Here is a 57,671-nt window from a genome sequence, read left to right as displayed (position 1 = left end):
TATTTTGCCGAAAGAATAGCGGTAATATCATGCTTAATCCGCTCCTGCAGGGAGGGGTCGGAGGGACGTATCAGGATGGAGTTTACCGTCCGGTCGCCGTAAATATTCCGGAAGGTGGAATAGGGAATGACAGCCCGGTCGGCATCGGGACCATTGTTCATGGCCGTCTGCATTTTGGGTTTCATCACCCCAATGACCGTAAAAGGCATATTATCGAGCTTCACTTGCTTGCCGACCGGATTTTCTTCCCCAAAAAGACGCCCGGCAATCTCATCTCCCAGGAAGAGAACGCGCCGCTTGCTATCTACATCCTGCTCGTTAATAAAGCGTCCCCCCGCCGCCGGGTACATTGTACGCATAATTTCAAAATCAGGATTAACGCCCTCCATATAAGTATTCGTAGTAGCGTCCCCGGTTTGAAGCTGAGCACCCCACCGTCCGTACTGGGGACTGGAATGCGCGATGCCGGGGACAGAACGCTGCAGCAGCGCCACATCCTCTTCGGTAAAACTGATACGGCGCCCGATTCCCAATCCCTCGTAATTCATGCTGGTCTGCCCGCCATAGATGACAATTACCTGGTTGCCGGCCCCCAGCATCCCCTCCATCATGCTGGTCCCCAGTCCCCGCCCAAAGGCCAGGAGCAGAATTACCGAAAGGGTGCCCCAGGCAATCGCTATCAGGGTTAAAAACGAGCGCAATTTCTGGTTGCCAAGATCGGCAAAAAATTCTCTGATTAAATTATTCCACATAGTATACGCACCTTCTATTTATCTCCTTAAACATTCGACGATGTCAAGCCGGGAGGCTCTCCAGGCGGGCAGCAGTCCGGCGGCAAAGCCCACAAAGCCGAGAACAGCGAAGGCGATCAATCCCACTTCGGGAGCAAAGTAGGGAGATCCCACAAAATCCTTGATCGGCAGATCCTGGGTGGCCTCAACCAACAGCCATCCCACGGCATAACCCGCCGCAGCCCCGATCCCGACAATCATGAAGGTCTCCAGGAAAAACTGTCCCATTATATGATGCCTCCTCGCTCCCACCGAACGTCGGATGCCGATCTCCTTCATTCGTTCCTGGACCACCACAAACATAATATTAGCCACCCCGATCCCCCCGACGGCAAGCGTAAAGAATCCTATCAGTACCAAAAATCCGTTAATACCTAAAAACATAACATTGATAAACGACCAGAACTCATTGGTGTCCCAAATACCGATGGCATCGCGGTCGGAAGGATCAAAACGGTGTTTTCGTCCCATCACCTCATACACCTGATCTCTTACGGTCTCTGCCTTCCCGGGGTCAGCCGGCGTATAAAGAATATTACTGAGCCTGTCGGTCCCCATCATGGCTGAATAGGTGGACGCGGGGATAAACGCCCGGTCGCGATCCTGCTGGGAATAAGATGAATTTTGTATTTTTTCCTGCAGCACCCCGATAACGGTAAACGGTGTTCCGCTTACCGTCACTTGCTTTCCGACCGGATCTTCCTCTTCAAAAAGATTTTCCGTCAGTCGATTCCCAAGGAAAATAACCCTTCGCCGCTGTTTCACGTCCGCCTCATTGAGCCATCGTCCCCCTGCCTTTTCAAACATATTCCTGAGATCCTGATACACCGGGTATACCCCACCCACCGATGAATTTCGGCGCTTTGTGCCATATGAAATCTCCATGCTTTCCCTGTATTCCGGCGTGGCGACATCGATATCCGCTATCTGGTCGCGAAGCAGCTGTACGTCCGTTTCCCGAAAACGGACAGGACGGCCTATGCCATATCCCTCATAGGCAACGGTCGTTTGTCCCGGAAACATAATGGCGATCTGATCGCCCATGCCCCGCATATTCAGGATTGTCTGATCCCGGAAGCCGGTGCCAAAAGCAAGCAGCAGGATCAGCGTAGCCGTACCCCACATAATGCCAAAAATGGTAAGGAAACTCCGCAGGCGCTGTTGGCTTAGGTTACGAAATAAATCAGTTATGAGAGATATCAGAGACATTAACTAATCAACTAAAATTATTATCGCACGGTCAGTGTTTTTTCAGGACGTTCCAGTACTTTATCCCCTTCTTCAAGCCCTTCTTCCACTTCCACAGTAATAGCGTCGCTTAATCCGAGCTCAATTTCTTTTTCTACCCGGCTGCCCGGCTCATCGCCCGGCACATCAATGAAAGCATCTCCCTCCCGCATGCTGACCACGCGTTCCGGGATCGTAATAATATCCTCCATGCGCTTGATAATGATATCTGCGTTTGCGGAATAGCCCGCGCGAAGCGTAGCGCCTCCGGTATCGGTGATCTTGATTTCTACCGGGAATACGGTAGCATTTTCATCTTCAATGGCCTTCAGCGAGATCCGGGAAACCTCGCCATACACCGTATCCGCGGGCAATGCTCCTATCTTTATCTCCACGGGCATCCCCTCCGCAATCTTTCCGACATCAATCTCATCGACCGTGCCCTTGAAAAGCAGATGATCCATCCCGGCAAGCGTCATCAGCGGCGTCCCCTCCTGGTAAGAGGTCAGCGGAACGACCGGCTCTCCCACATCCACCATCTCCTCCAGGATAAATCCATCGACGGGGGACCGGATAATGGATTCGATAACCATGTCGCCAACGACAATACGTCCCGATTCGAGCAGTTCAAGTCGTTCTCTGTTGATCTGCAAACGAACTTTAACGTCATTGTACTGTTGTTGTACTTCTTCGAACTCCCGGTCCGAAACCAAGTCACGGCTGTTCAGCGTCTTCATTCGTGCCAGCTCTTTTGCCAGGTTCGTCTCTTCAATTTCGGTCCGTTCCAGGTTGCGCTTTGCTTCAGCCAGTTCAAGCGGGGTGGGATCGGGACTGACTTCTATGAGCGGGTCGCCCTTGCGGACATAATCGCCCGCCTCCGCGAAAATCCGGCTGACAACGCCCGAAATTTTAGATTTCACCTCGATCTCATTTTCCGGTTCGATCGTCCCCACGGCCAGGGCTTTCTCAATGATTGTTCCCACCTCGGCCGTAACATAAGGCTCTTCCTGATTTTCCTCCCCGGATGTGCTGCCGTATAAATAGAAGAATATGCCTCCGCCGAGGATGATAACAGCCAAGATGCTTATCCATAATCCCCGTTTCCGTTTCTTTTGAAAACCCATAATGATCCTGTTCTAAAAAGTTGTGAGTTATCTTCCTTTACGTAACTGGGGATATTCGGTTTCAACCTTTTAAAAGAGGATTTCGAAAATCGGGGATTTTAGTCCATATCAAAGCCTGAGCGCAATTCAAAACCGCAGCATATAAGAAAATATATGTGAGGATTTTGAAGATGCGAAAATGCAGGCAGATAGTGGCCAAAAGCAAGGTTTTGCAAATGCTGCTAAAAATGAGGGCATGAACAGACCCTTGACGGACATTCCCATACGAATTTGGAGTTCGTTAAAAATCGACGGATGTCCCCCCGGTTCTATGACCTGTACCAATCTTATCCCGGGCACTGAGCTTAGAAATCGGAGCAGGAAAGTTCAGCTCTCTTGGGCCCACCTGGGGGCGGAACATATTACGCTTCTCAAGGCTTTAACAAAAGAAGAAGTCTTTGCAGAACCATCCCATGTTGAACTCTATGGGTCAAGCCAATAGCACTTTATAATAGATACCGCTGCCGTCTTTGTCTTTTGTCTGTAAAAGACCACAATCCCAGGAGTCTTCAGAAGCGGGTAACATGGATGTCGTACGAACCTATAAGGGCCTCATGGAATAGTAATAAAGTCAGTCCAGGATCCATGTCCATGTCACAGCAACACGTATTTTATTCCATTGTGATCGCAGCCGGTCTTTCTGTATTGATATCGACAAGCTGCTCAAATCTCGATTCTCAAACACAGCCGGCAGATACAAGCCCGGCCGATAGCGTACAACCACCGGGTGACCGGTATGTTAATCCGGAATACGACTTGGCCCTACGCTTGCCTGCCTCATGGATTGTAGTGGAAGAACCCCTCCGGGGGAGGACACACGAGGCTATCAACCTGATTAAAAAAGGTACGGGTGCAAAACAGGAAACTCCCTTACATGTTCACGCTGAAGCTGACCATTCCTACATCGCCATCCTGCCTGGTGGATGGGGTACGGAATTACCAAACAGCCAATATGCTCCTTTCAGCCAGGCAGAAGAGAAGCCTGAACTTTCTTTCGAAATCGACACTTCCAAATCCAAAGTTCTTCATCTTAAAGACGGATCACCCTGGGCTTATTTTATAGCTCCCGCAGATCCGCCCGGGAAATGGACCGATTCCGGCTTCATCTTTGCTCAAATCCAAACCCGGCAAGATACGACATACTGCATAGATGCGGAGACGGGTGAGAGACAAGCCGTTAGAAAGTGCGACTACTCAAGGGGGGATCAATACATCCGCAAGGGTAACCGCAACGAACAAGAGGCCGCTGTCATCCATGAAATTTTAGGTAGTTTCTTTTTTGTAGAGGGCGGCGAGAAAAAGCCCGCCGGCGAGATGATTAAAATAGAAAATCCAGAACCTGAGGCGAAGATCTCCTCTCCGCTTCCTATCAAAGGCGTGGCGAAGGGGTACTGGTATTTTGAGGGGACATTCACGGTCAAGTTATACGATGATGTCACCGACAGCCTTGTGGCGCAGTCTTCCGCCGAGGCAGACGGGGAGTGGATGACCGAGCAGTTTGTCCCTTTTAAAGCAACAATGACGTTTAAAGCCCCTGAAAATCATCGCGGCCGCCTTGTTTTTGAGCGAGCCAATCCCTCCGGTCTTCCCGAAAACGCCCAGTCCTATTCTGTGCCGGTTATCTTTTCCTCCCGTTAATGTATCAGCACGTTACGGTATGCGTTACCCCGGCTCACCGGTGAAAACTAATCCGCCAAGATTTTTATCCCACTCTTGACGACCCGGTACTTTTTATTGTGGAAAAAATTCTCCAACAACACCCAAAGGGAAATGCTTTGCCTGAAGATCGTTTTTCTACATATAATGCCATCATACAATACGCACCTATTCCGAAAAAGCCTTGTTACTTATAAAAAACCAAGACCTGCTTACAGAAACGAAGCTGCAGAAACACAGAGTTAACTTTTTAAGCACTTTGCAATAATATTTTCCTCAGCGTCCCTGTTATATAATCACAGAAGGCTTTGCCAAACAAGGATTCTTGCTCCGGGATCAACGCCAGGGGAATCTTAAAACAGCAGCTTATTGAGAATGTGTGAAGGCTTTAAAATCCCTATAACGAAAAGAATGGAAAAGGGACCGTCATGCAAAGTCTTCTAACAGAATCACCACAATTAAAAAGAGAGGAAACATGAAACTAAAAAACACACTATGCGCACTGTTTGTCTTACTGTTACTTTCCGTAACGCTTGATCCGCAACCGGCCTACGCCCAGCAAGCCAGGCAAATCATGCTGGCGGGGTATAACCATGAGCCTCCTGTCAGTACTCCGGGTACAGGCCTGGTTATCGTTTCTTTTAAACAGGATACGCTTCGGGTGAAAGGCGATTTTTCTGATCTGACAAGTCCCTACCGCGGTGCCTATGTCATGATCGGAGAAAAGGAGGAATCCGGAAATATGCTGTTCCGCCTGAACGTCGAACCCAGTGAAGATCGTACCGGCGGTGAGATAAAAGCCAGGGATAATGCCTTTTTCTTAAATGACGCGCAGAAGCCGTTGTTAAAAAAGGGAGAACTGTATATCAACATTACCACCAGCAATCATACCAGCGGAGAGCTGCGCGGACAGATTCCCCCGATGAAATAGCAACTAATCTAAACGACCGGCGCGGCCTGGTCGGGTTCAATCACCCCTCCCGGGAGTTCCATGATGTCTATCTTTCGAAAATGGACCTCTGCTCCCTCCGATTCGGGACAGATGTAGCCTTTCTTTCGTTTCGTTGAGCGTATGCCGTTGACGAACTTGCCGTTGACCGCCAGCTTGAGCGTCCCATCCACGCATACCACCAGATACCGGTTCCATTCTCCCGTACCGTTGACCCTGTTCTCAAGAGCGTAACTTCGCCCTTCGATCTCAGACGGGTTATCGGGAATAGTCCCCTCCAGTCCCATCGCGGGGAACAGGTGTCCGTGCACGTATTCAACAGGGCGATCATTGATTTCAGCCCACTGGGTGTCAAGCATTTGCACTTCCATGCCTTTCGGATAGGGATTGTCTTCGTGCTGGGTTCCGTTGGCCCAAACGAAGACCCCGGAGTTTCCACCGGGTTCCATGTGTCGCCACTCAATATCCAGAATAAAATTCTGATATTGCTTTTCCGTGCGCATCACCCCGATCGGATGTCCGGTGGCTTTCAGGATACCATCTTCCACCCACCAGGTATCCTCAGAGGTATTTACATCCACAAACCCGCTTAAATCCTTACCGTTGAAAAGCGGCCTGAAAGAGAGCATCGCCTCATCCGGAAACGAAGATTGTTCTTTGGCGTTGGATGGAGACAACCCCATGACCGGAGCCGCTGTAGCCATCGCGGAGGCCATGAGGGCCTGTTTTGCAAACTCTTTTCTATTCATAATACTATCGGTTTAACGTTGATCGAATTAACATCCCATTCATCAGAATAAGCTTTGAACAGGGTGATTTACTTTATAAGGGCTTACCACCATGCCAGTCGGAATGCGGTCTGATACAAACCATAAAAGGCACCCGTCAGACGATGGAAGATTATAAAACCTGCTTTATGAATACCTGTTTGTCGGTGAAGGAGCTGTGCCCGGCACCGGGGGATGTTCGGGAATCCCGCTGACCGGCCCGAATTCATAGGTATCGGGTCCCAGTCGAAGATCCGAGTCAACCACTTCCTCCCAGGTTACCTCCTCGCCGGTATAGGCGGCCATCCTGCCCATAAGGGCCATCCGCGTTGAGTTGACCTGAGTTTCCGAGTCATTAATATAATTGCCCGTCCGAATAGCGGTAACCAGCTCAATATGCTCCTGTACATACGGATTCTTTACATACCATTCCGACTCCGGGTTGTCATCTTCCGGATAGGGATACTCCCAGATAAGCTCTCCCTGATGATTATAAAGGGAACCGGTTGCATCGGCATATCCTTCTGTGCCCGTAATATGCTGGGTTTTGGAATTATCACAGCCGTTAATCTGGCGAGTGGCACAATGCGCCTTCTTTCCGTCTTCATATTCATACTGCACGCTGAAATGATCGAACTTGTTGCCCGATACCTGATGGGTCCTGCCTCCGTACCCCAATGCCTTAACCGGCCAGCTGTCCATATGCCAGTTCATCACATCAAGTTCATGAATAAACTGTTCCACAAAGTGATCGGCCGAAAGCCAGCTGAAATTCTGCCAGTTGCGAACCATATATTCCATTTCGCTCCATTCCGGCTTTCGCTCGACCCACCAGATTGCACCACCGTTCCGGATAATATTGGCTCCCACGACCTCGCCGATCGCGCCATTGGCCACCCTTCGCTGGGTTTCGATAAAATCTTTCTGATACCGGCGAATCGTCCCACTGACCATACAAAGATTCTTCTGCTTTGCTTTTTGTGTCGTGGCCATCATCTGCCGGGCTCCCACGGGATCAACCGCCACCGGTTTTTCCTGGAAAACGTGTTTTCCGGCATCGATGGCTGCTTCTACATGCATGGGGCGAAAATGAGGCGGCGTAGCAAATATGACGATATCAACCCCGGAGTCAATAACCTTCTGGTAGGCGTCAAACCCGACGTAACAATTTTCCTGGGCTACATCTATATCTCTTGCCTTTTTAAGCATTGTTTTGGACTTCTGCAGCTGATCCTCAAAAAGGTCCCCCAGCGCCACAATTTCCAGGTTGGGACCCGCATCCACGAAGTTAACCGCTGCACCGGAACCACGTCCGCCACACCCGACCAGACCGGCCCGTAAGGGTTCACCATCCGGGGCCTCGTTTAAGAGGGTAAGATGCGTATCATCTTTCAGATCCTTTAACGTGTTCGAACTTGCACAATTTGTCAGAAGGCCGGCTGCACCTATCGTTCCGACAGCGCTCCAGGCGGCAGTAGATAGAAACTCGCGGCGACTTTGTTTGCTTTTAGACATAAGAGATTGTTACTACTTAGTATGAATTATGAATATGTATGTGTTAAAATATTCATTACGATTACCCAATTGCCGGCTTTTCACAGTATGGGAACAGGCTATATTGCTGTTCAAGAGAATATATTGCTATCCAAAAAACGAAAGGTCGCTCCGATATCTCAATCCTTTAACAGGGACACAGCCAGACGCCGTTTAATATAAGGTAACATAATGTATAAATATAGAACCCTGCTTCTATCAGGGTATATCTATAACCAATACAATGAAATGAAATTGTATATTTTTATCAATAATAAAAAATAAGAATTTTCTTTTCATTCCTTATTATTTGTGAAATATTACATGATCTGAAACATCCCTCTCAATAAAAGTCCCGAATATCCGGTTTATGCGATCTGACGGGGACTTTCACTCCATGAGACGGGACGAAAATGTATAAAAGGTATCGTTTGAATTCGCACTTATTTTCAATACTAAATAGAAATTGATTCTGAATATGAATACTGTCGACATATTAGTTGTAGGATGTGGAAATATGGGAACCTCCCATGCAAGAGCATATGATAAGCTTGATAATTTTAACATTGTCGGCCTTGTAAGCCGGGGACCCGAAAGCCGGGAACGGCTGTCCGAGGAACTGGGGGGACTCCCGACTTTTGGAAGCTACGAGGAAGCCCTGGAGCAAACACAGCCGGATGCTGTTTCCATTAATACCTATCAGGGGACCCACGCCGATTATGCTATCAAGGCATTCGAAAACGGCGCGCACGTTTTTGTGGAAAAACCTCTCGCTGAAACGGTCGAAGATGCTGAAGCAGTCGTGCAGGCGGCCAAAAAGGCCGATAAAAAACTGCTTGTCGGCTATATCCTGCGTCACCATCCCGGCTGGAAAAAATTTGTTGAACACAGCAGAAAGCTCGGCAAGCCGCTGGTCATGCGCATGAATCTGAATCAGCAGAGTACAGGTCACCAGTGGGAGACCCACAAAAGCCTTATGTCGTCGATGTCGCCCATTGTCGATTGTGGGGTGCACTATGTAGATATGATGTGCCAGATGACGCAAGCCAATCCCACTCACGTGCATGCCATTGGCGCTCGCCTGACCGACGATATTAATCCCGATATGTATAACTATGGCCAGCTGCAAGTTACCTTTGATGACGGATCTGTCGGGTGGTATGAATCCGGGTGGGGGCCCATGATGAGTGAAACGGCCTATTTTGTGAAGGATGTCATCGGTCCCAACGGCAGCGTAAGCATCCGTAAAGATACCTTTAACGACCCCAGGGGCAAGTCCGCCATCATTGAAGATCACTCGACGGTCAAGCGGCTGCAGCTGCACTACTCGGAGCTTGACGAAAATGGAGAGCTTGCCCGCGACGACAAAACCATCGAAACCCCCGACGAGCCGGGTCACGATGAAATCTGCTTTTTTGAGCAGCAATACTTTCTAAAATCCATCCAGGAGGATATCGACCTCTCCGACCACATGGCTGCCGCCGTACAGACGCTCCAGATTGTTTTGGCCTGTGACGAGTCGGTTAAGACCGGTAAGAAAGTGGCCCTGTAGTGGCTTTACCTATATCCGGTTACCGGTTATCAACAACCAATGGAATGGCCCAACGATGAGAAACACTACAAACGCTGAATCATACGCCCAATAAAGTATTTCCCGCAATATGAAGATCGTTATTTCTCCCGCTAAATCACTGGACTATGAACGCGAGCTTCCCACCGACCGTTCAACCCAGCCCCGGTTTTTAAAGGAAGCAGAAACGCTCAATAGTGAGCTGGCCGAAATGTCAAAAGATGAGCTCAGAGAGCTTATGGACATCAGCCAGAATCTCGCTGACCTGAACTACGAGCGCTACCAAAAGTTTTCCACTCCTTTTAACGGGGAGAATGCCCGCCCCTGTATTTACGCCTTTGACGGTTCGGCCTATAAAGAGCTGGATGCCTATACGATCGACGAGTCCCACCTCGATACCCTGCAAAACAGCCTGCGTATTCTGTCGGGCATGTATGGTATTCTTCGTCCCCTCGACCTGATGCAACCCTATCGCCTGGAAATGGGTACCCGGCTGCAGGTTAACGGCCATGACAGGCTCTACGACTTTTGGGATGACAAACTTACCGAAGCGCTCAACGAAGAACTCGAAAAAGATGAATTATTCGTTAATCTTGCCAGCAAAGAGTATTATAAAGCGCTTAACCCGGATAAGCTGAAGGTTGACATCATAAGTCCCGTCTTCAAGGATTTTAAGAACGGGGACTTAAAAGTCATCGGGTTCTACGCGAAAAAGAATCGGGGAACCATGGCTCGTTATCTTATCGAAAATGAGATAGATACGCTGGAAGGCCTCCGCGGGTTCAATCGCAACGACTACAGCTACAGCGGAGAGCATACGGAAAACAAACATGAGCCGGTCTTTGTACGGTGAACCGGTTATACAAATATTTTCTAAAGATCATTTTTTAACCACACTGTGTCCCAGGGAAAGCTTGTCGACAGCATCCAGCGCCGGCGTGGGATCCCCCATAATATAAAAGTGGATACCGGGAACGCCACCCTCCAGTAGCTCGGTACACTGCCGGGCCGCCCACTCAATACCGATCTCCCTGGCATGGGTAGGATTCGCCTGGACTTCATCGGAAAGGTCCTCGGGAATATTGAGATGGAAATATTTCGGTAAAAAATTCAGATGCTGCTCGCGCGTCAGTACTTTTAGTCCCGGTACAATAGGGCATTCGATTCCCGCTTCCCGGCATTTTCTGACAAACCGAAAGAAAGCATCATTATCAAAAAACATCTGGGTGACAATATAATCGCCCCCCTCATCCACCTTGTTCTTGAGCATCTGGATATCAAAATCAAGATTAGGCGCCTCGAAATGCTTCTCGGGATAACCGGCTACGCCCACACAAAAGTCGGTTTTCTGTGCGTTTACAATATCTTCCAGGTACTTCCCCTTGTTCATATCCTTGACCTGTTTCACCAAATCCACGGCATATTTGTTGAACGTGCCGTTTTTATAGCGCGGAATGGGATCGTCCGCCGCATCGCCGCGTATGGTCAACACATTGTCAATACCGAGGTAGTTCAATTCAATGAGCGCATCCTCGGTTTCTTCTTTCGTAAAGCCCTCGCAAATTAGGTGCGGCACCGGGTCGACGCCGTATTTGTGCAGGATAGCCGCACAAAGTCCGATCGTACCCGGACGCTTTCGCTTGATATGGCGTTTTATAGTGCCATCACTGAGCTCTTCGTAATGCGATTCCGCCGCATGATAGGTAACATCAATAAAGGGCGGATTATATTTCATAACCTGATCCAGCGCATCAAAAACCTTTTTTACCGACTTTCCCCGTTTGGGGGGAATGATTTCAAAAGAAATCAAAGGTTCCTTGGCTCGATCGTAATGTTCAATAACTTTCATTTAATCTGGTATTCTTTGTATCTTAGGGATCCAAAAACTTATCAACCGTTACACGATTTTCGAAGCGAAAATTCTAATAGTGTATAAGGTAATCACTTCGTGACTTAGTTGAAAAGTTTTTGTGCAATCCAAGGGTTTCCTTCAAAAAGCGACCCACAGCACCTTATAATTACCTGAAAGAAGTTTACATGAAATTTGACCAGATAAAAGATCTGTTACAAGATCGCATTCTCATTTTGGATGGTGCCATGGGCACCATGATTCAGCAGCACAACCTTTCTGAAGAAGACTACCGGGGCGAGCGATTCAGCGATTACGGCAGTGATTTAAAAGGCAACAACGACCTGCTCAGCCTTACCCAGCCTGATATCATTAAAGATATTCACCGCCGGTTCCTGGAGGCGGGCTCCGACATCATAGAAACCAACACGTTTAACAGCACCTCTATTTCGCAGGCCGACTACCATATGGAGGATCTGGCCTATGAGTTGAATGTGGCTGCCGCCCGGAATGCGCGCGAGGTGGCCGATAGGATGACGGAACAAACGCCGGACAAGCCCCGCCTGGTAGCCGGCGCCATTGGTCCCACCAACAAAACACTTTCCCTTTCCCCGGATGTGGAAGACCCGGGCTATCGCGCAATCACTTTCGATCAGCTTAAGGAATCGTATGCCGAACAAATCCGGGGCCTGGACGACGGGGGCGTGGATATCCTGCTGGTGGAGACTATTTTTGATACCCTCAACGCCAAGGCGGCCATCTACGCCATCCACAAGCATGCCGAACAGACGGGCCGGGCCCTCCCGGTGATGATTTCGGGTACCATTGTGGACCAGAGCGGGCGCACGCTGTCGGGACAGACGACCGAGGCGTTCTGGATTTCTATTTCGCACACCAAAAACCTGCTGAGCGTGGGACTAAACTGCTCGCTGGGCTCCAAACAGATGCGTCCCTATATCGAGGAGATGGCCAATGTAGCGACCTGCTACACCAGTCTCTATCCGAATGCGGGTCTGCCGGATGAGATGGGCGAATACAATGAGTCGCCGGAGTTTATGGCGGATCAGCTGCGGGATTATGCGGAATCTGATTTTGTAAACCTGGTGGGCGGCTGCTGCGGGACTACACCCGACCATATTAAAGCCATTGCCCGGGCGGCCGCGGAATGCTGTCCCCGGCAGATACCGGAACAGAAACCCTACCTGCGGCTAAGCGGACTGGAACCCCTGGTCGTTCGTCCCGATACCAACTTTGTCAACATCGGGGAGCGCACCAACGTGATGGGCTCGCGCAAGTTCAAGCGTCTCATCAAGAACGAGCAGTACGAGGAAGCGCTGTCGGTAGCACGGCAACAGGTCGAAAACGGGGCCCAGATCATCGACATCAATATGGATGAAGGGATGATCGAATCCGAAGAAGTAATGGTCGAGTTTATGCAGCTGCTGGCCGCCGAACCGGATATCTCCCGCGTGCCGGTGATGATCGACTCCTCCAAATGGTCGGTGCTTAAAGCGGGACTCAAAACAGCACAGGGCAAGTGCGTGGTCAATTCCATCAGCCTGAAGGAGGGTGAGAAGGAATTCATGGAACAGGCGCGCGAGATACTCAACTTCGGGGCGGCGGTCGTGGTTATGGGCTTCGACGAACAGGGACAGGCGGACAACTATGAGCGGCGTATCGAGATTGCCGAGCGGGCCTATACCATCCTTACCGAGGAGGTGGGCTTTGCCCCGCAGGATATCATCCTGGATCCCAACATACTGACGGTTGCCACCGGCATCGAAGAGCATAATAACTATGCCGTGGATTTCATCAACGCAACCCGGTGGATCAAGGAAAACCTTCCGCTGGCGAAGGTGAGCGGGGGACTCAGTAACATCTCGTTCTCCTTCCGCGGCAATAATAAAGTGCGCGAGGCCATGCACTCAGCCTTCCTGTATCATTCCATCCAGGCGGGACTCGATATGGCGATCGTCAACGCGGGACAACTTGAAGTGTATGAAGAAATTCCCGATAAGCTGCGCAAACTCGTGGAGGATGTGCTGCTGAACCGCCGCGACGATGCCACACAGCGCCTGGTCGATTATGCCGAGGAGATCAAAGACGATAGTACCGAGACGGAAGAAGAGGTCCAGGCCTGGCGCGAAGAACCCGTGGAAGAACGCATCAAACACGCCCTGGTGAAGGGCATTGTGGATCATATTGTGAATGACGTGGAAGAAGCGCGCCAAAAATACCCGCATCCGATTGAAGTCATCGAAGGTCCCATGATGTCCGGCATGGATGTCGTCGGCGACCTGTTCGGCTCGGGCAAGATGTTTCTTCCCCAGGTGGTCAAAAGCGCCCGCGTCATGAAAAAAGGTGTGGCGCACCTGATCCCGTATATCGAAAAAGAAAAGGAGAAAAACAAGAACAGCAAACCCAAGGCGAAAGTACTGCTGGCGACCGTTAAGGGGGATGTCCACGACATCGGAAAAAATATTGTCGCCGTGGTGCTTCGCTGCAATAATTTTGATGTCATCGATCTGGGGGTAATGGTGCCGGCGGATAAAATTCTGGAGGAAGCCCGCCAGAACAAGGTCGATATTATCGGTCTCAGCGGACTCATTACCCCCTCGCTGGATGAAATGGTGCATGTAGCCAAGGAGCTGAAGCGTGAGCAGTTTAACCAGCCGCTGCTGATCGGGGGAGCTACGACTTCGCGTATGCACACGGCGGTCAAAATCGAGCCCAATTACGACCAGCCGGTAATCCACGTGCTGGATGCCTCGCGAAGCGTATCCGTGACCGGGAACCTCGTTTCCGAGACACTGCGCAATGAATTTATTAAAAAGAAAGAAAACGAGTACCTGAAACTGCGCAAGCGACATCAAAGCCGGTCCAGCCGGAAAACCTATCTCCCGCTGAATGAGGCCCGGGAAAATGCGGCCGAAATTGACTGGGAATCCACGGAGATCGTCCCGCCTAACGAGCCGGGCAAACATGTTTTTGACAACTATCCTCTCGAGGAGATCCGCAGCTATATCGACTGGGGACCTTTTTTCATTGCGTGGCAGATGAAGGGGAAATTCCCGGAGGTGCTGGAGGATGAAAAATACGGCGAGGAGGCTCAGAAGCTGTTTGACGATGCCAACGATCTGCTGGATAGAATTATCGATCAGCAACTGCTGAAAGCCAAAGCAGTACTGGGACTCTATCCCGCCAATGCGGTGGGGGATGACATTGAGCTTTACAGCGACGACCGCCGCTCGGAGGTCCTCACGACCTTTCACACCCTGCGCCAGCAGGCCCAGAAGCGGCGCGGTCAGCCCAACAGGGCGCTTTCCGATTTTGTGGCTCCCAGGGAAACCGGTATAGCCGATTATATGGGCGGTTTTGCTGTGACGGCAGGGATCGGCGCCCCGGAGCTGGTCCGCCGGTTTGAGGACAACCACGACGACTATAATGCGATCCTGACGAAGGCGCTGGCCGACCGCCTGGCGGAGGCGTTTACGGAACTGCTCCACGAGAAAGTGCGCAAAAAGATCTGGGGCTACGCGCCGGATGAAGATTACAGCAACAAAGCTCTCATCCGCGAGCAATACGATGGTATTCGTCCCGCCGCCGGGTACCCGGCCCAGCCCGACCATACCGAAAAACGCATCCTGTTCGATCTGCTGGATGCGGAAGAGGAAGCCGATATCCACCTGACGGAACACTTTGCCATGCATCCGGCCGCTTCGGTAAGCGGACTCTATTTCGCGCATCCCGAATCGTCTTATTTCAACGTGGGTAACCTGGGCAAGGACCAGATCGAAGATTACGCCCGACGCAAAGGGATGAGCGTAAAAGAAGTAGAGCGCTGGCTGGGCTCAAACCTGAATTATGAGCCGGAATAGGAATAAGGTACCCCCGTCGCCGATCACCTGCTAACCAGTGAAGAAGATGCAAAGTATGTAGGATCCGTTACGGCCGCCTGGGTAGACAGATATCTTTTAAAACCGGATCTTCCGTAGAAGTCTCCGACAATACGCTGAGCAGCAACCGGTATAGTATCTGATATAACAACTCAAACCCATCGAAATAGCTAATCTTGGATACCGGAAAAATACTTGTCCAACAAAATATTACCTTTCTTGAACAGGGAGAAACAATGGTTAGAGACATTGGATCTGACTATTATGCTCGCCTATCCATTGCCGAATCCTTAGGCACTATCGGATCTCACTATCGGCATATCCTGGATATGTACCGCTGTTTTCTTAAAGGAATTGGACAGGGAATGATCCGGTATGATCAGCGAGACCGCGACAAGAATATTGAGAATTCGGCGCAGGCCGCTATCGAAGAAAGTAACCGGCTTATTTCCGGTCTGAAAGAAACAGCCACCCTGACGAACCCGGAAGATCCCATTAAAGTTCAGCGAACACTCCGGGGAAATGAAACCGTGCACCTGATTACCTCAGTAGGCAGAGAGCTGGACGTATTGACCAGTCACACCGTCCATCATTACGCGATCATCGCCCTCATCCTCAACTCCCATGGCATAGAATGCCGGCAGGATTTCGGAGTGGCCCCTTCGACCCTTGAATACCGAAATGACGATAAAACGTGAATTTTTTGCCCATTCTTGCAACTGGATTATGTCTCTCTTCAGCGTATATTTATCTTTTTATTGCTGGAGAAAACGTGCCATGGTGGGTGTATGGTATCGTACTTTTGTTTATCGGGTATGGTATTTATTCAACTCTCTTAAAGGTAAAAGCTAAAAAAAATCTCTCTCATGAAGTATGACTATGATTTGGCGGTAATCGGCGGCGGCGCAGCGGGCTTGACCGCAGCGGGTATTGGAGCCAATTTTGGAGCCAGAACCATCATGGTTGAATCTGACCAGCTCGGTGGTGATTGTACATGGTACGGCTGTGTGCCGAGCAAAACCTTACTTCATGCTGCAAAAATAGCCGAAACCATGAAGCAGGCAAAACAATTTGGAGCCGATATCGGGGATGCTTCTCTCGACTTCAGCCGGGTTATGCAGCATATCCGTAACGTTCGACAGAAGGTATATCAGGAAGCCGACCATCCTGATCATTTTCGGGAGATGAATATTGACGTAGAATTTGGGAAGGCCTCTTTTGTAGACAAGCATACCATTGAAATTACGGAATCGGAAAGCAGGCAGACGATTTCCTCACGCTATCTTATTATAGCAACGGGTAGTCGTGCCAGGGTTCCGTCCATCCCAGGGCTGGATAATGTGCCTTACCTAACCAATGAGACGTTGTTTGAACTTGAGAATCAGCCTTCCAGTCTCGCTATCATCGGAGGCGGACCTATCGGCATCGAAATGGCACAGGCTTTTCAGCGGCTGGGAACCGACGTTACGGTTATTGACAGGCTTCCGCATATTCTGGACAACGATAATAAAGAGCTGGCCGGAATGCTGCAGGATCGTCTACAAAGAGAGGGAGTTGATTTTAAGCTATCGGCCTCTGTTAATGAGGTGGTACAGGAAAATGGACAGATTATTATTCAGGGAGAGCGGGAAGGGAAAAGTGAGCAGTGGTCGGCCGACAAACTTCTGGTAGCCACAGGAAGAGTACCCAATAACGAACAACTCAATCTGGATGCGGCCGGTATCGACTACACCAAACACGGTATAACCATCGATGATCGTTGCCGGACAAGCGTACAGCATATTTATGCGGCGGGCGACGTTACAGGCCGGTTCCAGTTTACGCACATGTCGGAACATATGGCTAAGATATCAGCGACGAATGCCTTACTCAAAATACCGCTGAAAATTGATAGCCGGCATGTGCCTTGGAGTACTTATACAGCTCCGGAACTGGCTCACGTCGGAGCTACAGAAAAATCGTTGATTGAGGAAGGCACTTCCTACGAGGAGTACCGGTTTCCATATGATAAAATTGATAGAGCCGTCACCGATAATGAGACAGAGGGATTGATTAAGCTATTCGCTAAAAAAAGGACGGGCAGGATTCTGGGTGCCAGTATTTTTGGAGTACACGCGGCCGAACTGATCAGCGAGTATGCCCTGGCTATGAAAAACGGCGTTACACTGCGAAAAATGGCTGATACCATTCATCCCTATCCCAGTTATAGTCTGGGTGCCCGCAGGGCGGCTGACCAATGGTATGTCAAAAGCCAGTCTGAATGGCTGACAAAACTTATCCAGAAGATTTTTCGCTACCGCGGGAAACTGCCGGATCTGGACGAAGACCGAATAATGTAATTTAATATGCATAGCCATTTTTTTCGGACTCAACCCTGTACCCAAATTCCCCATAATGTGGTTAGTAAAAATAAGTAGTTTCCTGATCATGGTCTGGATGCTCCACTTGGACTGAACATTTAAAATAACGGAGAGAAAAACCACATTTGATCTTCTCCTCCACTGGCACAAGCTCAACCTACTCTTCATTCTTTGAAAACAGGTTCATCGGGGACCCCTGTTTCTATGGCATTATCCGGGTCATTACACCACTCATACCACCCGCCGTCATAAACAGAAACATGGGGCCAGTCCATAAGCCAGGCATTTATAAACGCTTCACTCCCCCGCCAGCCGGTCCCGCAATAGAATGCGATATGCTTGTCCGGGGTAATTCCGCCCTCTTCCCATGTTTGTTGAATTTCCGGGTATTCCCGCATGGTGTGGTCAAAGTTGCGATAATTTTCCATATGGTAGGCATCGCTTCCGCAATTGCCAAAGACAGCCCCCGGAATGCGTCCTTTTTTTTCAATATAATGATAGCCGCTTTGGTTACCTATAAACTCCTCCCAGCTTCGTATACTAACAAGAGCTCCGTCCTCTGCGGCAAGCAGTTGTCTGGCTTCCGGCATATCAATCATGTATTCGGGATGGACAGGTATATCCGCTCCGAAATCATCAACGGGTATCAGTTTACTCGCTTCTGTAGACAGTGGTAGATCCCGGGTCTCCCAGCTTGTGATGCCGCCATTCAGGATTCGAATGTCATTAACTCCGGCATACAGCATAATGGCCGCGCATCGGAGGGCCCCCAGGTGGCCGGCACTTTTACCCGGAAATTTTTCTTCTTCATAAACAGGGGAAGAAAACCGTCCATAGATGACGACGGTGGTATCATGACGAATGCCCAGCTTTTCCAATGTTTTTCTCAACTCTTCCGCGGAACGCCGATTCCAGGTTTCTGTCGATTCCAGGCTGTTCGAATCCAGCGGAACAGCGCCTGGAATGTGTCCCCGGTTGTAATCTTCAATATGATCGTAGTGAGCATGACAAATTACATAATTATCGTTTTCGTAATGCGGGGGAGTGCCGCCATTTATAAGTTGTGTAATCCAATCCGGGTAGACAAGATGTTGATATCTCGGGAGCTTATTTAGTGGCAGTTCAGCATTCTTTGACCACTCATTAACAAAACCGTTATACACAGCCACATCCTGGTATCCCAGCTCACGCAATGTAACAGCCATTTCATCACTTTCTTTGGCGCTGTATCCATAAACGATCACAGACCGGTTCTCTGTGATATTTTTTTCTTCCAGCACTTCTATCCAATCCATGTAGCGGGTCCATTGCAAAGGAATACTTCTGGCCCCGGGGATGTGTCCCCCGCGCTCTTCCCCATGAAGGGCCCAGCCATTGTAAGCCGCGATGGGACGCACGTCTATTAAGACCGTATTGGAATCATCAATATGCCGGGTGAGTTCTTGTGTAGATAGCTCGTTCATGGGGATATTTTTATTTGTTGAATCGTTTGAAATGAGACTGCCTGCGGCGGTACGGGGTGTTACTCAGGAGATGTTATTCTGGAGGTACTGCAGAGAAAAATAGTTATGCTGGTCTGTCCAGACATTTTCCACGGTAAACCAGTCGCTCACCAGTTCTTCAAACTCTTTAAGAGCATACTTATAAGAGTTCTCGGTATGTATGGATTCGTCTCGGATAAAATGGAATTGCTCGCCCGCGACAGTCACCTCCTGATCGGTTTTAGAAACCAGGTGCATTTCAATGCGGCCCTTACCTTCATTGTAAGTAGCGCAGTGCCGGAATTTATCAAGGCTGAAGTCGGCATCCAGCTCCCGGTTAATATGCCGCAATATATTCTTGTTAAACCTGGCCGTGAGTCCCTGTTTGTCATTATAGGCCCTCTCCAGTACTTCATTATCCTTTTTGAGATCAACTCCTATAAGCATACCGCCGCCTGGCTCCAACATTGTGGATATTGTGGCCAAAAATTGCCGGGCCTGCCTGGGATGAAAGTTGCCAATCGTAGAGCCGGGATAAAAGACTACAAAATGGTCATACGGTTGTTCGATATCAGGAACTTGAAACGGCCGGGTGTAATCGGTATATACCGGATTAATACTCAGGTCCGGATATTTCTTTCTGAGATGTTCGACAACCGACGACAGAAATTTTTCCGATATTTCAACAGGAATATAGGCGGTAACATGCGGAAGATGATCAAGCAATAATTTCGTTTTTTCACTGCTTCCGCTGCCCAGCTCGACCAGCACGACGTCCCTTCCGATCTGCCTGATAATTTCCGGCATATTTTCCCGCATGATGGCCACTTCGGTCCGGGTGGGATAGTATTCATCCAGCCTGGTTATTTGCTCAAATAACTGCGACCCCCGTTCATCGTAAAAATATTTGCTGGGAAGTTTCTTTTGCGGTTTACGTAATCCATCCAGCACCTCTTCAAGCATGGTTGGATGACATTCCTTCACCTGATTTTCCATCGAGAGCCTGTTCGTTGCAAATTTTATTCCGTATCCAGCAATTATCCGTTACACCCATGGTTTACAAAAAACCAAAGTTCCATACCGATCATTCAGTTTAGACAGGAATGAACACGTAACAAACTGAAGTATATTAGCGATGTTCCGGATTGGGATGATCGAAACGGCAGCCGGCCTCCCACTCGGACCGCTGGTTTCCATGTGCCGGAATTCCTCCGGATTGCTCGAGCATATAGGCCAGATGCATCAAATTCCAGGTCATAAACGTCGTGTTTCGCTGGGTAAACTCATTGTCAAAGCCAACCGGCCCGTTTTCTCCTTCATCTCCGTAACTGGGTCCCGGCCCCGCTTCATGGCCTCAACAACAATCTTGCTCTTGTTGGATGGGTGGGCAAGACGTGTCTCCATAAGTACAGAACACGCAGCAGTCTCCTTCCCCGGCTTTTAATACTTCTCCACAGTTCGGACATTCCCAAAAAAATTGGCACGAGTCGGTAGGCATTGTTTCTGTAGTTTTAAGGCTACAATTCGAACAGGTAATGGTTGATTCCCGGGTTATCATGCTCATAGAATGTCAGTAGAGTCAAGCACTAATTTAATAAATAATGATAATGAAATAAATAAGTAAGCCCTGTTGCCAACAGGGCCAACCGGTTTCATCACTAATCCTACTGCTGCACCGCACGCAAACGATCGACCTTGCTCTTGTCCACGGCCTTCATGACCTCTTGCATATTGCTCAAATCTACCTTGTTGGCCTCCACGTACTCAACTGGCAATATCACAACTTTAAAAAACTGCTCCTGTGTGTAATCGTCGCCAACCGTGCCCAGGTCTACATTGCCATACAGAAAGAGCTGTATATCAAATTGCGTATGATCAAAAGCATATTGCATTTCACCACCGTCATCAAAATAAACGGACGCAGGCAAAGGCTGCCACACATCCCCCGCCTCTTCATCAACATCCCAAAGCCAATAGACAGATACAATATCGCTATCATCAATGTCTATAGTCTGTGGGATCTCAAAAACCTCACTATATTCGTTCGATTCATTAAAGTACGCCTCCACTTCGAAGGCCTGACCTACAAATCCCGGAGGGCCCTGGGGACCTCGAGGTCCATCAGGCCCCATTGGACCGGGGTCTCCCTCGCATGAAATCAGAAATAACGCGGCTAACAAGAGGCTGACAGGCTTCATAATCTTCTCCATTTTATGTTGATTGGATAATAAGGCAACTCAACTGGTTTGGTTTTAAAGCGCATATTTGTATCACGACTAACGCCTGCCTATAAGGTAATATTTTTCCGGACAGATGAATTAACATGATCATGTGATCTTCGAGGCTTGCACGCTACATAGCATAATCACATTATGATGTGATTGACGGATTTGGAATTGTCCATTAGCTTGAATACCAAACTCCAATAACTAACGGCAGGTTATGAATCGATTGGCAATGTACAGCAAACGCAGCGATAAAGATGCTTCATCCGGCTGGTTGTGCAACCGGATGGATGAACCAAGCCCAAAAAAACCAACCGGTTTCTTCAATGATTTTGGTTTTAAATAACAAAATTAAATCTCGGGATCGGCCGGCGTATTCGGATTGTTTTGTCGCTCCTGGGAAGGATAAGGATAGTATACCCGGTTCCGCTCCGACGTCAGTGGCGGATTATCAGGGGGTACCGGGCGTCCCAGCCGCCGGGCATCCTCAAAACGCATCCCGCTAAGATACATCTCCGCACTTCGCTGGTAGTAGATTTCCTCAAGCAACGATTCTTCATCCATCGACCCGGAATAAGGCGGGAGGTCTGCTCCCACACCAAAAGGATCATCGGCCGGCTCTTTTGTCCTGATCGCGTTGATCTCATCCACCGCCAGGCCCGGCTGATTCATCCTGACATAGGCTTCCGCACGAATAAGGTTCATCTCGCCCGGCAAATAGACCGGGATGGAAGAAGCCGGCGTCGTATAGAAGCCGCCGAGTTCATCAATTTCAAAACCGTTGGGAGTGCTGGTCGTATCCTCTGATATCAAATAGAAATCCATACGATCGTCTCCGGCCTCGGTGAACTGCGTGCCGAAATTGTCTCTCGGGGCGTACTCCTGTCCCTCATCCCCGCTGGCAACGGCATCATATACCGGGTTCCTGGAAGCGGATCCGTCGAAACTGAATACCGAAGTGGCTGAAGGATCAATTTCGCCGGTGGCGTCAATAGCTTCCTGGTAATTGCCGGCCAGCAGGTGGTACCGCGCCTGCATAGCATAGATGGTATTCTCCAGATCAAAACCGGACAGCATTACGCTGCTGTTAAAATCACTGGAGGGCGGCGTACCTGCGATTTGCGTCTGGGCATTATCAAGCAATGTCAACACCTCGCTCAATACCTGATCCCGGGATGAAAACTCAACTTCGTTTCCAGCTTGTATCGGCGCCTGCTCGAATGTTTGAATCAGATAACCAAGAGACATGGCTTTATATACGCTGGTCAACGCCATAATACCACTGAGCTCGGCTTCATCGGTAATAGTCCCGGGAGCATTAGCCAGAATCTGGTCGCACATGTTAATCATCCTTGTCAGGCCATTCCAGATACTATTGGTACGGCTGTTTTCCGGCGGAAGCGCCACGCCCCCCTCTTCCAGCTCAATAAGACTGGAAAAAGTCGTATTAATAGCCATCTCTCGCGTCGTAACACCAGTATTAAGGATAATATCGGCATAGACGTCACCGGCGTATGTCCCCTGCATGCCGACCACATAAGCACGAATTCCGTCAGCGGATTCCAGCACTTCATCTTCCGTCGCTGAGTTTGGATTGGAAACGTCCAGGTCGCACCCGCCGAGCCAAACCAGCATAACGGCCAAAGCAGCCGCTGTTGTTCGCATCCTGTTGCAGATTAATTTCATCATAGTTATCTCCAATTTCTTTTAAAAGTTAGCAGTCACACCAAAAATGATACTTCTGGGAATCGGCACCTGAACGAAATCGAAACCCCGGACTGCCGTCCGTTGACCCGCCACATTTGTTTCCGGGTCATAACCATTGTAGCTATCAATAGAGAACAGATTCCTTCCGATCACACTAAACCTCAGGCTGCGCAGTCCCAGCACCTCCGGATAAAGCGTGTAAGAAGCAGACATTTCCCGTAGCTTGACAAAAGAGCCATCTTCAATCCAGTTTTCAAATATCCCGAATACCCGGGCGTTGTATCCCTCCGGCAGATCGCCTTCGAGCTCTCGCTCATACGTCTTCATCGTCCCGAAAGCTCCCAGCGACCCCAGACGTTCCGTAAAATTAAACACGTCATTCCCGTAGGTGACATCTAACTGTGCACGAAAGTTCCAGTTTCTGCCGATAGATACTTCATTGATAAAAGAACCATTCCAGTCCGGATTCGGATCACCGATAATATGATCCCCTTCCGCTTCAACGGGTAAAGCATCCTCATCCTTGACGATATTTCCACTTGCATCTCTTTCAAATGCATCGCTGTAAAACACGCCAAGCGGCTCCCCGTTAATAGCGGCCACCTGACTAAATGATTCGGGGATAATAATTACGCCCCCTTCAATTCCTCTGATCTCATTTTCATTGGCCGCAAAGGTAACGGTTGAGGTCCATTGCAGATGATTATTGTTGACCGGTACCCCTTTGAGTAATACTTCGAACCCGGTATTATCAAGAGAACCGAAGTTACCCAATTGTGAGAGGTATCCCGTAGAGGGGGCCGTCGTACGAAATAACAGCAGGTCCTCCGTTTTCTGGTTATAATAGGTAAACTCCAACGTCAGTCGATCCGATAAAAAATTGGCATCCAGCCCAAGTTCGAGTTCGGTCTGGCGTTCCGGCTTCACATTCAATGCCCCTCGCTGGGTGGAGGGCAATAATGCACTCCTGCCATTTACCGAAGAGGGGTTAAACAAGTTAAACCGATCGAAGGCACCAATGGCCGTTTGTCCCCCGGAAGTACCCAGCGATGCACGCAGTTTAAAGCTGGATACAGCCTCACCGATGCCTGACCGTTGCCAAAATGCTTCTTCTGAAACCAACCATGAACCACTTACTTTGGGAAAGAACTGCCATCGCTCACTTTTTCCAAATACGGATGAAGCATCAAAACGACCGGCGCCCGTCACAAAATAACGCTCATTAATCCCAATGGTCTGCTGGGCAAAGACGCCGTAGATGACCGTTTCACTTCTGAATTCCCCCGGCTGGTCAAAATCAGCGCCGCCTGTGACAACCCGGGATCCCAGGGTAAACTCTTCGGCTTGAATGCCTGTCGTCGCCGTTTTTTCATATTGCACCGTACCACCTAACAGGGAGGTCGATTCAATTGAAGGAGTCAGTGATTTCTGATACCTTAGGTTCAAATCATTGTTGATCTGAAAAAACTCCCGTTCCGAACGCCGGCCAAATCCGGTGGTCAATCCAGGGGCCGAGGTTCCATTGGGAATAAATGCCGTCGCAACCTGGCTGTAGGTATCGATTCCCAGCGTATGGTCGATAGACAAACCTTCCAGGGGTAGCAGTGTTAGAGTAGCCCCACCCAGAACCCTGTTCACTTCCTGGTTAAAATCATAGACATCAATCACTTCCAGCGGGTTTGCCAATACCGTATTATTGGGATACTCACCGCTTACCGGGTCCGGGCGCGGGTCCACCGTATTGGGACCAAAAATGAATCCCGTCAAGGCTCCGTACGACGAATTAAGTCCTCCATTGGGAATTTCATTGCTTCTGCTGTTACTGTAGTTGAATTTCATCGAGATATCCGCCCAGTCGGCAAGCGCCTGGTCGAGGTTTAAACGAGCCGTTGCCCGCTCAAAATTGGTAGCCTTTACAATCCCCTGGTTATTCTTATAGGAACCGGACATAAAATAACGGGTATCACCGGACCCACCGCCGATCGAAAGGTACTGATCTGTTCCCATGGCCGTTCGAAAAATAAAATCCTGAAAGTCATAACGCTTGCCGTCCATCACATTCCCGCTGTTATCCAAAAACTGGCCCTGATCGTTCATCGCCATATTGACATCCAGTGTTTTTCGGACATGATCGATATTCACTTTGGATGAATAGGTTATTTCAGGTTTACCCGAGGTCCCTCTTTTGGTAAATATTTGTACCACCCCGTTGTTCGCCCTTGAGCCATAAAGAGCTGCCGCTGCCGCTCCCTTTACCACTTCAATACGTTCAATATCTTCGGGATTCAGATCGACCAGACGATTGGTGGCCGTCCCTCCCACATCGATAAGCTCCGGAGAATCGTTGTTGACAATGACCCCGTCAACAATGTAAAGCGGACTTGCCTGTCCCAAAAAGGTGCCGGCCCCTCTCAATCGCACACTTATTCCTCCGGCCGGATTTCCCGAATTTTGTTGGATGAGCGCCCCGGAAATTTTACCCGCAAGGGCTTGATCAATCTGGGTTGCCCCGGATCCCTGTAACTCATCGGCGTTGACGGTGGAAATAGAATTGCCAATTTGCTTCTTGCTGGTTAGCACGGAAGCACCCGTAATCACAACTTCTTCTGATCCGATCACATCCTGGCGGAGCTCAATGGTACCCAGGGTAATCTCTTGTTCATCGCCAAGATTGATTTCACGCTCTACTCTCCGGTACCCAATAAACGTAATTTGAAGGTTATAGGCGCCCGGTTCAAGCTGGGCCGTCAGCTCAAAATGCCCGTCCGCATCGGCGGAGGTACCGATGGTGGTATTTTCAAAACTTATGTTCGCTCCCGCCAATGGTTCTTCCGTGCGTTCGTCCACCAGCATGCCCGAAATCGTATACGCCACTTCTTGTGCCTGTACTGCAATGGGCAGGAGCAATAGGCAGGCAAGCGATAGTATCCCTTTCTTCATTGATGTCATTTTTTTACCCTTATTTATTCTGTCGGTCTACGTTACCAGTTACTATACAATGAGCTCTATAAAATCCTTCTTGTTCAGATTCCCGACCATTTCCTTCAAGCCCGCAAAATCCACTTCGTTCGCTCCACCTCTTTTTTAGGGTATATCCATGATATCCACACCATCAGTGTGGAGACGACCCCTGAATATCAGCAAGGCTTGGGGAATGAACCGGGGATCAGCAAGTATCAAGTCTCTGGTCTGGCACCCATTTTTATGCTGTCTTACACACATAAGACAACTGCGAATCGAGGTACCCCCAAAGAACCGGACATTTTTTTTTTAAATTTTTAAACCCATTATGGCAGCCGGTTATTTACGAATAATCGCTGATCAGGTCCACAGAAGGCTACCGGTAGCGCAGGATCTCATCAAATATCGCCTGGCGCAGGGGACCCAGATCAAAATAATAGCCGTTTTCCCGCCGGCCTGCGTTCTGGCGGTTGGTGAGCAGGATGACAGACAGGGAATCCTCCGGTACCGCAACCACACTGGTGCCGGTGAAACCGGTGTGACCGAAAGTACCGTCGGGACTTCCTTCAGCGGAAATGATCTTCTTCTCCATCGCCCATCCCAGGCCGTTTCCATGCGCCCCCTTCGTGAGGAAAGTATCAATCACCGACGCCGAAAGGATCTGCTTTTCGTTCGCCTTCCCCCTCTGTATCAGCAGATCAAGGAGCACCTGCAGGTCATCCACCGTCGAAAAAAGTCCCGCGTGTCCCGCCACCCCCCCGTGGGTATGCCAGGCGTTGCCGTCGTTGACCTCGCCGCGGAGCGTATAGGTCCGCCAGCCGTCCCAGGATTCCGGGTCAACCTCCACCTCATATCCAAACCCATCGTCATAGACCATCTGCTTTTCAAAGGGATTGCCATGGGAGGTAGCGGCTATGGCCTCTGCCGGGATCCCATCATCGAGGGGATTGAAGGTTGTGGATTGAAGATTCAGCGGCCCATAGGCTTCCTGCCGCAAGTAGTCATCCAGTCGCCGGCCCGAAATCCGCTCAATGATATCGCCCAGCAGCATAAATCCGAGATCGCTGTAATGCCGCTCCTTCCCCACCGGCCACTTCAGCGGCAGCGAGGTCATATACCGGAGCCGTTCTTCAGCATTCGACGCGTGATAATAGGTCGGCACCCACTGGGGAAGCCCCGAGGTATGCCTCAGCAAATGGCGAATGGTTACCTTCGACTTCGCGGGGCCCTGAAAGCGGGGCAGGTACTGATGCACCGGATCGTCCGGGGACAGCGAACCCGCATCTGCCAGCAGCATGACCCCGAGGGTGGTCCCCATAACCTTGGTCAGCGATGCCAGGTCAAACAGGTGATCCGTGCGCATGGAATCCGGTTCATCCAGCGGCCGCATCCCGTAGTCGTATTTCTGGGCAAAGCCGTAGGCCGCGCGGTGCAGGATGCGGTTTCCCTTTTTTACCTGGACAACCGCCCCGGGAATATGACCGGCGGCTATCTCTTTTCGGATGAGCGAGTCGACCGCCGGGATCGTCCCGGAGACCTGCTCTTCCTGCACCGGTCCCGGGGCCGAAGAGCAGGCCGCAAGCCAGCTGAAGGATAACAATACTACAAAAGCTGCCTTTCTGACTATCATATAACTATGTCCCATTGTTGCATTATGCTTCTTTGCAGATCTTCCGGGATATAATTCATCACGCGACGTCATGCGGTTAATTGTTATTTCTTTTTAAACCGTATTATGAATTCACATCAGACAAGGTAACCCCCATTCGATACAAGGAAAAGTCCTTAAAAAACTCGGATAGTCCCGGCCGGTTCCTCAAATTTTCACCGACAAATCCTCCCGTTCGATTTAATAAAAAAAACCTGAATATCCGCAGAGAACCCTTCCCGTTCCGATCGTGTTCGATGGCAGATTACTCCTTTCATCTCGATTCCGGCTTCAACTCCGGAAACGGGGGAAAAATTGCGCGGGGCGCGGAACTGCTATTGTTTCCGGATCCGGTGGCAAAGAAGTCCCACCAGCACCACAACAAGGCTCCCTACGACCGTATAGAGCGGCCAGGCAATCGCCAGCGGTTCGCCGGGTAACAGGCTGTGTATCGGGCCCTCCACCATAAACAGCAGGGAAACCAGCCCGGTAAAAAATCCGATCATCGCATCCGTTTTGTCCGGCCCGGTCGAAAGGCGTCCCAGCAGAAAAGCTCCCAGCAGCCCCCCATACGTATAGGAAGCGATACCCAGCCCCAGTTCAACTACGGCGGGACGTTCGCCCTCCTGGAGCTGGAGAAAGGCGAAGAAGAAGGCGGATCCGGTCAGAATAAGTGCCCAGACAATAGTGATCAGCCGTGACATCCGCAGATCTTCCGCTTTCGTATTATTTTCACCGAAATAAGGTTTATATAGATCAAATGTAGTGGAGGAGGCCAGGGAATTGAGAGAAGAACTGAGGCTGCTCATGGCCGCCGCAAAAAGGGACGCCACAATCAGTCCCGAAAACCCGACGGGCAGCTCTTCCACAATGAATTTCGCAAAGATCTCATCGGTCGTAGCCAGTCCCAGCTGCTGGGCGGACTGGGCATCATAAAAAGCGTAAAGCAACAGGCCGATAAAAAGGAAAAGCCCGAATTGCAGGGCCACAACCACACCGCTCCATACCAGCGCCCGTTGCCCATCCCGGACATTGCGGGTCGTAAGCAGCCGCTGTACAATAAGCTGATCCGTCCCGTGGGAGGCGACCGAGAACACAGCCCCCCCGATCAATGCGGTAAAAAAGGTATAGGGCCGGGCAAGGAACTCCGAGAGGACAAGATCAAACCCAAAGTCAAACAGATGTAATTTATCGGCGTCGGCCGCCATGGACATGGCCCCGCTCAACCCATCTGGCAAATCCACAAGCATAATCACCCCGGCAAAGATAGCACCGCCGATATAGACCACCATCTGCATGACATCCATCCAGACCACGGCCTTGATGCCGCCGATCAGGGTATAGACAAGCGTTATGGCCGAAATAACCCCGATCGCAAGCAGGTAAACTTCGAAATCGCTCCACCCGGTGAAGGCTCCGCCCAATCGCATAATAATAGCCAGCGGTATGGCCGTGGCGAACAGTCGAACGCCATCGGCCAGAAGCCGTGTTATCATAAACGTGGTGCTGGCCGCATTCCGCATGGCACTGCCGAAACGCTGCTTTAAAAACTGGTAGGCCGTGGTCAAATTCCCTTTGAAATAGGCGGGCAGAAACACTTTACTGACAAATATACGTCCCACAATATAACCAAACGTAATCTGCAGGAACGTAAGATTCCCTCCGTAGGCTACGGCCGGTACGCTGATGAAGGTGAGCGTGCTGGTTTCCGTGGCCACAACCGAAAAAAGGACGGCCCACCAGGGGAGATCATGTCCCCCTAAAAAGTAGTCGGATGTAGAAGCCTGGCGGCCGGCAATGCGGATACCAAGCCAGGCGACCCCCAAAAGATATCCCAGGATGACAACATAGTCTACGAAAGAAAATTCCACACCTATCCTTTTTATCGTTTTTTTAACATTTACATTTGCCAGAAAATAGCGTTATTTATGAGCTAAGATTTACGATTATATAGTTTTTTTAATATAACCCCAAGTAATAGTTGGCGAAACCTTCTTTACAGCCAATAATGCAAGATTCTGATATCAATGATTTACTATAACGAGTACGAAAAGGTTACCTATTACGAGCATATTCCCACGAACATTTATGAGGATGCCTCTACCGCCTCGGCCGAGGTCGCCGAAGAGATTGCCACGCTCATCCGGCAGCGTAATAAAGAGGACAAGCATACGGTATTGGGCCTGGCTACCGGGTCCACCCCCACCGAGGTGTATGCCGAACTTGTGCGGCTTCACAAAGAAGAGGGACTTACCTTTAAGAATGTCATTACTTTCAACCTCGACGAATATTACCCCCTCGACCCTCACTCGCTGCAGAGCTATGTCCGTTTTATGAACGAGCATCTTTTTAATCATATTGATATCCCGGAAGATCAGGTCCACATCCCCGATGGAACGCTTGACGAGAAAGAGGTGCCGGAGTACTGCCGGAAGTATGAACAAAAGATCCGGGAGGCCGGGGGTATTGACATCCAGCTGCTGGGGATCGGACGCACCGGACATATCGGCTTTAACGAGCCGGGATCACGCCCGAACTCCCGCACACGCATGATTACCCTCGACCGCATCACCCGCAAGGATGCCGCCAGTGACTTTTTCGGGGAAGAATATGTGCCCCGGCGGGCCATTACCATGGGCGTGGGTACCATTATGGATTCCGACCGGATTATCCTGATGGCGTGGGGCGAAGGAAAAGCCCCGATCATTCGTGAGGCTGTGGAAGGGAACATCCGTGAGCAAGTGCCGGCCACCTACCTGCAGGAACATGAGAATGCTTCGGTTATTCTGGATGAGGCTGCGGCGGAAAAGCTGACCCGACAGCGCACGCCCTGGGTGCTTACCACCTGCGACTGGGATGACCAGCTCATCCGGCGGGCCGTCGTTTGGTTGTGCCAGAAGGTCGATAAGCCGGTACTCAAGCTTACCGATGAGGATTATAACGAACATGGCATGGGCGACCTGCTGACGGAATACGGCCCGGCCTACGACATCAACATCAAAATTTTTAACGATTTGCAGCATACCATCACCGGCTGGCCGGGCGGCAAACCGGATGCGGATGACACCCACCGGCCTGAACGCGCCAAACCCTTCCCCAAGCGCGCGCTGATCTTCAGTCCCCACCCCGATGACGATGTCATTTCCATGGGTGGAACGCTGATTCGACTGGTGGAACACGGGCACGAGGTGCATGTAGGCTATCAAACGTCCGGCAACATTGCGGTTTTTGATGACGATGTCATCCGGTTTGTGGACTTTGTCTCCGATTACAATGATATTTTTGACATTGATCAGTCCGAGGCTGAGGACATGCTTAAAAACGTCAAAAAATTTATGCAGGAGAAGGAACCCGGCCAAATTGACTCCTACGAAATCAAGCATGTCAAGGGACTTATCCGCCGGGGAGAAGCAAAAGCGGCGGGACGGTACTGCGGTATCCCGGAAGAACACCTGCACTTTCTGAATATGCCGTTCTATGAGACCGGCCGGGTGAAAAAGAAACCCCTCTCCCAGGAGGATGTGGACATCACGGTAGCGCTACTCCGGGAAGTCGAGCCGCACCAGATCTATGCCGCCGGCGACCTGTCGGATCCCCATGGCACGCACCGCGTATGCCTGAAAGCAATTTTCCTGGCGCTTGAAGAGTGCAAAGACGACGACTGGATCGACGACTGCAAAGTGTGGCTGTACCGGGGCGCCTGGCAAGAGTGGGATATCAACGAAATCGAAATGGCTGTCCCCCTCAGTCCCGAAGAATTGACGAAAAAGCGAAAAGCGATATTCAAGCATCAATCGCAAAAAGACCGCCCCCTTTTCCCGGGCGCCGACGAGCGGGAGTTCTGGCAGCGTTCTGAGGAACGAAATCGCGGGACCGCCCAGCTCTACGACGCCCTGGGCTTTGCGGAATATGAGGCAATTGAAGGATTTGTGGAATACAAAGGCAACGGGCAGATAAAGTAGTGGTAACTACAGAACCGTCAAACTCATTTTCAACCTGTCAAGGACTGTTCCGGTCAGGCCCGGCGTTCCAGCCAGTCATAGAACCGGGCAATGGCTTTTGCGCGGTGGCTGATCTCATTTTTTATACCGGCGTCCAACTCTCCAAACGTTTGCTCATACCCGGAGGGACGAAAAACAGGATCGTAGCCAAAGCCGCCGTCCCCGCGCTGTCCGGTCACTATTTCACCCCGGCAGACGCCTTCAAACGTCTGCACGCCCTCCTCTGAAACCAGGGCCACAACCGTACGGAACTGTGCTTTTCGGTTCTTATCCTCTACCCCTGACAGCTCCTCCAGCAGTTTATCCACATTATCCTGGTAGGTAGCCGATGTCCCGGCATACCGCGCCGAATAGACTCCCGGACGTCCCCCAAGAGCCTCCACCTCAAGGCCGGTGTCATCGGAGAGTGCGGGCAGTCCGGTTTGCCCGTGCACGTACCGGGCTTTTTTCAGGGCGTTACCTTTCAGGGTAGGGCGGTCTTCGACGACCTCTTCCAGCTCCGGAAAATCATAGGATGACTTAAGGGTGATCCCCAGCGGGGCCAGGGTCGACCGCAGCTCTTTGATTTTGTCCCTGTTTCGGGAAGCCAGTACGATAGTTTCCATTTTTCCAGCCGCGTATATTTATCGGGGACGTTGCAAAACCATTTTTTGCCTCTGCCGGTGGTCGGTTGAAACCCCTCGTATAAGGGCTATATGCTGCGGCTCCAACCTCCATCTGACCTTGGCCTGAACAAAATTCCCGGTTTTTTAAAGTCCTCTTTGTTTGTATTTATGGATGTATGTATCAATATAAATATCAATAACCCGGGAATCACCGCTCTGAAGTGACCTCTTTCAGCAGCTGCTGAACCTCGTGCCATTTCAGGCGGGGACCGAACTGGGAGACGATCCTGGAGCCCGCCAGACTCGCCAACTTCCCGGCCCCGGCATAGCCGAAGCCGTTCGTTATACCATACAGGAAAGCGCCGGCAAAGATATCACCCGCGCCATTGGTGTCAACGGGATGTACATCATAGGGTTCAATATCGATAAACGTATCGCCGTCATAGATCATCGCTCCATTGGGTCCCTGCGTGATAACAAAACGCTCCGCTTCCTTTTTCAGCGCCTCGCGGGCTTCGCTTACATTATCCTTGCCGGTATAAATCTTCGCCTCTTCCTCATTACAAAACAACAAGTTTACGGAGGCACCTATAACTTCCTCAAATCGCTCCTTGAATGCTTTTACGATAGAGGGATCGGAGAGGGTAAGCGCCGTTTTAACCTGGTGGTCGGCGGCCGTTTTCCTGGTTTCTCTCATTGCTTCATAACCCGTATCGGATGAGACCAGGTAGCCCTCCATATAAACATATTCCGAATCCCGAATAGCCCGCTCATCTACTTCATTCGTCGAGAGTGTTGAGGTGATCCCCAGGTAGGTGTTCAGGGTCCGATCCGCATCATCCGTGATCATCACCAGGCATTTGCCCGTAATCCCGTCCTCCCGTTCCTGCCGGTCAAAATTGGTATCAATCCCGGCCTCTTTCATATCCTCGAGATAGAGATCACCGAAGGGATCATTCGCTACCTTGCACGAATAAAACGCCTTTCCCCCGAACTGGCTTACCGCATAGATGGTATTGGCCGCCGATCCGCCCGGCTTCTCCACCGTCTCCGCCCGGTTAATGTCCCGGATGAGCTGATACTGGGTCTGTTCGTCAACCAGCGTCATCACACCCTTCTGGACGTTATGTTTTTCCAGAAACGCGTCCGTAACCTCGAATTCCATGTCTACCAATGCATTGCCGATACCGTACACATTGTATTTTTTGCTCATGTATATATCTACGTTAGAGTAACACCTCGTTTATTGGGATAGAATCGACTGAAAATACAAACTCTCACGCTCAACCAAAACCTCAACCTCAGCCTTTCAAAGCCGTATGAATCCAACCTGGATTATTCACAAAGAAGACGTATCTATATCTCAAAACTTCTAAAAAATAATGGGATAACGTACGATTGCTATGAATAATCCAGGATAATATCTGGTGAGATCAACTTTTAGGCTCAAAAATAGTATCTTTCCCCCTGACAAATGAGGTACCTTTTCCATGGATCCATTGATAACATTTTTGCAAAGCCGGCTTAGCCGGCCGCTCCCGGGAGAACGTTCCCAGCTAAAAATGGCCCCGGAGCCGGTCGATGGCGGCGCACAACGCAATATGAGTCCGCCGAATGACGCCGACCCGAGCAGCGTGCTGGTGCTGCTGTTTCCGAACAACGAACAACGATGGGAGCTTGTCCTTACCCTGCGCAGCAGCCATATTAATCACGGGGGACAAATTAGCTTTCCGGGGGGACGAGCGGAACCCGGTGAGGAGGCACCGCAGACCGCATTGCGGGAGGCCCGTGAAGAGATCGGCATCGAGCCGGAGGCGGTAACAGTGATCGGACATCTGAGCGACCTGTATGTCGCCTACTCCAATAACCGCGTCACGCCGGTGGTGGGATTTCAGGAAGTCCGGCCAAAGTTCCATATTAATCCCGACGAGGTCGAAGAAGTATTTGCGGTTGAACTCGATTCGCTGATCCGTAAAAAGAATCTCACGGTCGAGGACTGGAATCTTCGCTCCCACACCTACCGCGTCCCCTATTGGGATGTTCATGAGGTCCCTCTCTGGGGCGCTACGGCTATGATGCTCAATGAACTGCTCGTCCTCTACCTGGAATACCTGAACACTTCGACCTCTTAACCAAAATCGTACTGCCGTTGATGAGTGCCCAAAAATGCCGCCTTTGCGAACTTGAAACGCCCGACCCGCCCGTCACGGCAGGGGATGTGGACGGGGTCTTCTGCTGCCGGGGCTGCCTGCAGGTACACCGCCTGCTCCGCGATATGGATAAAGAGCAGGCCCGGGAGCTGCGAACCCAAACGGTTCAGCAGCGAAGAGAGGAAAAAGAGGAGAGGACACTGCCGGATAACCATGAAGAAGCTTTTTTCAGGGTAGACGGCATGCACTGCGCTACCTGCGAATCGTTTGTAGAAGCCCTTGCGGTCCGCCGAAAAGGCATCTACCGGTGCGAAGCCAGCTATGCCTCCGAGATGATCAAAGTCTATTACGATCCCGGTTTCCTGGAGCCGGCCGATTTGCCCCCGCTGCTGAGCAAGATGGGCTATACCGTCCGCCCGATGGATGCGGATACGGACGAAGAGCAGCTTGACCAGGAAGCGCGGCTGATCATTGGCGGGTTCTTCGGCCTCATCGGGCTGCTGCTGTATGCCCTGTTTTTATACCCCTCATACATCACCGGAGAGGGATTTATCCCACTCACAAAGCCGGAACAACTCTTTTTCGTATCCAATATCTTTGTCATGACCTCCTTCGTGCTCGGGTACACCGGGTTTCCCATTCTCCGCGGCGCCTGGGTATCGATCTCCGTAGCCAACCCGAATATGGACCTGCTGGTCAGCATTGCGGCGGTGAGCGCCTACCTCTATAGTGTCGGGGCCATGCTGACAGGTTCCCCGGAGGTCTATTTTGATGTAACGATGGCCATCATCCTGGTCGTCTCGCTCGGCAACTATTATGAAAAGAGCCTTAAATCGGAAAAGCAATCCCTGTTATCCCGGTTCAGCCAGAAGAAGATCAACCATGCCTGGGTGCGGCAAAACGGACAGCTCAAAAAAACGCCCGTATCCGACCTCGAACCGGGCGAACGCGTGCTGGTCAGAGCGGGCGAACGCATCCCGGTTGACGGTACGATAGTAGAGGGACAGGGGGTCGTTAATGAGGCCCTCATGACCGGGGAATCCATGCCGGTTTCCAAAAAGCAGGGGGACCGCGTGCTCAGTGGGACCATTCTCACCCAGAATGCCCTGACGATCTCAACCGGCGAAACCGTACAGAGCACCATTGACGAGCTGATCCGCCTGATGTGGAATATCCAGTCCTCACGTCCGGGCAAACAGCGCCTGGCCGATCGCATTGCCGCTTATTTTGTCCCCGCGGTTCTGATCCTGGGAGCAGGGACCTTTGTCTTTCACCTGGCCGGCGGGACAGCCGTAACCGATGCGATGCTTGCGGCCCTGGCGGTACTCATTGTTTCATGCCCCTGCGCATTGGGACTTGCGACGCCACTGGCGATCGCTTCGGGCATCAGAAGCGGGCTTGAGAACGGGATCATCTTTAAGACGGCCGCTGTCTTTGAAGAAGAGGCACATATCGATATCGTCGCCTTCGACAAGACGGGAACACTGACGAGCGGACATATGCACCTGCTGGATGAGGGGTCGAGTCCGCAGGCCCTGCGGTATGCCGCCCTGCTGGAGCAGTACTCCTCGCATCCCGTTGCAAAACCAATCGCCGCATTAGCCTCTGCCGATACGAGCAGCCATAGCCTACAAAACGTCCGCAGCTGCTCTACCGGGCTGAGCGGCGATATCGGGGCCACCCGGGTCTGGGTGGGACAACCCGAGTGGCTGAAAGAAAAACAGCTCCGGCTCCCGCCCGACCTCAGGACGAAAGTCAGTGCAAGCCGGGAGCAGGGACAACTCCCCGTCGGCGTGGGATGGGATGGGGAGATCCGGAGCATTCTCATCGTCGGCGATCGTCTCCGGGAGGACGCCCAAAGCGTGATCTCCGGTTTGCGAGAAGAGAAGAAAAAAATAGCCCTGATTACCGGCGACAGCGAACGAGCCGCCCGGGCGTCCCGGGAAGCGTTGGGGCCGGATTTCCTGTTTACCGAAGCCCGGCCCGAATCCAAATCCAATATCATCAAAGAGCTGCGCACATTCGGTCGTGTTGCGATGGTCGGGGACGGCAGCAATGATGCTCCCGCGCTTGCTGAAGCTGACCTCGGTATTGCTTTTGGTGATCTCACCGCCATAGCGGCGGAATCCGCCCAGGTCGTCCTTCCCGGCGACCGCCTCCCTGTTGTTCCGAGGGTTTTCCGGGCGATGCGGCTGACGCGAAACCGCATACGTCAAAATCTGGGATGGGCCTTTCTCTATAACCTCATTACGATTCCCCTGGCTGTTGCGGGGACTATAAACCCGCTGTTTGCGGCGGGGGCCATGGCGGCAAGCAGCCTGCTGGTGGTCGGAAACTCCTCCCGGGATATGCCTATATAAGATCGAATTTTTTTAGTCCATTTTAACCAAATAAACACCACTCGGGGCAGGGCGGTGGGTCTCCCTCTATTCCCGGTTATAACGGACCGGAATATTTCCGAGGGGCACTTCCTGTTGAACCCGGCTGGCCGTGTCGTTTTGCATTTGCTGAAACGAACTTATATACAACGTGCCGGGGATGTCTCCGTTGGGAAGCTCCCATTCCGCCTGTATCCGGGGCGGCGTGTGCCCCTCTTGTATGTTCCATGAGCGGTTCCTCCCGGCCGCGAGTATTTTGCCGCTGTTCAGCTGCATGCTGTCCAGTTCGATCTCCAACGGCTCCCGGTCCACACTATCGGGGACCGACAATCCCAGCTCAAACCGCCATTCTTGTGCGCTGACATTAATCCTCAACAACTCAATCGTTACCGGGAACCGGTAATCACGGAAAAGCGTATCCCCTTCGGTAACCTGCCGGACCTCGGCAACCGGTTCCGGCTGTTCCTGTACTTCTTCATCGTCGAAAATCTGCACGTTGATCAGGTTAAACAGGGTCATCAGTTCTACCAGGACAGGAATACCGATGCCAACAATGACCAAAATCTTGACCAGCCGTTTGGAGGAGTTGCGGGAATCGCTGTCACTGTTGCTGTGGTTCTCGGTCATAATTTACTTGTGCGGGAATAAAAACGCTTTGCAAGTCCAGTTTAATCATTCGGTAACAGTCGGGGGTATAGCGGGACGAGGAACCCACAGGGTACTTTAGACTGCGGGTACTCCATAACGACAACTACTTTAGCACAGGCATTAGCTGTTACGTTGACTTTACCACAACAAGACAAGGCCGGCCGGCATTCGCAAATAGCTGATGGATTATGGTTATCGGATAAGAGTTGTGGATTATGAATTTTGGATCACGGCTCATCCTGTCAAGAAGGCCGCGGCAGGGCTCCCGGTTCAAAGATACCGTCGGATATCATCTCCCAGAGCGGGAATGAATAGGCCAGCAGGACCAGAATAATCGCCAGGGCAAACCAGAGCTTCATATTGTCGAGTATTTTGGGCGTGTGTTCAGCACCCGAAAGGGGTTCGGGGATATAGTCATCGACCGGCCGGTCCGACTTCTCGCCCCCCATCCAGGAAGCGGTAATCACCCATAAAAACAGAATCAGCGAGATAGTCAGGATCGTACCGCCTATAGCGATCTGCCAGTCCATTTCAGCCATCGTCCCAAAGATCGGCTCGAACTCAAAGCCGCTGTATTGCGGCTCGGCCGTGCGGCGCGGCACCCCGGCCAATCCCGCCCGGTGCATTGCATTGGACATCAGCGTCATCCCCAGGAACCAGGCATACGGCTGGATCAGGGCCAGGGTTTTAAATTTCAGTTTTCGTCCCGTCAGCTGCGGAATTAGCCAGTAGCTGATGGCCATGAAGGTTAGCGCTACCGCTGTCCCCACAGTCAGGTGAAAGTGGCCGGGTACCCAGATCGTATTATGAATGAGCAGGTTGATATTCATGGATGCATTGATCATACCGCTAAAGCCGCCCGCGGCAAACATGATACCGGCCAGTGCACAACCCACGAAAGCGGGACTGTCCCACGGAAGCTTCCCGATCCATTTCAGGTAGCCCTTCCCCCCCCGCTGCCGGGCCCCGTGCTCCATACTGGCTACCACGGTAAACAGGGTCATCAGGCTGGGCAGCAGCAACAGCATGGTCGTGGCCATGGCATAAAACTTAAATCCCACGGAGATGCCGGGATCGGCATACTGGTGGTGATAGCCGACCGGCGTGGAGAGCAGCAGGAAGATAACAAACACAATCCGCGTCATCGCATCACTGAACAGGCGTCCCCCTGACAATTTGGGCAGAATAGCGTACCAGACATAATAAGCCGGAAGCAGCCAGAAATACACGACGGCATGACCGAAATACCAAAACAGGGTGCGTGGCAGGAGCGGCTCGATCTCCGTAACCCATCCCAGGGACCAGGGGATGAGCAGGCCGACCACCTCAACAGCGACCCCAATCGTACAGACATACCACATCATCATCGTAAAAAGAGCCATAAACGTAAGGATCGGGATACGCTCATCGGGATGATTTTTGCGCCACTTGTTATAGGACCAGAACCAGTCGGCGCCAGCCATCCAGGAAGCAACAATTACCAGGGCCAGTCCGATATAAAAAGCGGGATGCGCCTGCAGGGGCGGATAGAACGTATACAGCACAGCCGCCCTGATCGAACTGTCCGGAACAAGTCCCCCGAGAATCGTTACGGCTGTCATAATCAACCCGATGGTCATCAACCAGAACCACGACCAGGTAAAGGTCATATTTTCCGGTTCCCGGTCAAGACTCCGGGTGACGCCCCAGACAAAAAGCCCGGCAATAAAAAAGGTCGTAAAGATAAGAGCCAGCAGCACCCCGTGTCCCGTCAGAAGCGTGTAGTACTCCCCGGAATTAAAAAATCCCCGGAACACATCGGTACGGTGCAAAGCCTGTATGAACCCGAACAGACCTCCTATCGCGAGTGCGATAAAAGCAACGATAAAATTCGCCTTGGCAACTTTTGCGGCTTTAGGATACTGGTGTAGGAATGTCATTCTACGAGATTACTTTTATCAAACTCAGATTTAGGAACTACCTCAATTTTACCCTCCATAATATGGTGGGCGGGACCACAATACTCGTTGCATACGATGCCGTACTCCCGGGCTTCCGGAAAAATAGTCGTAAATTTGGAAATCTGTCCCGGTATCGCCATCGTATTCAGGTTGGTCCCGGCCACATCAAACCCGTGCAGGACATCCGGACTGGTAATGTAAAACGTAATCCGGGTATCGGCCGGTACGGTGATAGGGGACGAAGTGCCCGGTAAAAAGGCGAACTGAAGCGTTTGTACATAGACCTCGTACTCGGTCGCCCCGTTTTTTGTCACCTCTTTCACACCCGGCGTACCGAAAGGGGTGTCACTCAGATTCTGAGGATCTATTGTCTCATAGTTGCCAATAACTTTCAGGTCCATGGCCACGAATCCATACACGACCGTAGCGATGAAAAAAACTATCATCACATAGGATAGCCTTATCCAAAACCGTTCAAATTTATGTATATGCATAAATAAGTATCATTGTATTTGTCAGTTAATCAATAATAGAAGGAGCGTTTCCCGCAAACTCAACGAAATACATGAATATCCACATAAGGACAACAATAGCAAAGTACAGGAGGGTCAGCGTTAACGTCCCCGTGGGCTGGTATTCATCTATGGTTATTTCCCGTTCAATTTCCGGGTTTCGCTGCTCCCAGCTTTTGGCAGGCTCTGTCGAATTGCTATTCGCATCCGTAGAGTGACTGGTTTCATCAGGCATATTAATAATCAACATGGGTTAGAAGTTCAGCTCACCATCGATTTTAAGACAAGTAAGTATTAAAAAAGTATAAGATCAACCCCTTTTTTTAATTTAGATTCGATTTTTTTATGGTCCGCTTTCCATAAAAGGCTTTGAAAAACCAGGAACTTTAGTCAATATCAATGGCTTAATCTTTAATTTTTTCTATTTCATGAATAATCCGAATATTGAATGCACAAAGTTACAGAGTTTGGCCGAAAATACAGCTTCGCAAAGCCTTCTCAGATTTTATCCGTGCTATCCGTTATCTTATATAAATATAATCTCAATCTACAGCCGAGTTTGACAAACTCCTCCTCAAATGGCCTCAGCACATCCGGTAACCAAATATGATACTGCCCTGTTATGGAGTGGATCTTAGCGGGACTCGCTTTCGGTTTTCTGGGAAGCTTTCACTGTATAGGCATGTGCGGACCGATCGCTCTTGCGCTGCCGGGTCCCTTCACCGAACACATCTCTTTCCTGGTTTCCCGGCTAATCTATAACATGGGACGTGTGGTCACCTATACCGCGCTGGGAGCCGTGGCCGGGTTTTTCAGCCGCATCATATCCATCGGCGGCTACCAGCAGAGCTTGTCCATCGCCGTGGGTCTCATTCTATTGCTCATTCCCGCCTGGAGAAAGCTGCGGCTCCTGCTTAACCGGGCAGGGTCCCTTCCCGGCAGACTGGCGGCCAATATTACCGGGCGGATCAGAACCCTCTTCGGCAGCGGGTCCTTCGGTTCGCTTTTTCTCATCGGACTGCTGAACGGACTCCTCCCCTGTGGTTTTGTCTACATGGCCCTGGCTACCGCTGCCACGAGCGGAGGCGTTGAACCAAGCCTGCTCTTCATGGCAGCCTTCGGTATGGGGACGATCCCGGCCATGCTGGGGGTCAGCCTCGCAGGCAACCTGGTCCCGGTCACCTTCCGGCAAAAGCTGCAAAATTTCTCTCCCTATTTTATTGCACTGGTCGGGATCATCCTCATTCTGCGGGGACTCAATCTCGGTATTCCCTTTATCAGCCCGGTGTTCTGAGTTATATGATTAGTCAATTGATAAATTAAGCGTTATGAGATTCCTGGAAAGCCCCGGTCCCTTCCAGATTGGGCCGGGGACGAATCGGTTCCGGACATTAAAATAATTACCGATCACAACTTAACTATTCACAGATAACCGGTAACCAGCAACCTTAGTCCCAGTACGGTGCATCCACCAGCCGGTTTCGACCGGCTTCGCAGACTGCAAAGCTAAATCCTTTCTGGATGCTATAGCCCCCGAACCGTCCCTGCTTGTCGACCGCAATAAAGCCCACCTGGATATCTTTCACCGACTCATTCTTCTCCACAATGCGCCGGACCGCCTTTCGGCAGGCGGTTTCCGGGTGATCGCCCCGGCGCATCTGCTCCACCACGAGGTGGCTGCCGCACGTTCGTATCACCTCTTCTCCCAGACCCGTTGCCGCAGCGGCTCCTACCTCGTTGTCCACAAACAGTCCGGCCCCGATGAGCGGCGAATCCCCCACGCGTCCATGCATCTTCCAGGCGGCCCCGCTGGTGGTGCATGCCCCCGACAGGTTGCCGCGGCTATCCAGGGCCAGCATCCCGATGGTATCGTGATTTTCAATATTGATCTCCGGCCGGTAGTCGGCGTCTTCTTTCCACGCCTTCCAGTCCTTCCGCGAAGCCTCCGTAAGCAGATCCTCTTTTTCAAACCCCTGCTCCACGGCAAACTGAAGTGCTCCCTCACCCACCAGCATCACGTGCGGAGACTCCTCCTTGACTTTTCGCGCCACGGAAATGGGGTGCTTAATGTGCTGTAATGCCGCCACGGAACCGCACTGTTCCCGCTCATCCATGATACAGGCATCGAGAGTGACGAACCCATCGCGATCGGGATAACCGCCGTAGCCGACCGTCCGAACATCCGGGTCGGCCTCCGGGATTCGCACGCCGGCCTCGACCGCATCCAGCGCGCCGCCTTCCTTCGCTAACACATCCCAGGCCGCCTCGTTCGCCGGTATCCCGTGATTCCAGGTCGAAATCACCAGCGGTCTGTTTGGCTCCGGCCCGCCCGATGAAGGAGACAAGGAAGACGACCAGTTTTTTGCGGGCAGGAGCCCCCCGAGCGCAGTGAATTTCAAAAAGTTTTTCCGGCTGATCATAACAATAGAGACTAAGTGAAAGTGAAAAGGGTCGCCCGTAGTTTACGAAAAAGAAGAGGATTTTTCACCGTCCGTGTAAGTCTCAATTTGACTTTTAAGTATATTATTAGATATTAGTGGTCAAATACCGTTAACTACAGGGATCTTTGCAAAACCGCTATTTTGGCCAGTTTCAACATTTTCGCGATTTCAACATCTTCACCTGTAGGCTATATACATACTGTGGTTTTGAAATCACTCAGGGATTGGCATGGAACAAAACCCACGGTTTTTCAAAGCTCTTTTACAGCATATAAACTGCAGGGATTTGATGGAATCGGATAACACATATCAGTCATGGGGCGGTATTACCTATGGACATAAAGGAGCCTTCTGGGCCGGTATCTGGGCCGTAATTGTCGGGGTGATTCTTCATCTCCCCATGTACCTAAAAGCCCATGATGTCGGGTACCGTCTTGTCGGGACTCCCATGGATCTGCCCATGAAGATCGGAATGGTTTTAATTGTCCTGGGCATGATACTCACGCTGTACGGCCTATTGCCCAAAAAAGACGAGACCGATCCGGATGTGTTAAGTTTAAAGGTACGTGCCCTGGACGACGCCCCCATCCGCGGCTCTCATATTGCACTTTTGCTTGTAATGGCTGCTGCCGTCACCATTGACGTCATGAAGCCGACCACCCTATCCTTTGTAATACCGGGGATGACGGAAGAGTACGGTTTAAAATCACCGCTGAATCCCGATGGCACGGTGCCCGCAGCGCTCCTTCCCCTCTCCGGTATTACCGGTACGGTCCTGGGATCCTTTCTATGGGGATGGCTGGGAGACCGGATCGGACGTCGTGCTTCTATTCTGCTGGCTGCCGTGAGCTTTATCGGGACCAGCATCTGCGGATCCATGCCGACCTACGCCATGAATGTGTTTATGTGTTTTATTATGGGTTTTGGTGTCGGGGGCATGCTTCCCATCATGTATACGATTATGGCCGAGACCATTCCCGCCCGGCACCGGGGATGGATTATGGTGCTCATCGGAGGCGATGTGGTCGGAGCCTACATCCTTACAAGCTGGCTGGCCGCTGAATTGGTGCCGGTATATAGCTGGCGCATCCTGTGGCTTATCGGCCTGCCTACCGGGATTTTTCTCATTTTTCTCAACCGGTGGATCCCGGAGTCGCCCCGCTATCTCCTGACACACGGCAGGAATGTCGAAGCAAAAGCTGTAATGGAACGGTTCGGGGCCAAAATCGTCGAAGACAAGTCTTCCAAGTTAAAAGTAGAACAAGGAGTAAAAGATCGTATGATCCAGCTCTTTCAACCTCCCTTCAGTTACATCACTGCTGCTGTTTTACTGCTGGCGCTGGGCGTGGGACTGGTTTCTTTCGGTTTTCAATTATGGATTCCGTCCAATCTCCAAAAAATGGGATTTACCGAGGCCGAAGCCAACTACATGCTTCGCGATTCGGCCCTGATCGGATTTCCGCTCAATTTCCTGATCGCCTGGCTCTATGGCTTCTGGAGCAGCAAGCGTACGCTCATCCTCCTGAGCGGGTTGACGGCCCTGTCCCTCTTCGGCTTTACACTCGCCGGTGAAGCCATAGCGTCCAACCAGGTCCTGCTTTACGCCCTTCTTGTTATGCCTATCTGGGGCATCAGCTCGATTGTTTCGGTGCTCTCGGCCTACTGTGTCGAAATATATCCCACACGACTCCGCTCCCGCGGCAGCGGCCTGGGGGCGGGTTTCAGCAAGGCGGGGGGCGTACTTATCATCGGACTGGTTGCTATTTCCGTAGCCCCGCCCTCCATCGCGGGAACGGCACTGACGGGGGCCGTCCCCATGGCATTAGCGGCAATGGCTTTGGTATTTTTTGGTATTGAAACGCATAAAAGACAGCTCGAGGATATTACGGTTGAACAACTGAAGAGATGGTCTTTTCAAGTGGAAAGAGGAGAATAAACCAATGAAATAAAGCACATGGGGTACTACAGTGATCCGCCGCCTCACTGACTGCTCGTTTATCCTGGGCGGTCAGAATACTTGCCGCCTATCATCTCCGCGGCGCTTCGGCCCACTTCCATACCGATAGCAATCCCCATGCCACTGAGTCCCGCCGCCACGTACCGGTGTTCATCCAGCTGCTGCACCACCGGGGTCTTGCTTTCCGTGAACCGGCGGTTAATTGGCGTTGACAAGTTGCGTGCAGAAATAGAATTCACGGATTGACAGATCCGGCATCAAATAACCGACAACCGGCAACAACCATCACGATGAGGGAAGCGGCTGAAAAACGAGGGAAGCCATCAAAGCGGATCCGCTGGCAAAACAGGCTTCGTCGATATTGTATTTCGGGTGGTGCCAGGGATAGACGGAACCGCTTTCTTCCCCGCCGCTTCCCAGGAAAAAGAACACCCCCGGAAAATGCTGCTGATAAAACGCAAAATCCTCCCCGGCCATAATGGGAGCCTCCATCTGTTCCACATTTTCGGCGCCCAGCAGCTCGCCGGCCGTATCGATCACAATATCCGTGGCCCAGTCGCTGTTATCTACGGCCGGATAGCCGTAATTAAAGGCAAAAGTATAGTCGCCCCCGCCGGCCTCGGTCACTCCTTTGACAATGCTTTCCATTCGCCGCTTAATCAGGTCGGCCGTCTCCGCGCTGAAGGTCCGGACCGTCCCCAGCAGCTCCACTTTCTCCGGGATAATGTTATAAGCGGATCCCCCGGCAATTTTACCCACCGTCACCACCGCATGGTCCGTGGGATTAACGCTGCGGCTCACAATCGTCTGAAGTTGTTCCACCACCTGTGCCGCCATCACAACCGGGTCTATAGCCTCGTGGGGCGAGGCCGCGTGTCCCCCCTGACCAATAATCTCGATTTCAAACTCATCCGGCCGGGCCATCAAGGGTCCTTTACGCAGGCCTATCCGGCCGGGAGACAGGTTGGGATTGGTGTGCAGCCCGTAAATGACATCCACGCCCTTCTCCTGCAGGTAGCCCGTCTCACAGAGCAGGCGTCCCCCGCCGGGCAGCGTTTCCTCCCCGGGTTGAAAAATGAGCAGCACCGTCCCTTTTATATTCTCTCGCACATCAGCATCCGAGAGAATATGAGCCGCACCCAGCAGGTTGGCCGTGTGACCGTCGTGTCCGCAGCAGTGCGCCACGCCCTCGTTTTCCGAAAGAAATTCCCGCTTGTGATCGCCTGTCTCCGTGATGGGCAGCGCATCGATATCTGCCCGCAGCGCAATCACCTGGTCAGAAGACTGATCTCCTTCCAGAATACCCACACAGCCGGTTTCGAGGGGACGATCGACCGGGATATCCCGCTCTTCCAGCTTCTCAACAATAAACTTTGTCGTCTCAACTTCCTGGTAACTTAGTTCCGGGTGCCGGTGCAGGTGACGGCGGATCTCCACCATCTTTTCCTGGTATTGCTGTGCTCGCTTTTTGAGGGTATTTATATTCATAAATTTGCTATCATTTGGACTCGCAACTACTGTGGGCTGTTAAAATAGTTATTTTAAGCGAAGTTCATGAACTTAATTTGTAACATTTAGAAAATAACAGTCGTATATTTTCAGTACGACTGTTGAAGCACATTCCACTGAATAAAATCAAGTTAGTCCAATGAAAAGCCAACACACCACCTGGGAAGTCATTGTTGCCGGATGTATATTCACGGCCCTTGGCGTCTATCTTCTCACCCCCTCACATCTCTCCATCCCAACCCCCGAATTTGACCGTCAGCAAGTGGAGCTGGAGATCCCTCACCCTCCCGGGAAGCCTTCGATTTCTGAAGACTTCCTGATCGAACTGAAAGAACTGAAAGAACTGAAAGAACTGAAAAAGCTAAAGCAGCAGGAAGAGCTGGAAGAGGTTGAAAAAGAGTTAGAAAAACTTGAAATAGCGCTCAAGAATCAGACTTTTCAAATTGATATAATCCCATCGCCTTCTCTCAAAAGCTTGTCCAAATTTTTGATATATTCCCCGTAGCCGGACAGCAAAATCTGTTGCCGGTGTATATGCACTGATCGATCATCCTTAGCAGCTATTCAGTATCCAGGCCATGTCTGACGATTCCATTCCCGGCAACCGGCTCGTTGAAACCCGCGACGGTTCACATACGGTCTATTCACCACAGTTTGACCAGCATTATCATAACCCCAACGGGGCGGTAGCCGAAAGCCGGTACGTGTTTTTCGAGCAGAACGGACTGGCAGCGGAGCTGGGTAAAGCGGATTCCCTGACTATCCTCGAAGTGGGCTTCGGGACGGGACTCAATCTCATGCTGCTGCTGGATGAGTATCTCACCCAACATGCGACCGCAGAAATCGACTACTATTCCGTCGAGGCGTTTCCCCTGGATCCGGAAACAGCCGCCGACTTCAATTTTGGCAAGCATCTCGATCGCCCCGAATCCCTGCACCTGGTTACGGACCTCTTCCAGAATCTCTCGCGCGGGATGAATCATGTTGATCTCCTCGACACCCTCAGGGTTCACCTTTTTTGCGGCCTCTTCGACAATTTTAATCCCGACCATGTGCATGCCGACTACATTTTCCACGACGCCTTCTCACCCGATGTCAACGGCGAGCTGTGGACCGGCGATGTATTCAAAAAAATCAAGCGGTTCAGCGCAGATAATGTTATCCTGTCAACCTACTGTGCGGCCTCCAAAGCCCGGGGTGCGATGGCCTGGGCCGGCTGGAAAGTAGCCCGCTGCCGGGGAGCGCTGGGCAAACGCGAAATGAGCCTGGCTGCCCTGGAGCCCGACCGGCTGGGTGAGCTGGAACGGATCAACGAAGAGCGGCTGGCCCGCCGTTATGAAAAGGAAGATTTTTAGCCTGATGCCTGAACAGAACACACATCCGGTCTATAAACAATAACAACATTCTGTATACCTAAAGGTCATGTACCTAACATTTTTAACCACGGTACTTAATGTTGTACACGGTAATATTAACCCTGCGCCGCTCGTAATATTATCCCTGCAGGGAACCTGCACCCTTAATTCCTGACAGGCCAAAACAAAAAAGGACTCCCGCCTGAAGCAGGAGCCCGTTTTTTGTGCTCAACATGTCTCTCTCTTAATGAAGAGTCGTAAGTAAGAGTCAAATACGGGCGAATCCTTACAAAAAAAATTATAAAAGTTTATAATGTTAGCTTCACTCACTCAAATCACTGATAATAAGTAAACCGCATGAGCGACCAGGAAAAACAGGAACAGGATCAGGAGTTTAAAGAGTATCATTTTACCGTGCCCCCGGGACATACGTCGGGCACGCGGCTGGATAAATATATCGCATCCTTTATCCAGAACGTCTCGCGAACAAAAGTCCAAAAAGCCATTGAAGGGGGATATGTTACCGTCAACGGGGAGGTTGAAAAATCGTCCTACAACATGGAGCCCGGCGACCGGATCGACATTTACCTGCCCATCCCAAAGCCGCCGGAAGCCAAAGCCGAGAAGATGGATCTGGATATCGTATACGAAGACGACGACCTCCTCATTGTGAACAAAGAGGCGGGCGTGGTAGTGCACCCGGCCTATGGCAACTGGACCGGCACGCTGGTCAACGGACTGATGTGGCATACCGAGGAGCTCTCCGACCCCGATTCCGACAGCATCCGGCCGGGCATCGTGCACCGGATCGACAAGGACACCAGCGGTATCCTGGTCGTGGCTAAAAATGATGAAACCCATCGAACGCTCAGCGAATATTTCAGGACCAAAGACATTGAGCGCACCTACTGGGCCATTATCTGGGGTACGCCGGACCAGAAGGAAGGCACCATCACCGGCGATATCGGCCGCAGCCGGAGCGACCGCAAGAAGATGGCGGTCGTCCCCGACGGTCAAGGCAAACATGCGGTCACGCATTACAAGGTGCTGGAGTATTACGATCATCTTACCCTCGTAGAGGCCCGCCTCGAAACGGGACGCACCCATCAGATCCGCGTGCACTTTGCCAATGAGCGTCACTGGGTGCTCGGCGATCAGAAATACGGCGGCGATTCCGTGCGATACGGTCCCAACACCGGAAGCCGCAAGCAGATGTTCAGGAACCTGATGTCCACCCTAAACGGACAGTGCCTGCACGCCAAAACCCTGGGATTCGAGCATCCCGCAACCGGCGAAATGGTGGAGTTTGATTCTAAGTTGCCGGATGATTTCGCCGCAACACTTGAAAAACTTCGGCAAAATTGTCAGCCATCGTTATAGTCTTTGTGTGAAATCTTCCTTAAATCGATAAAAATATCTTGCGTTTATAGAGAAAATACGTCAGGTACCATATAAGACTCAAGACAATGAGTGAAGTAATCACACCAACCCATGCGGATGGAAGCGAGCCGCCTAAAACGCCGGTAGTAAACACATCCACCATACTGTAAAACCAGTCAACCCCACCCAGCTCACTAAAAAGATATATAAATAGTGGGTTCATACCCACAATGGCAAAGAAGCGTCCAGCATTTTCATAATTTTTTCTGACATCAAAAATATAGAATGAAGCAGCCAGCACCAGCAGGCACCATCCACCACTGACAATGGTAAAAGATGTTGTTGCAATACGCTTTATGATCGGAGTCACCGGGTCCATGAGATAACCAAAAACTACCAATCCCACTCCAAACAGTAGCAATTTCTTCATCTTATCTCTCGTTTCTCTGTTGCTGATCAAAAACTCACCCGCCACCACACCCCAGATAGTGTGTGCAGCCGTAGGTATCGCGTTGACGGCTACCCAGTGTCCGCCGCTAAGTTTCCCCATAAGCACAAGATCCATCCATGCCCCGAAATTTTTGTCGGGTGTAAAAGGCTGGCTAAAGCCGTCGACCGACCAGAGCCGATATAACAACTCTGTAATGATGAGTAATCCTATAGAGAAGCTAATCTGAAAGCTCCAGCTTTTGCGCATAATCAGGAAAGCCACCAAGTAGGTAAATGAAAGCTGAGACAAGACATTCCACAATTCAAAAACTGGCCGTCCGGCATAGATACAGTGCAGGGTGAGTCCAAGCGCCAGCAGTGTAATGGAGCGGTAGAGCGTATGTTTTAGAGTCTGGCTCCATGAATCGCCCCGGTTCCATCTCTTACCGAATGATATAGGCATCGCCACCCCTACGATAAACATAAAGAACGGCTGTACCAGGTCCCAAAATCGGAGTCCATTCCAGGGATGGTGGTGAAACTGGGTACCTAACATACCAAGGAGGCTTCCTTCAAAATGGGGCTGTACAATTGCATACCAGAGGCCAGCCCCCTCGGCTACCAGTAAAAACATGGTAAGTCCCCGGTAAAAGTCCAGTGAGAGCAACCGCCCGTATTTATCCAACAGTGAATTATCAATATTATCCATAAATGCCATCCCTCATATTGAAAACAGTATCCTTTTTCTTTCGTATCCTTTCAATATAGGCAAACCGTAGGCTATATAGGCTAAAATTTTAGCATAAACAAGCTAAATACATTAGTTATCCTTTTCACTTTTCTCGGTCTACATTATTAAAAAGTAACTGATAGTGCTACCTCTCACCACCCAGCTTTAAGTTTTGAAATAAAAAATGGAGACCACCCGACGGGTAGCCTCCATCAATATACAATAGATGCGGCCCTCTTCAGACTGCATCGCATCCTGTATCCCCTATACCTATACTAATTCTCAAGTTGAAGTCCCGCTTCCAGGGCGGCTTCGATGCGGGCGCTGGATTCCTCCAGGTGGGCCAGCGTATACTCATTGAAATCATGGGCAGGGGGACGTAACCGATCCTCCAGCAGCTGATGTACGCTCTTTAGCTGGCGCCGGGCCACCGATCGTGCGTCGGCCGGCGTGCCTTCCGGAGCATCCGTAAGCAGCTCTGTCATCACATCCAGGTACACGCGCTGCAGGTCCCTCCGGTTGCTTTCTATGTTCCTGCCCGGCGAAGAGGAGATCTCCCTCCAAATCGCATCCGTCAATTGTCCCATTAAATCAGGAATGGTAATCGTACTTTCCGCGCCGAACTTCACTTCCGTATCGCGGATTCGGGCCAGGCGAACCGGGTCGAGCAGCTGTTCCAGCAGCGATTGCTGAATCCCCGCAAGCGTCCGGTGCAGCGGGTAGTCCACGCGTCCCCCGTACGTATTTTCATTGCCCCAGTGGCTCCAGCGATTAGCCCCCATCTGCTGGTATATCTCCCGCGGCAGGGCCATCGCGTCCGGGTTGAATGCCGACGTAATGATCATGTCCAGCGCTTCCTGCTGCTTCTCCCGGCTCACCGGAACAAATGGTTTGCGTCCCCCGGGATCTCCCACGTGGTCGCGATACTGATGCTGTCCGCCGATATACTTGACCGCCGGCGTCAGTGTCCGCGCATACTGATACAGGTAGCTCTGGAACAGGTCCGTTGCTTCAAAATAAGCTTCATTATCCTCCAAAGCGATATCCGCGATATCCGGTATCATTGACTGCAGCAGCTCCGCGCGGCCCTTCCCCCATTCCAGCGGGTCCGAGCCCAGGTCGTAGACATTCACATGGGGATCGATGGCTCCCGGCCCGCGCGCATCTTCATCCGTACCGTAAGCGTGTCCCTCCAACGCTGCCCGGCGGGCAATCTCGCGGGCCTCTGCATCATCGGGCGTATACCCGTACGAAATCACCCAGCGATCGTAGGAACCCACGCCCGGGTTATAATAATAGCCATCGCGGAACTGCCCCTCCGGGCTGAGGTTGACCGAAGGATACTCCATGACCGAGCTGAATACGCCACGCTCTTCCGTCCACTCCTTGTCATAGAGCCTGTCCAGCGGCGTGTCGACCGACGACCGGAAATTGTGGCGGAGTCCGAGCGTATGTCCCACCTCATGCATCGTAACCCACTTGAGCATCTGGTTCACGAACTCCTCCGGGGTCGGATCCCCCGGTTTTATTTGGTTCTCAGCAATCAGCAGGCTCTGCACCAGGTCAAACTGGGTATTCATTTCCGTATAAAACGAGCTCGTTTTGACACCGCGGCTCATCAGCGCCAGCTCTTCATCCGAGACATTGAAAATTTCATCAATAGCGGTTCTCGGCTCCACCATCTGGCGGTATTGCTCCTTGCTGCCCAGCAGCATATTGGCCTCGAACAGGATATCCGCATCCAGGATCTCTCCGGTTCGCGGGTCGACCACCGAGGGTCCGATAGCGCCGTAGCCGGGTTCATCCGAGGTATTCCAGCGAAGCGTAGGATACCGGATGTCCTCCGCCATTACGCTGTCCGGCAGCATCCTCGCCTGTACCGCATTACGGAAACCCGCTTCCTTGAACGCTTTCGACCAGGCTTCAACGCCGGACATCATCGCCTCGCGATACTCTTCCGGCACCGTGTGATCGATGTAATAGGTTATCGGCTTCCTGGGCGTGCACAGGTCGTCCTCGCCGGACTCCTCCCCGCACTCCAGCCGCCAGCGGTTCACATACCGCTGAAAAAATGTCTCGCTGTCGTCTGTAAAATCCTTGTGAACCGTCATAAAGTACCCCGTGCGGTCGTCCGCCTTCCGGGGGGGCATCGGCTCCTCCGGCAGCTTTACCATCGTATAAAACAACGAAACAGGGATATAGCGTCCATCTGCTACAGTACGCGGTGCATGCTCTCCCGAATTTCTAAACGTTAGTCGGGCCTGTATATTCACATTCTCCGGGAAGCTCTGGATCTTCTCCAGGTGCGACCGGTCCTTGTCAAAGCTGGCCTGCCCCGGCCGCCCGTTCTCCCCCACGGCCTGCTCCACGCGCGTGGAGATGCCCGACAGATCACCGACAAACCAGTCATATACGTTGATCAGCATGCGAGAGCTATCGGCATTAAAGGCTTCGATCTCCGCCGTTTCCACCACCGAATCCCCGAACGTAAGATCCACCGCTTTCGCCTCCGGGGAGCCCTTACTGGCCTTGTACCGGTGCGGGTGGCGGACCAGAAATATTTTCCCCTCATGCTTTTCAAAAGAGACCAGCAGGCCCTCGAAAATATTCAACATCGTTCCCCCGTACAAGCCGGAAGCGCCAATCCCCCGGGCCAGTTCAAAATTCATGAGGAACCGCTCGTTAAGCTTTTCAGCAGGGACCGAGAGATAAAGATCGCTGTCCTTTTGATACAAGTCAAAGTACCCCTCATATGGTTCCGCATCCTCAACGATCTCCTCGTACTTATCGGATGCTTTCTGCTGGTTATCGGCCTGTGGGTCACGTTGGACGGTTTTCTGAAAAAAAGTGCATCCCGATCCCGCAAAAAGCACAGCGGCACACAACGCCATGGCTGTCACTAACTTTGATTTTATCATAAATACTACCTTTACCTTGGGTTTGATCTGTTTTGGTTCAAGGAAACTGATCCCCTGCTGTCAGCTTTGGTTTCTGTTTTAAAATTAACTTCAGTTCAACATAACGAACGGTCATTGCGAGGGATTCTGCAAGATTCGTGAACAGTTCCGCGACAGATCTCCCGGAGGCTGGTCAAAATCGAGTGAGGAATTCGCCGTGTTGATCTCATTGTTGGAGCTACAAGAATCAAAAGAATCCTACCCGCGATGACGGCTATGAATTTGACGAGTCCTCATAGTGAACAAACGTTAAATCAAAATTATATAATATATACGAAAGAAAGCTAAAAAAGTTAACGGTAAATTCTATACCCGGGATGGTATTAGCAAGGCGGGCGATCCAATGATGTGACTTTTATGGTACCGTCAAAACTGACAAAGGATATATTTTTTCTTGACAATCGTGTTTGCCTCGGTTCCCAAAGTACCGTATCTTTGGTTTCTCATTTCATTTCGATGCGCCTGTAGCTCAACTGGATAGAGCACCTGATTACGGATCAGGAGGCTGGGGGTTCGAATCCTCCCAGGCGTACTACCCAATAAGCCTTTGAATAGCAATAATTTACAGCTATTCAAGGGTTTTATTATTTGGGCTAATTTATCGTGCCTATTTAATTTTGGGCAAAGATTGGGCAAAAGAATTATCCCCCTCCCCGCTCAATTAACCCTAATAAGACTCAAATATTGTGCGCGGGATTGATTCCTTGTATTATTGATGTAATTCGTCAACCTTTAGGGAAACTTAATCTTAAGTGTTGGCTAATATGAAATATCGAATAAAGATTGAGACTACCCACGAAGAATTGTTTAACATTCTTCTTAAAACTGTTAAGGATAAAATGGATGGATTGGGTGTTCCACCGGTACCAGAACAAAAGAGATACAAATCCAGCCGGAACATTATCATTAAGGCTCCTATTGATGCAAGGGATAGCCTGGAAGATGCAGACGGCACTGTTAAGCTAAAGTATTTGTTTCCGGACCTGTAACGGCGCGGTGGGGGGAAGCGTAAAAAATGGGTCCCATATTCCGGTTATGTTTATTAATAGTATCGCGCCGGTGTGATTAACCGTATATACTACAGAGATTCGGCCTACGGGGGGGGGGGGTAAATAATACTATCCGCTATCTGAAATACCGGTTTCTAAAATATATAAAAAGGCTATTCATAGAAATTTTTATAACATTAATAACTGTAAGTTCTTATATATAAATGACTTCACATTTCGACTCTAAGCGCCGATCTTAGGTAAAGAAATGGTATCAATTGACATACCAGACAGCGCTTTCTTTTTGTATTAACAGTCCTGGGTGGTAGCTTTGCTGGCCGAGGACTCAATGGGACTGTAAGCTTACCCGAAAGTTGACCGTTTGAAAGTAGATAAAATTGACTACTTTCTATCATGAAAAAATCACGATTCAGCGCATCCCAAATCATCTCTATCCTCAACAAACAGGAGCAGGGACTGAAGGTCGTTGCCGAGAACTCTTTGCCCAGCAACCGTTCGGTCACCTTCTTCATTTTTCGGGTGGACACACCCTGCACATAGGCCTCAGCCAGGGCCGCCACCAAGGCCTTTTCGCTGCGCTGGTAGCGCTCCAGAATCGACGGGTAAAACGCCCCGTCGCGGGTCTGCCTGCGGGACCCGCAGGTGCAGCGTGCCCACCCGCGTATACAGCTGGCGCGGCTTGTAGCCGTTGCGCGAGGAGCGCCGCTGGTCGCTGCGCTCGTAGGGCTCAGCCCCAATGTAGTCGTCGCGTTCGAGTTCCATAAGCTGTTGTAATCCTAATTGTAGAATGTCTGCCAGCAGATTCTCGCTGTCGGCCTCCAATAACTCTTTCAGCTGACTTTTTGCTTCTGTTTTTGTATTCTTTCCAGTAGAGGTCATGGCAATGATGGTTTGGTTTGGGTTTTGCTGATTCAATCAAACCTAGCCATGGCCTTTCTTTTTTTCTACTTATCCAATTTTACAGAAACTAATTTACACAGCGAAGAAAATCCGTATTAGACAATAAAGCATTGACAAATCTTTGATTTTTTAAACCAGGAATTAAGGAGTATTCGTTTTTAATCTAAGAAAATGACTTCTATTAGATTAAGGCTTCCTATAATCAAATTGATTTGAATAAGCGAACAACAACTTCGTCATTGTGCCCAAAAGACCATCGCTTGACCTTTAAATCATCCCTTCAGGATATAGGTTAGGGAAATATTGTCCTACCACCTTTTCAGGTATATTAAATCGAATAGGACTTCGGTGACTTTTAGATACAACAAGTTCTTCATCTTCAAGCTGACTTATAAGTTTTCGAGCTGTTCGGTCACCAAGTCCTGTAATATGCTTTGCCTCACCCCGAGGAACCTCCCCACGAAGCATAACTTCTCTCAATACATACTTGGCCTCTACCCTAAGTTCATCTTCACCTGGAAGCATGTTCTGGGAACGCTGATTCACATATCCGTTGATTCTATTTTGCAGGTTATCCAAATCTAATAATTCCCCCATAAATAGTACCTGATCCAAACAAGTCTCTAAGAAAAACTCACAGAACCTTCGTAATCCTTTATCAGACAAATTTCCTCTTCCATCGTAATCACCTTGCCTGGATGAATCAGCAATAGCCAAAAACTGCTGATAATTTTCTCGCCTCTTGGCCAATCCACGCGAAATAGTCCAAAGCCCATGTGACTCTATATTAGCTTTTTTCATATAGGCATGACTAAATAACCTGGCTACTCTCCCATTGCCATCTAAAAATGGATGGATCCATGCCAAACGATGATGACTTGCCGCAACGGCAATTAATTTCTTTGACCCATGTAAATCATCTGGATTATATGCGGAATTGAATCTATTTAAAAAACTTTCCAATGATTCAGATTTAGGTGGAGTATGGCGCCCTACACTTACTAACCGATCTCTTAGTTGACCTGATTCCATTACCAATACATCATCAGAATTAGGGGCTTTAATTTCCCGGAATCCTTCTGGCACTCTATCATAAAAAGTCTTATGGATCCAGCAAATAAACTCTTTACTACAAATTTTTAATTCTTTTTCTTCTGCCAGTCTCTTCTCAATATCTTTTTGAACTTCAATATGGGCTTCACTCAACTTCTGTAAAGCACGACTTTCGGGATCTGTATCATAATCTTTTCGAACAGCTCTCTCAATATCTTTTGGATGGGTATGGTGACCTTCAATAAGGTTAGAATAGTAACTATTTATATGACGGAGCAACCCCGCAATACTTTGCCGTGTAATTTTGTGAAGCGATCTTCTTAGTGCGGCAGCTTCACTATGTACTTCCATGGCCAAATCAACCAAAGGACCATTTCGCTTTGGAAACATTGGCTCCATTTCCCGTGGGTTTTCAAACATATATACCAGTAAATTTGCCGGTTTATTTTCCGGTTCATTATTTTCTGTAACTACATGATATATATAAAATTATATAATTCATAACTAATAATATATATGCTATAATTTCCGGTTCTTTTGCCGGTTACCTTGCCAGCTTGCGGCGGCGGGCCGGCCTCATAGCTTTTTTTTGAGTACCTCCCGAAGCATATGCTTATCCAGCGACAGGTCAGCGACCAGCTTCTTCAGCCGCGCATTCTCCTCCTCGAGCTGACGCAGCCGGCGCAGCTCGGAGGTGCCCAGCCCGCCGAACTTTTTCTTCCATAATCCAGGTATCAACTTGTGATTTAAGATCGAATAGTGTATCAATCACTGAGCTTTGTTCTTCCATTCCTTCCAAGAGAAAGCTGTTTTTACCTCTGATGTTGTCTACCACATTTATCTCAATGTGTTTGTTGGCTAATTTTGCGATACTATGGGCATTATTTTCCCAGAAAGCCATGATTACTTTAACTTTGGGATAATATCCATGGGTATGATAGAAATCATTAATCCGCGAAAGCAGGAGATCAAAAGATAAGTTGGTGCCCATATTCTTATATGGTTGATTGTTGGACATTGTTCATTCATCATAAATGAATAACGATGATGTCCAAGCTTTTGATATCCCAAATTACTTAACAAATTTAAGATTTATCCTCAGGTAATTTCGGAAGAGTGAAAACATCTGATGCAATGTGGCATTTGCGCCAAAAGCGCTCTGGCTCTGGAGTACTTAGCCAATCAAAGGCGTTCAGGAGGGTGTCGGCTTCGGGGTTTATACCATATTCAGCCTTTCTTTTATTAGCTAACCTTTTGTATTTTTCCGGGAGTTCAGAAATTAGCATTAAATCGGAGCGAACTTAGAGTTTAGTTTGTAGTTATCACGGTAAGAGAGAAAGTTCTGTATTTATTCGACGAGATCATTCCTGCCCTGGGTAAATAATCCGAATAAACCTTACTTATACTGGCCGATAAAATAATTGTTCCATTTTAAGGAAGGATTGCAATATTACTATATGGCTTCGGCGTCGATACAAAAGAGATGTACCGTTTACCCTTTACTCGTTTTCAATCTCGTTCTGCTAACAGTGCTGTGATATCCTCCTGCCATAATCTGTAACGATCTTATTCCATGTGGGCATTAATCTATCAGGTTATTCTCAATAGCATAATGTGTCATTTCTACATTAGAATTCAGATTCATTTTTTCTTTGACACGGGTTCGGTAGGTATGGATGGTTTGGGGACTCAGCGAGAACTCTTCCGCAATTTCCGTCACGGTTTTGCCCGATGCGATCATACATAAGATCTGAAACTCCCGATCCGACAGTTTCTTATGTATTGAATTTTCTTGACTAATATCCACCTGAGAGGCGAGCTGGTCGGCTACTTCATCCGTAATATATTTGCGCTTTTGGGAAGTGATCTTTCGGATAGCCTTTACCAGTTCTTCGGAATAGCTTGCCTTATTCAAATAACCAAATGCACCGGC

At 50.4% G+C, this 57,671-nt stretch carries 46 protein-coding genes, 1 tRNA gene and 2 pseudogenes (1 of these 49 running past the window's edge); 18 read left to right on the top strand and 31 right to left on the bottom strand.

The annotated features are described in order from the left end of the window. The 3 genes in view from BUB16_RS16625 to BUB16_RS16615 are tightly spaced (at most 20 nt apart) and all read right to left on the bottom strand, a layout consistent with a single transcriptional unit that may run on beyond the window. On the bottom strand, nucleotides 1-752 hold the 5' portion of the coding sequence (locus BUB16_RS16625) for an ABC transporter permease (protein WP_073067139.1). 493 nt of this gene lie to the left of the window's left edge; 752 of the gene's 1,245 nt are visible here — the first part of the coding sequence; the start codon lies at nucleotides 750-752; its stop codon lies off the left edge, out of view. An 18-nt stretch (nucleotides 753-770) separates the two neighbouring features. Further along, the gene (locus BUB16_RS16620; RefSeq protein WP_073067137.1) at nucleotides 771-2,000 is read right to left on the bottom strand and encodes an ABC transporter permease; all 1,230 of its coding nucleotides are present in this window, start codon (nucleotides 1,998-2,000) and stop codon (nucleotides 771-773) included. 20 nt (nucleotides 2,001-2,020) lie between these two features. Then, complete coding sequence (locus BUB16_RS16615) at nucleotides 2,021-3,142, bottom strand: efflux RND transporter periplasmic adaptor subunit (protein WP_073067135.1); 1,122 nt, start codon at nucleotides 3,140-3,142, stop codon at nucleotides 2,021-2,023. A gap of 630 nt (nucleotides 3,143-3,772) precedes the next feature. Here BUB16_RS16615 and BUB16_RS16605 point away from each other — a divergent pair. Together BUB16_RS16605 and BUB16_RS16600 are read left to right on the top strand one after the other, a co-directional pair. After that, nucleotides 3,773-4,819, top strand: coding sequence for a Gmad2 immunoglobulin-like domain-containing protein (locus BUB16_RS16605; protein ID WP_073067130.1), 1,047 nt, complete (start codon nucleotides 3,773-3,775; stop codon nucleotides 4,817-4,819). A gap of 493 nt (nucleotides 4,820-5,312) precedes the next feature. Then, a complete protein-coding gene (locus BUB16_RS16600; protein WP_073067128.1) occupies nucleotides 5,313-5,768 on the top strand; it encodes a CHRD domain-containing protein in 456 nt (151 codons plus the stop codon). A gap of 8 nt (nucleotides 5,769-5,776) precedes the next feature. Here BUB16_RS16600 and BUB16_RS16595 read toward each other — a convergent pair whose 3' ends face one another. After that, complete coding sequence (locus BUB16_RS16595; RefSeq protein WP_211483213.1) at nucleotides 5,777-6,535, bottom strand: 3-keto-disaccharide hydrolase; 759 nt, start codon at nucleotides 6,533-6,535, stop codon at nucleotides 5,777-5,779. 165 nt (nucleotides 6,536-6,700) lie between these two features. Continuing rightward, nucleotides 6,701-8,068, bottom strand: coding sequence for a Gfo/Idh/MocA family protein (locus BUB16_RS16590; RefSeq protein ID WP_073067125.1), 1,368 nt, complete (start codon nucleotides 8,066-8,068; stop codon nucleotides 6,701-6,703). 496 nt (nucleotides 8,069-8,564) lie between these two features. Here BUB16_RS16590 and BUB16_RS16585 point away from each other — a divergent pair, with 496 nt between their 5' ends. Beyond that, complete coding sequence (locus tag BUB16_RS16585; protein WP_073067123.1) at nucleotides 8,565-9,638, top strand: Gfo/Idh/MocA family oxidoreductase; 1,074 nt, start codon at nucleotides 8,565-8,567, stop codon at nucleotides 9,636-9,638. A gap of 109 nt (nucleotides 9,639-9,747) precedes the next feature. Then, entirely contained in the window at nucleotides 9,748-10,509 is a 762-nt protein-coding gene (yaaA, locus tag BUB16_RS16580) for a peroxide stress protein YaaA (protein WP_073067121.1), read from the top strand. A 27-nt stretch (nucleotides 10,510-10,536) separates the two neighbouring features. On the opposite strand, the gene BUB16_RS16575 is transcribed toward yaaA, so the two are convergent. Then, nucleotides 10,537-11,505 (bottom strand): methylenetetrahydrofolate reductase, encoded by a 969-nt coding sequence (locus BUB16_RS16575; RefSeq protein ID WP_073067119.1) that lies wholly within the window; start codon nucleotides 11,503-11,505, stop codon nucleotides 10,537-10,539. A gap of 188 nt (nucleotides 11,506-11,693) precedes the next feature. On the opposite strand from BUB16_RS16575, the gene metH reads away from it, so the two are divergent. The 3 genes from metH to BUB16_RS16560 all read left to right on the top strand — a co-directional run bounded on the left by metH (nucleotide 11,694) and on the right by BUB16_RS16560 (nucleotide 17,740). Continuing rightward, entirely contained in the window at nucleotides 11,694-15,383 is a 3,690-nt protein-coding gene (gene metH / locus BUB16_RS16570) for a methionine synthase (RefSeq protein ID WP_073067118.1), read from the top strand. 254 nt (nucleotides 15,384-15,637) lie between these two features. Then, nucleotides 15,638-16,099, top strand: a complete 462-nt coding sequence (locus BUB16_RS16565; RefSeq protein ID WP_139240350.1) for a hypothetical protein — start codon at nucleotides 15,638-15,640, stop codon at nucleotides 16,097-16,099. 168 nt (nucleotides 16,100-16,267) lie between these two features. Then, nucleotides 16,268-17,740 (top strand): dihydrolipoyl dehydrogenase family protein, encoded by a 1,473-nt coding sequence (locus tag BUB16_RS16560; protein WP_073067113.1) that lies wholly within the window; start codon nucleotides 16,268-16,270, stop codon nucleotides 17,738-17,740. 185 nt (nucleotides 17,741-17,925) lie between these two features. On the opposite strand, the gene BUB16_RS16555 is transcribed toward BUB16_RS16560, so the two are convergent. From BUB16_RS16555 to BUB16_RS16535, 5 genes and pseudogenes are all read right to left on the bottom strand, one after another. Next, nucleotides 17,926-19,224 carry a sulfurtransferase gene (locus tag BUB16_RS16555; protein ID WP_073067111.1) on the bottom strand — a complete coding sequence of 433 codons (1,299 nt, stop codon included), beginning with the start codon at nucleotides 19,222-19,224 and terminating at the stop codon, nucleotides 17,926-17,928. Nucleotides 19,225-19,287: 63 nt separating this feature from the next. Continuing rightward, nucleotides 19,288-20,238: an L-histidine N(alpha)-methyltransferase gene (egtD, locus tag BUB16_RS16550; RefSeq protein WP_073067109.1), complete on the bottom strand. Its 951-nt coding sequence runs from the start codon at nucleotides 20,236-20,238 to the stop codon at nucleotides 19,288-19,290. Nucleotides 20,239-20,371: 133 nt separating this feature from the next. Further along, nucleotides 20,372-20,590: pseudogene (locus BUB16_RS22295) on the bottom strand (flavodoxin family protein); the annotation flags it as partial. A gap of 6 nt (nucleotides 20,591-20,596) precedes the next feature. Then, nucleotides 20,597-20,806, bottom strand: coding sequence for a GDCCVxC domain-containing (seleno)protein (locus tag BUB16_RS22290; protein WP_350354144.1), 210 nt, complete (start codon nucleotides 20,804-20,806; stop codon nucleotides 20,597-20,599). A gap of 100 nt (nucleotides 20,807-20,906) precedes the next feature. Beyond that, nucleotides 20,907-21,422, bottom strand: a complete 516-nt coding sequence (locus BUB16_RS16535; protein WP_211483212.1) for a hypothetical protein — start codon at nucleotides 21,420-21,422, stop codon at nucleotides 20,907-20,909. 262 nt (nucleotides 21,423-21,684) lie between these two features. Here BUB16_RS16535 and BUB16_RS22055 point away from each other — a divergent pair, with 262 nt between their 5' ends. Further along, on the top strand, nucleotides 21,685-21,813 hold the full coding sequence (locus BUB16_RS22055; protein ID WP_280173662.1) for a hypothetical protein: 129 nt from the start codon (nucleotides 21,685-21,687) through the stop codon (nucleotides 21,811-21,813). Between the two features lie 5 nt (nucleotides 21,814-21,818). Here BUB16_RS22055 and BUB16_RS16530 read toward each other — a convergent pair whose 3' ends face one another. The 4 genes from BUB16_RS16530 to BUB16_RS16515 form a co-directional block, all read right to left on the bottom strand. Further along, nucleotides 21,819-23,156: a RagB/SusD family nutrient uptake outer membrane protein gene (locus BUB16_RS16530; protein ID WP_084088370.1), complete on the bottom strand. Its 1,338-nt coding sequence runs from the start codon at nucleotides 23,154-23,156 to the stop codon at nucleotides 21,819-21,821. An 18-nt stretch (nucleotides 23,157-23,174) separates the two neighbouring features. Next, nucleotides 23,175-26,114, bottom strand: coding sequence for a SusC/RagA family TonB-linked outer membrane protein (locus BUB16_RS16525; RefSeq protein ID WP_073067105.1), 2,940 nt, complete (start codon nucleotides 26,112-26,114; stop codon nucleotides 23,175-23,177). A 397-nt stretch (nucleotides 26,115-26,511) separates the two neighbouring features. Further along, a complete protein-coding gene (locus BUB16_RS16520) occupies nucleotides 26,512-27,765 on the bottom strand; it encodes a serine hydrolase domain-containing protein (protein ID WP_084088377.1) in 1,254 nt (417 codons plus the stop codon). A gap of 353 nt (nucleotides 27,766-28,118) precedes the next feature. Beyond that, on the bottom strand, nucleotides 28,119-29,654 hold the full coding sequence (locus tag BUB16_RS16515) for a sodium:solute symporter (RefSeq protein ID WP_073067101.1): 1,536 nt from the start codon (nucleotides 29,652-29,654) through the stop codon (nucleotides 28,119-28,121). 156 nt (nucleotides 29,655-29,810) lie between these two features. On the opposite strand from BUB16_RS16515, the gene nagB reads away from it, so the two are divergent. Next, nucleotides 29,811-31,745 (top strand): glucosamine-6-phosphate deaminase, encoded by a 1,935-nt coding sequence (gene nagB / locus BUB16_RS16510; RefSeq protein WP_073067099.1) that lies wholly within the window; start codon nucleotides 29,811-29,813, stop codon nucleotides 31,743-31,745. Nucleotides 31,746-31,798: 53 nt separating this feature from the next. Here nagB and rdgB read toward each other — a convergent pair whose 3' ends face one another. Both rdgB and BUB16_RS16500 read right to left on the bottom strand, forming a co-directional pair. Next, complete coding sequence (gene rdgB / locus BUB16_RS16505; protein WP_073067097.1) at nucleotides 31,799-32,389, bottom strand: RdgB/HAM1 family non-canonical purine NTP pyrophosphatase; 591 nt, start codon at nucleotides 32,387-32,389, stop codon at nucleotides 31,799-31,801. Between the two features lie 208 nt (nucleotides 32,390-32,597). After that, nucleotides 32,598-33,602, bottom strand: coding sequence for an adenosine kinase (locus BUB16_RS16500; protein WP_073067095.1), 1,005 nt, complete (start codon nucleotides 33,600-33,602; stop codon nucleotides 32,598-32,600). Nucleotides 33,603-33,879: 277 nt separating this feature from the next. Between BUB16_RS16500 and BUB16_RS16495 the strand changes: the two genes are divergently transcribed. Further along, nucleotides 33,880-34,521: an NUDIX hydrolase gene (locus BUB16_RS16495; RefSeq protein ID WP_073067093.1), complete on the top strand. Its 642-nt coding sequence runs from the start codon at nucleotides 33,880-33,882 to the stop codon at nucleotides 34,519-34,521. A gap of 20 nt (nucleotides 34,522-34,541) precedes the next feature. Then, nucleotides 34,542-36,899: a heavy metal translocating P-type ATPase gene (locus tag BUB16_RS16490; protein ID WP_073067091.1), complete on the top strand. Its 2,358-nt coding sequence runs from the start codon at nucleotides 34,542-34,544 to the stop codon at nucleotides 36,897-36,899. Nucleotides 36,900-36,965: 66 nt separating this feature from the next. Here the strand turns inward: BUB16_RS16490 and BUB16_RS16485 are convergent, their stop codons facing one another. The 4 genes from BUB16_RS16485 to BUB16_RS21825 form a co-directional block, all read right to left on the bottom strand. Further along, entirely contained in the window at nucleotides 36,966-37,544 is a 579-nt protein-coding gene (locus BUB16_RS16485) for a hypothetical protein (protein ID WP_073067089.1), read from the bottom strand. Between the two features lie 263 nt (nucleotides 37,545-37,807). Then, nucleotides 37,808-39,484: a b(o/a)3-type cytochrome-c oxidase subunit 1 gene (locus BUB16_RS16480; RefSeq protein WP_073067084.1), complete on the bottom strand. Its 1,677-nt coding sequence runs from the start codon at nucleotides 39,482-39,484 to the stop codon at nucleotides 37,808-37,810. Further along, entirely contained in the window at nucleotides 39,481-39,999 is a 519-nt protein-coding gene (locus BUB16_RS16475) for a cupredoxin domain-containing protein (RefSeq protein WP_073067082.1), read from the bottom strand. Before BUB16_RS16475 ends, BUB16_RS16480 begins: the two co-directional genes overlap by 4 nt. Nucleotides 40,000-40,024: 25 nt before the next feature. Beyond that, nucleotides 40,025-40,267, bottom strand: a complete 243-nt coding sequence (locus tag BUB16_RS21825; protein WP_073067080.1) for a hypothetical protein — start codon at nucleotides 40,265-40,267, stop codon at nucleotides 40,025-40,027. Between the two features lie 372 nt (nucleotides 40,268-40,639). On the opposite strand from BUB16_RS21825, the gene BUB16_RS16465 reads away from it, so the two are divergent. Then, on the top strand, nucleotides 40,640-41,311 hold the full coding sequence (locus BUB16_RS16465) for a sulfite exporter TauE/SafE family protein (protein ID WP_073067078.1): 672 nt from the start codon (nucleotides 40,640-40,642) through the stop codon (nucleotides 41,309-41,311). Nucleotides 41,312-41,465: 154 nt separating this feature from the next. On the opposite strand, the gene BUB16_RS16460 is transcribed toward BUB16_RS16465, so the two are convergent. Continuing rightward, nucleotides 41,466-42,437, bottom strand: a complete 972-nt coding sequence (locus tag BUB16_RS16460; RefSeq protein ID WP_073067076.1) for an isoaspartyl peptidase/L-asparaginase family protein — start codon at nucleotides 42,435-42,437, stop codon at nucleotides 41,466-41,468. Between the two features lie 310 nt (nucleotides 42,438-42,747). Here BUB16_RS16460 and BUB16_RS16455 point away from each other — a divergent pair, with 310 nt between their 5' ends. Next, complete coding sequence (locus tag BUB16_RS16455; RefSeq protein ID WP_073067197.1) at nucleotides 42,748-44,394, top strand: MFS transporter; 1,647 nt, start codon at nucleotides 42,748-42,750, stop codon at nucleotides 44,392-44,394. A 59-nt stretch (nucleotides 44,395-44,453) separates the two neighbouring features. Here the strand turns inward: BUB16_RS16455 and BUB16_RS21625 are convergent, their stop codons facing one another. Next, nucleotides 44,454-44,630, bottom strand: a complete 177-nt coding sequence (locus tag BUB16_RS21625; protein WP_170864439.1) for a hypothetical protein — start codon at nucleotides 44,628-44,630, stop codon at nucleotides 44,454-44,456. A gap of 70 nt (nucleotides 44,631-44,700) precedes the next feature. Then, nucleotides 44,701-45,903: a M20 metallopeptidase family protein gene (locus BUB16_RS16445; protein ID WP_073067072.1), complete on the bottom strand. Its 1,203-nt coding sequence runs from the start codon at nucleotides 45,901-45,903 to the stop codon at nucleotides 44,701-44,703. A gap of 160 nt (nucleotides 45,904-46,063) precedes the next feature. Here BUB16_RS16445 and BUB16_RS16440 point away from each other — a divergent pair, with 160 nt between their 5' ends. From BUB16_RS16440 to BUB16_RS16430, 3 genes are all read left to right on the top strand, one after another. Beyond that, the gene (locus BUB16_RS16440; protein WP_073067070.1) at nucleotides 46,064-46,429 is read left to right on the top strand and encodes a hypothetical protein; all 366 of its coding nucleotides are present in this window, start codon (nucleotides 46,064-46,066) and stop codon (nucleotides 46,427-46,429) included. 73 nt (nucleotides 46,430-46,502) lie between these two features. Then, nucleotides 46,503-47,279 carry a tRNA (5-methylaminomethyl-2-thiouridine)(34)-methyltransferase MnmC2 gene (mnmC2, locus tag BUB16_RS16435; protein WP_073067068.1) on the top strand — a complete coding sequence of 259 codons (777 nt, stop codon included), beginning with the start codon at nucleotides 46,503-46,505 and terminating at the stop codon, nucleotides 47,277-47,279. A 357-nt stretch (nucleotides 47,280-47,636) separates the two neighbouring features. Then, entirely contained in the window at nucleotides 47,637-48,659 is a 1,023-nt protein-coding gene (locus BUB16_RS16430; RefSeq protein ID WP_073067067.1) for an RluA family pseudouridine synthase, read from the top strand. A 19-nt stretch (nucleotides 48,660-48,678) separates the two neighbouring features. On the opposite strand, the gene BUB16_RS16425 is transcribed toward BUB16_RS16430, so the two are convergent. Further along, complete coding sequence (locus BUB16_RS16425) at nucleotides 48,679-49,797, bottom strand: acyltransferase family protein (RefSeq protein WP_073067195.1); 1,119 nt, start codon at nucleotides 49,795-49,797, stop codon at nucleotides 48,679-48,681. 296 nt (nucleotides 49,798-50,093) lie between these two features. Further along, the gene (locus BUB16_RS16420; RefSeq protein ID WP_073067064.1) at nucleotides 50,094-52,736 is read right to left on the bottom strand and encodes a zinc-dependent metalloprotease; all 2,643 of its coding nucleotides are present in this window, start codon (nucleotides 52,734-52,736) and stop codon (nucleotides 50,094-50,096) included. Between the two features lie 497 nt (nucleotides 52,737-53,233). Between BUB16_RS16420 and BUB16_RS16415 the strand changes: the two genes are divergently transcribed. After that, nucleotides 53,234-53,307, top strand: a tRNA-Arg gene (locus tag BUB16_RS16415). A 232-nt stretch (nucleotides 53,308-53,539) separates the two neighbouring features. After that, nucleotides 53,540-53,764 carry a hypothetical protein gene (locus tag BUB16_RS16410; RefSeq protein WP_073067063.1) on the top strand — a complete coding sequence of 75 codons (225 nt, stop codon included), beginning with the start codon at nucleotides 53,540-53,542 and terminating at the stop codon, nucleotides 53,762-53,764. 230 nt (nucleotides 53,765-53,994) lie between these two features. On the opposite strand, the gene BUB16_RS22370 is transcribed toward BUB16_RS16410, so the two are convergent. The 5 genes and pseudogenes from BUB16_RS22370 to BUB16_RS16380 all read right to left on the bottom strand — a co-directional run. Continuing rightward, the gene (locus BUB16_RS22370; RefSeq protein ID WP_434083893.1) at nucleotides 53,995-54,378 is read right to left on the bottom strand and encodes a transposase; all 384 of its coding nucleotides are present in this window, start codon (nucleotides 54,376-54,378) and stop codon (nucleotides 53,995-53,997) included. Beyond that, complete coding sequence (locus BUB16_RS16400) at nucleotides 54,329-54,664, bottom strand: transposase (RefSeq protein WP_170864438.1); 336 nt, start codon at nucleotides 54,662-54,664, stop codon at nucleotides 54,329-54,331. Before BUB16_RS16400 ends, BUB16_RS22370 begins: the two co-directional genes overlap by 50 nt. Before the next feature lie 288 nt (nucleotides 54,665-54,952). Next, nucleotides 54,953-56,158: a Fic family protein gene (locus BUB16_RS16395; RefSeq protein WP_073067059.1), complete on the bottom strand. Its 1,206-nt coding sequence runs from the start codon at nucleotides 56,156-56,158 to the stop codon at nucleotides 54,953-54,955. Nucleotides 56,159-56,291: 133 nt separating this feature from the next. Continuing rightward, nucleotides 56,292-56,461: pseudogene (locus BUB16_RS21260) on the bottom strand (transposase); the annotation flags it as partial. 859 nt (nucleotides 56,462-57,320) lie between these two features. Continuing rightward, the coding region (locus BUB16_RS16380) for a LuxR C-terminal-related transcriptional regulator (protein WP_244545724.1) at nucleotides 57,321-57,671 on the bottom strand (351 nt) is incomplete at its 5' end.

Origin of the sequence: Fodinibius roseus, assembly GCF_900129315.1 — a bacterium.
Lineage (GTDB): Bacteria > Bacteroidota > Rhodothermia > Balneolales > Balneolaceae > Fodinibius > Fodinibius roseus.
The sequence above is the reverse complement of the archived record's forward strand: the minus strand, read 5'-3'. Positions and strand labels throughout refer to the sequence as shown.

What these genes read in the sequence shown, in the direction of transcription:
- BUB16_RS16585 (WP_073067123.1), top strand. Translation starts at nt 8,565, where the DNA reads ATGAATACTGTCGACATATTAGTTGTAGGATGTGGAAATATGGGAACC.
- BUB16_RS16495 (WP_073067093.1), top strand. Translation starts at nt 33,880, where the DNA reads ATGGATCCATTGATAACATTTTTGCAAAGCCGGCTTAGCCGGCCGCTC.
- BUB16_RS16445 (WP_073067072.1), bottom strand. Translation starts at nt 45,903, where the DNA reads ATGAATATAAATACCCTCAAAAAGCGAGCACAGCAATACCAGGAAAAG.
- yaaA (WP_073067121.1), top strand. Translation starts at nt 9,748, where the DNA reads ATGAAGATCGTTATTTCTCCCGCTAAATCACTGGACTATGAACGCGAG.
- BUB16_RS16440 (WP_073067070.1), top strand. Translation starts at nt 46,064, where the DNA reads ATGAAAAGCCAACACACCACCTGGGAAGTCATTGTTGCCGGATGTATA.
- BUB16_RS16460 (WP_073067076.1), bottom strand. Translation starts at nt 42,437, where the DNA reads ATGATCAGCCGGAAAAACTTTTTGAAATTCACTGCGCTCGGGGGGCTC.
- BUB16_RS16620 (WP_073067137.1), bottom strand. Translation starts at nt 2,000, where the DNA reads ATGTCTCTGATATCTCTCATAACTGATTTATTTCGTAACCTAAGCCAA.
- BUB16_RS21825 (WP_073067080.1), bottom strand. Translation starts at nt 40,267, where the DNA reads ATGTTGATTATTAATATGCCTGATGAAACCAGTCACTCTACGGATGCG.
- BUB16_RS16395 (WP_073067059.1), bottom strand. Translation starts at nt 56,158, where the DNA reads ATGTTTGAAAACCCACGGGAAATGGAGCCAATGTTTCCAAAGCGAAAT.
- mnmC2 (WP_073067068.1), top strand. Translation starts at nt 46,503, where the DNA reads ATGTCTGACGATTCCATTCCCGGCAACCGGCTCGTTGAAACCCGCGAC.
- BUB16_RS16525 (WP_073067105.1), bottom strand. Translation starts at nt 26,114, where the DNA reads ATGAAGAAAGGGATACTATCGCTTGCCTGCCTATTGCTCCTGCCCATT.
- BUB16_RS22055 (WP_280173662.1), top strand. Translation starts at nt 21,685, where the DNA reads ATGAATCGATTGGCAATGTACAGCAAACGCAGCGATAAAGATGCTTCA.
- BUB16_RS16595 (WP_211483213.1), bottom strand. Translation starts at nt 6,535, where the DNA reads ATGAATAGAAAAGAGTTTGCAAAACAGGCCCTCATGGCCTCCGCGATG.
- BUB16_RS16500 (WP_073067095.1), bottom strand. Translation starts at nt 33,602, where the DNA reads ATGAGCAAAAAATACAATGTGTACGGTATCGGCAATGCATTGGTAGAC.
- BUB16_RS16400 (WP_170864438.1), bottom strand. Translation starts at nt 54,664, where the DNA reads ATGACCTCTACTGGAAAGAATACAAAAACAGAAGCAAAAAGTCAGCTG.
- BUB16_RS16590 (WP_073067125.1), bottom strand. Translation starts at nt 8,068, where the DNA reads ATGTCTAAAAGCAAACAAAGTCGCCGCGAGTTTCTATCTACTGCCGCC.
- BUB16_RS16575 (WP_073067119.1), bottom strand. Translation starts at nt 11,505, where the DNA reads ATGAAAGTTATTGAACATTACGATCGAGCCAAGGAACCTTTGATTTCT.
- nagB (WP_073067099.1), top strand. Translation starts at nt 29,811, where the DNA reads ATGATTTACTATAACGAGTACGAAAAGGTTACCTATTACGAGCATATT.
- BUB16_RS16475 (WP_073067082.1), bottom strand. Translation starts at nt 39,999, where the DNA reads ATGCATATACATAAATTTGAACGGTTTTGGATAAGGCTATCCTATGTG.
- BUB16_RS16480 (WP_073067084.1), bottom strand. Translation starts at nt 39,484, where the DNA reads ATGACATTCCTACACCAGTATCCTAAAGCCGCAAAAGTTGCCAAGGCG.
- BUB16_RS16520 (WP_084088377.1), bottom strand. Translation starts at nt 27,765, where the DNA reads ATGATAGTCAGAAAGGCAGCTTTTGTAGTATTGTTATCCTTCAGCTGG.
- BUB16_RS16615 (WP_073067135.1), bottom strand. Translation starts at nt 3,142, where the DNA reads ATGGGTTTTCAAAAGAAACGGAAACGGGGATTATGGATAAGCATCTTG.
- BUB16_RS16425 (WP_073067195.1), bottom strand. Translation starts at nt 49,797, where the DNA reads ATGGATAATATTGATAATTCACTGTTGGATAAATACGGGCGGTTGCTC.
- BUB16_RS16485 (WP_073067089.1), bottom strand. Translation starts at nt 37,544, where the DNA reads ATGACCGAGAACCACAGCAACAGTGACAGCGATTCCCGCAACTCCTCC.
- egtD (WP_073067109.1), bottom strand. Translation starts at nt 20,238, where the DNA reads ATGGAAAATCAGGTGAAGGAATGTCATCCAACCATGCTTGAAGAGGTG.
- BUB16_RS16420 (WP_073067064.1), bottom strand. Translation starts at nt 52,736, where the DNA reads ATGATAAAATCAAAGTTAGTGACAGCCATGGCGTTGTGTGCCGCTGTG.
- BUB16_RS22290 (WP_350354144.1), bottom strand. Translation starts at nt 20,806, where the DNA reads ATGAGCATGATAACCCGGGAATCAACCATTACCTGTTCGAATTGTAGC.
- metH (WP_073067118.1), top strand. Translation starts at nt 11,694, where the DNA reads ATGAAATTTGACCAGATAAAAGATCTGTTACAAGATCGCATTCTCATT.
- BUB16_RS16560 (WP_073067113.1), top strand. Translation starts at nt 16,268, where the DNA reads ATGAAGTATGACTATGATTTGGCGGTAATCGGCGGCGGCGCAGCGGGC.
- BUB16_RS16465 (WP_073067078.1), top strand. Translation starts at nt 40,640, where the DNA reads ATGGAGTGGATCTTAGCGGGACTCGCTTTCGGTTTTCTGGGAAGCTTT.
- BUB16_RS16410 (WP_073067063.1), top strand. Translation starts at nt 53,540, where the DNA reads ATGAAATATCGAATAAAGATTGAGACTACCCACGAAGAATTGTTTAAC.
- BUB16_RS16600 (WP_073067128.1), top strand. Translation starts at nt 5,313, where the DNA reads ATGAAACTAAAAAACACACTATGCGCACTGTTTGTCTTACTGTTACTT.
- BUB16_RS16490 (WP_073067091.1), top strand. Translation starts at nt 34,542, where the DNA reads ATGAGTGCCCAAAAATGCCGCCTTTGCGAACTTGAAACGCCCGACCCG.
- BUB16_RS16605 (WP_073067130.1), top strand. Translation starts at nt 3,773, where the DNA reads ATGTCACAGCAACACGTATTTTATTCCATTGTGATCGCAGCCGGTCTT.
- BUB16_RS16430 (WP_073067067.1), top strand. Translation starts at nt 47,637, where the DNA reads ATGAGCGACCAGGAAAAACAGGAACAGGATCAGGAGTTTAAAGAGTAT.
- BUB16_RS16555 (WP_073067111.1), bottom strand. Translation starts at nt 19,224, where the DNA reads ATGAACGAGCTATCTACACAAGAACTCACCCGGCATATTGATGATTCC.
- BUB16_RS16565 (WP_139240350.1), top strand. Translation starts at nt 15,638, where the DNA reads ATGGTTAGAGACATTGGATCTGACTATTATGCTCGCCTATCCATTGCC.
- rdgB (WP_073067097.1), bottom strand. Translation starts at nt 32,389, where the DNA reads ATGGAAACTATCGTACTGGCTTCCCGAAACAGGGACAAAATCAAAGAG.
- BUB16_RS16530 (WP_084088370.1), bottom strand. Translation starts at nt 23,156, where the DNA reads ATGATGAAATTAATCTGCAACAGGATGCGAACAACAGCGGCTGCTTTG.
- BUB16_RS16455 (WP_073067197.1), top strand. Translation starts at nt 42,748, where the DNA reads ATGGAATCGGATAACACATATCAGTCATGGGGCGGTATTACCTATGGA.